The sequence below is a fragment of the Cellulomonas sp. genome, from assembly GCF_015234515.1.
GTDB lineage: Bacteria > Actinomycetota > Actinomycetes > Actinomycetales > Cellulomonadaceae > Cellulomonas.
On the sequence record NZ_JADGMY010000001.1, the window covers coordinates 1 to 57,671 of the forward strand.

At 75.6% G+C, this 57,671-nt stretch carries 48 protein-coding genes and 1 tRNA gene (1 of these 49 running past the window's edge); 23 read left to right on the plus strand and 26 right to left on the minus strand.

Going from position 1 to position 57,671, the window contains the following annotated elements:
- Together IR158_RS00005 and IR158_RS00010 are read left to right on the plus strand one after the other, a co-directional pair.
- Positions 1 to 150: inorganic diphosphatase (locus IR158_RS00005; RefSeq protein ID WP_291807962.1), on the plus strand; the 150-nt coding region annotated here is incomplete at its 5' end.
- A gap of 28 nt (positions 151 to 178) precedes the next feature.
- Positions 179 to 838 carry a hypothetical protein gene (locus IR158_RS00010; protein WP_291807874.1) on the plus strand — a complete coding sequence of 220 codons (660 nt, stop codon included), beginning with the start codon at positions 179 to 181 and terminating at the stop codon, positions 836 to 838.
- 73 nt (positions 839 to 911) lie between these two features.
- Here the strand turns inward: IR158_RS00010 and IR158_RS00015 are convergent, their stop codons facing one another.
- The gene (locus IR158_RS00015; protein ID WP_291807876.1) at positions 912 to 2,363 is read right to left on the minus strand and encodes a C40 family peptidase; all 1,452 of its coding nucleotides are present in this window, start codon (positions 2,361 to 2,363) and stop codon (positions 912 to 914) included.
- A 488-nt stretch (positions 2,364 to 2,851) separates the two neighbouring features.
- Here IR158_RS00015 and IR158_RS00020 point away from each other — a divergent pair, with 488 nt between their 5' ends.
- The 5 genes from IR158_RS00020 (at position 2,852) to IR158_RS00040 (ending at position 8,372) form a co-directional block, all read left to right on the plus strand.
- Complete coding sequence (locus IR158_RS00020; protein WP_291807878.1) at positions 2,852 to 4,171, plus strand: bifunctional o-acetylhomoserine/o-acetylserine sulfhydrylase; 1,320 nt, start codon at positions 2,852 to 2,854, stop codon at positions 4,169 to 4,171.
- A gap of 39 nt (positions 4,172 to 4,210) precedes the next feature.
- Entirely contained in the window at positions 4,211 to 5,521 is a 1,311-nt protein-coding gene (locus IR158_RS00025) for a homoserine O-acetyltransferase (protein ID WP_291807880.1), read from the plus strand.
- An 84-nt stretch (positions 5,522 to 5,605) separates the two neighbouring features.
- Positions 5,606 to 6,328 (plus strand): maleylpyruvate isomerase N-terminal domain-containing protein, encoded by a 723-nt coding sequence (locus tag IR158_RS00030; protein ID WP_291807882.1) that lies wholly within the window; start codon positions 5,606 to 5,608, stop codon positions 6,326 to 6,328.
- A gap of 76 nt (positions 6,329 to 6,404) precedes the next feature.
- Positions 6,405 to 7,364 carry a zinc-binding dehydrogenase gene (locus IR158_RS00035; RefSeq protein WP_291807884.1) on the plus strand — a complete coding sequence of 320 codons (960 nt, stop codon included), beginning with the start codon at positions 6,405 to 6,407 and terminating at the stop codon, positions 7,362 to 7,364.
- A gap of 6 nt (positions 7,365 to 7,370) precedes the next feature.
- Positions 7,371 to 8,372 (plus strand): alpha/beta hydrolase, encoded by a 1,002-nt coding sequence (locus IR158_RS00040; protein ID WP_291807885.1) that lies wholly within the window; start codon positions 7,371 to 7,373, stop codon positions 8,370 to 8,372.
- A gap of 21 nt (positions 8,373 to 8,393) precedes the next feature.
- Here the strand turns inward: IR158_RS00040 and IR158_RS00045 are convergent, their stop codons facing one another.
- Positions 8,394 to 9,740: a hypothetical protein gene (locus tag IR158_RS00045; RefSeq protein ID WP_291807886.1), complete on the minus strand. Its 1,347-nt coding sequence runs from the start codon at positions 9,738 to 9,740 to the stop codon at positions 8,394 to 8,396.
- 213 nt (positions 9,741 to 9,953) lie between these two features.
- Between IR158_RS00045 and IR158_RS00050 the strand changes: the two genes are divergently transcribed.
- The gene (locus tag IR158_RS00050; RefSeq protein ID WP_291807887.1) at positions 9,954 to 10,247 is read left to right on the plus strand and encodes an MTH1187 family thiamine-binding protein; all 294 of its coding nucleotides are present in this window, start codon (positions 9,954 to 9,956) and stop codon (positions 10,245 to 10,247) included.
- Between the two features lie 110 nt (positions 10,248 to 10,357).
- Here IR158_RS00050 and IR158_RS00055 read toward each other — a convergent pair whose 3' ends face one another.
- Complete coding sequence (locus tag IR158_RS00055; RefSeq protein ID WP_291807888.1) at positions 10,358 to 13,339, minus strand: FAD-binding and (Fe-S)-binding domain-containing protein; 2,982 nt, start codon at positions 13,337 to 13,339, stop codon at positions 10,358 to 10,360.
- Positions 13,340 to 13,428: 89 nt separating this feature from the next.
- On the opposite strand from IR158_RS00055, the gene IR158_RS00060 reads away from it, so the two are divergent.
- The gene (locus IR158_RS00060) at positions 13,429 to 14,775 is read left to right on the plus strand and encodes an MFS transporter (RefSeq protein ID WP_291807889.1); all 1,347 of its coding nucleotides are present in this window, start codon (positions 13,429 to 13,431) and stop codon (positions 14,773 to 14,775) included.
- 51 nt (positions 14,776 to 14,826) lie between these two features.
- On the opposite strand, the gene IR158_RS00065 is transcribed toward IR158_RS00060, so the two are convergent.
- The 3 genes from IR158_RS00065 to IR158_RS00075 all read right to left on the minus strand — a co-directional run bounded on the left by IR158_RS00065 (position 14,827) and on the right by IR158_RS00075 (position 17,715).
- A complete protein-coding gene (locus IR158_RS00065) occupies positions 14,827 to 15,267 on the minus strand; it encodes an OsmC family protein (RefSeq protein WP_291807890.1) in 441 nt (146 codons plus the stop codon).
- A 67-nt stretch (positions 15,268 to 15,334) separates the two neighbouring features.
- Positions 15,335 to 16,489 (minus strand): AAA family ATPase, encoded by a 1,155-nt coding sequence (locus IR158_RS00070; RefSeq protein ID WP_291807891.1) that lies wholly within the window; start codon positions 16,487 to 16,489, stop codon positions 15,335 to 15,337.
- 17 nt (positions 16,490 to 16,506) lie between these two features.
- The gene (locus tag IR158_RS00075) at positions 16,507 to 17,715 is read right to left on the minus strand and encodes a D-alanyl-D-alanine carboxypeptidase family protein (protein WP_291807892.1); all 1,209 of its coding nucleotides are present in this window, start codon (positions 17,713 to 17,715) and stop codon (positions 16,507 to 16,509) included.
- A gap of 127 nt (positions 17,716 to 17,842) precedes the next feature.
- Between IR158_RS00075 and IR158_RS00080 the strand changes: the two genes are divergently transcribed.
- The 4 genes from IR158_RS00080 to IR158_RS00095 all read left to right on the plus strand — a co-directional run bounded on the left by IR158_RS00080 (position 17,843) and on the right by IR158_RS00095 (position 24,237).
- Positions 17,843 to 18,271 carry a hypothetical protein gene (locus tag IR158_RS00080; protein WP_291807893.1) on the plus strand — a complete coding sequence of 143 codons (429 nt, stop codon included), beginning with the start codon at positions 17,843 to 17,845 and terminating at the stop codon, positions 18,269 to 18,271.
- A gap of 206 nt (positions 18,272 to 18,477) precedes the next feature.
- A complete protein-coding gene (locus IR158_RS00085) occupies positions 18,478 to 22,632 on the plus strand; it encodes a S8 family serine peptidase (protein ID WP_291807894.1) in 4,155 nt (1,384 codons plus the stop codon).
- Positions 22,633 to 22,773: 141 nt separating this feature from the next.
- Positions 22,774 to 23,568, plus strand: a complete 795-nt coding sequence (locus IR158_RS00090) for a DUF3806 domain-containing protein (RefSeq protein ID WP_291807895.1) — start codon at positions 22,774 to 22,776, stop codon at positions 23,566 to 23,568.
- 135 nt (positions 23,569 to 23,703) lie between these two features.
- Complete coding sequence (locus IR158_RS00095) at positions 23,704 to 24,237, plus strand: hypothetical protein (RefSeq protein ID WP_291807896.1); 534 nt, start codon at positions 23,704 to 23,706, stop codon at positions 24,235 to 24,237.
- Positions 24,238 to 24,249: 12 nt separating this feature from the next.
- On the opposite strand, the gene IR158_RS00100 is transcribed toward IR158_RS00095, so the two are convergent.
- The 6 genes from IR158_RS00100 to IR158_RS00125 form a co-directional block, all read right to left on the minus strand.
- Positions 24,250 to 25,230, minus strand: coding sequence for a 5'-3' exonuclease (locus IR158_RS00100; RefSeq protein ID WP_291807897.1), 981 nt, complete (start codon positions 25,228 to 25,230; stop codon positions 24,250 to 24,252).
- Positions 25,231 to 25,373: 143 nt separating this feature from the next.
- Positions 25,374 to 26,831 (minus strand): hypothetical protein, encoded by a 1,458-nt coding sequence (locus IR158_RS00105; protein WP_291807898.1) that lies wholly within the window; start codon positions 26,829 to 26,831, stop codon positions 25,374 to 25,376.
- Between the two features lie 116 nt (positions 26,832 to 26,947).
- Positions 26,948 to 27,523, minus strand: coding sequence for a sigma-70 family RNA polymerase sigma factor (locus tag IR158_RS00110; protein ID WP_366928389.1), 576 nt, complete (start codon positions 27,521 to 27,523; stop codon positions 26,948 to 26,950).
- Between the two features lie 177 nt (positions 27,524 to 27,700).
- Positions 27,701 to 29,320 (minus strand): chromosome partitioning protein, encoded by a 1,620-nt coding sequence (locus IR158_RS00115; RefSeq protein ID WP_291807899.1) that lies wholly within the window; start codon positions 29,318 to 29,320, stop codon positions 27,701 to 27,703.
- Between the two features lie 164 nt (positions 29,321 to 29,484).
- On the minus strand, positions 29,485 to 29,919 hold the full coding sequence (locus IR158_RS00120; protein ID WP_291807900.1) for an ATP-binding protein: 435 nt from the start codon (positions 29,917 to 29,919) through the stop codon (positions 29,485 to 29,487).
- An 83-nt stretch (positions 29,920 to 30,002) separates the two neighbouring features.
- Positions 30,003 to 30,236 (minus strand): PspC domain-containing protein, encoded by a 234-nt coding sequence (locus tag IR158_RS00125; RefSeq protein WP_291807901.1) that lies wholly within the window; start codon positions 30,234 to 30,236, stop codon positions 30,003 to 30,005.
- Positions 30,237 to 30,481: 245 nt separating this feature from the next.
- On the opposite strand from IR158_RS00125, the gene IR158_RS00130 reads away from it, so the two are divergent.
- The 3 genes from IR158_RS00130 to ligD are packed head-to-tail and all read left to right on the plus strand — an operon-like array spanning position 30,482 to position 34,716.
- Positions 30,482 to 30,694, plus strand: a complete 213-nt coding sequence (locus IR158_RS00130) for a hypothetical protein (protein WP_291807903.1) — start codon at positions 30,482 to 30,484, stop codon at positions 30,692 to 30,694.
- Positions 30,691 to 33,648 carry a helix-turn-helix transcriptional regulator gene (locus IR158_RS00135; RefSeq protein ID WP_291807905.1) on the plus strand — a complete coding sequence of 986 codons (2,958 nt, stop codon included), beginning with the start codon at positions 30,691 to 30,693 and terminating at the stop codon, positions 33,646 to 33,648. The genes IR158_RS00130 and IR158_RS00135 overlap by 4 nt, the downstream gene beginning before the upstream one ends.
- A 3-nt stretch (positions 33,649 to 33,651) precedes the next feature.
- Positions 33,652 to 34,716 (plus strand): non-homologous end-joining DNA ligase, encoded by a 1,065-nt coding sequence (gene ligD, locus IR158_RS00140; RefSeq protein ID WP_291807907.1) that lies wholly within the window; start codon positions 33,652 to 33,654, stop codon positions 34,714 to 34,716.
- Between the two features lie 37 nt (positions 34,717 to 34,753).
- Here the strand turns inward: ligD and IR158_RS00145 are convergent, their stop codons facing one another.
- A complete protein-coding gene (locus IR158_RS00145) occupies positions 34,754 to 35,815 on the minus strand; it encodes a D-alanyl-D-alanine carboxypeptidase family protein (protein ID WP_291807908.1) in 1,062 nt (353 codons plus the stop codon).
- Between the two features lie 72 nt (positions 35,816 to 35,887).
- Here IR158_RS00145 and IR158_RS00150 point away from each other — a divergent pair, with 72 nt between their 5' ends.
- Complete coding sequence (locus tag IR158_RS00150; RefSeq protein WP_291807909.1) at positions 35,888 to 37,216, plus strand: hypothetical protein; 1,329 nt, start codon at positions 35,888 to 35,890, stop codon at positions 37,214 to 37,216.
- Between the two features lie 167 nt (positions 37,217 to 37,383).
- Positions 37,384 to 37,701: a hypothetical protein gene (locus IR158_RS00155; RefSeq protein ID WP_291807910.1), complete on the plus strand. Its 318-nt coding sequence runs from the start codon at positions 37,384 to 37,386 to the stop codon at positions 37,699 to 37,701.
- A gap of 30 nt (positions 37,702 to 37,731) precedes the next feature.
- On the opposite strand, the gene IR158_RS00160 is transcribed toward IR158_RS00155, so the two are convergent.
- Positions 37,732 to 38,442: a DUF5668 domain-containing protein gene (locus tag IR158_RS00160; protein WP_291807911.1), complete on the minus strand. Its 711-nt coding sequence runs from the start codon at positions 38,440 to 38,442 to the stop codon at positions 37,732 to 37,734.
- Positions 38,443 to 38,494: 52 nt separating this feature from the next.
- On the minus strand, positions 38,495 to 38,689 hold the full coding sequence (locus IR158_RS00165; protein WP_291807912.1) for a hypothetical protein: 195 nt from the start codon (positions 38,687 to 38,689) through the stop codon (positions 38,495 to 38,497).
- Positions 38,690 to 38,817: 128 nt separating this feature from the next.
- On the opposite strand from IR158_RS00165, the gene IR158_RS00170 reads away from it, so the two are divergent.
- Complete coding sequence (locus IR158_RS00170; protein ID WP_291807913.1) at positions 38,818 to 40,938, plus strand: acyltransferase family protein; 2,121 nt, start codon at positions 38,818 to 38,820, stop codon at positions 40,936 to 40,938.
- A gap of 49 nt (positions 40,939 to 40,987) precedes the next feature.
- Here the strand turns inward: IR158_RS00170 and IR158_RS00175 are convergent.
- The 8 genes from IR158_RS00175 to IR158_RS00210 all read right to left on the minus strand — a co-directional run bounded on the left by IR158_RS00175 (position 40,988) and on the right by IR158_RS00210 (position 50,965).
- A tRNA-Thr gene (locus IR158_RS00175) sits at positions 40,988 to 41,060 on the minus strand.
- A 78-nt stretch (positions 41,061 to 41,138) separates the two neighbouring features.
- A complete protein-coding gene (locus tag IR158_RS00180; protein ID WP_291807915.1) occupies positions 41,139 to 42,662 on the minus strand; it encodes an alpha/beta hydrolase in 1,524 nt (507 codons plus the stop codon).
- Between the two features lie 112 nt (positions 42,663 to 42,774).
- Positions 42,775 to 43,911 (minus strand): DNA polymerase III subunit delta', encoded by a 1,137-nt coding sequence (locus IR158_RS00185; RefSeq protein WP_291807917.1) that lies wholly within the window; start codon positions 43,909 to 43,911, stop codon positions 42,775 to 42,777.
- Positions 43,908 to 44,600, minus strand: coding sequence for a dTMP kinase (tmk, locus tag IR158_RS00190; protein WP_291807965.1), 693 nt, complete (start codon positions 44,598 to 44,600; stop codon positions 43,908 to 43,910). Before tmk ends, IR158_RS00185 begins: the two co-directional genes overlap by 4 nt.
- A 91-nt stretch (positions 44,601 to 44,691) precedes the next feature.
- Complete coding sequence (locus IR158_RS00195) at positions 44,692 to 45,705, minus strand: Gfo/Idh/MocA family oxidoreductase (protein WP_291807919.1); 1,014 nt, start codon at positions 45,703 to 45,705, stop codon at positions 44,692 to 44,694.
- Between the two features lie 219 nt (positions 45,706 to 45,924).
- Positions 45,925 to 46,929, minus strand: a complete 1,005-nt coding sequence (locus IR158_RS00200; RefSeq protein WP_291807921.1) for a hypothetical protein — start codon at positions 46,927 to 46,929, stop codon at positions 45,925 to 45,927.
- Positions 46,930 to 47,229: 300 nt separating this feature from the next.
- The gene (topA, locus tag IR158_RS00205) at positions 47,230 to 49,962 is read right to left on the minus strand and encodes a type I DNA topoisomerase (protein ID WP_291807923.1); all 2,733 of its coding nucleotides are present in this window, start codon (positions 49,960 to 49,962) and stop codon (positions 47,230 to 47,232) included.
- Between the two features lie 115 nt (positions 49,963 to 50,077).
- Entirely contained in the window at positions 50,078 to 50,965 is an 888-nt protein-coding gene (locus IR158_RS00210) for a phosphatase PAP2 family protein (protein WP_291807924.1), read from the minus strand.
- Between the two features lie 175 nt (positions 50,966 to 51,140).
- On the opposite strand from IR158_RS00210, the gene IR158_RS00215 reads away from it, so the two are divergent.
- Positions 51,141 to 51,893 (plus strand): response regulator transcription factor, encoded by a 753-nt coding sequence (locus IR158_RS00215; RefSeq protein WP_291807926.1) that lies wholly within the window; start codon positions 51,141 to 51,143, stop codon positions 51,891 to 51,893.
- Positions 51,894 to 51,915: 22 nt separating this feature from the next.
- Here the strand turns inward: IR158_RS00215 and IR158_RS00220 are convergent, their stop codons facing one another.
- Entirely contained in the window at positions 51,916 to 52,704 is a 789-nt protein-coding gene (locus IR158_RS00220) for a hypothetical protein (RefSeq protein WP_291807928.1), read from the minus strand.
- Between the two features lie 122 nt (positions 52,705 to 52,826).
- Between IR158_RS00220 and radA the strand changes: the two genes are divergently transcribed.
- Both radA and disA read left to right on the plus strand, forming a co-directional pair.
- On the plus strand, positions 52,827 to 54,248 hold the full coding sequence (radA, locus tag IR158_RS00225) for a DNA repair protein RadA (protein WP_291807930.1): 1,422 nt from the start codon (positions 52,827 to 52,829) through the stop codon (positions 54,246 to 54,248).
- A 44-nt stretch (positions 54,249 to 54,292) separates the two neighbouring features.
- Complete coding sequence (disA, locus tag IR158_RS00230; protein ID WP_291807932.1) at positions 54,293 to 55,369, plus strand: DNA integrity scanning diadenylate cyclase DisA; 1,077 nt, start codon at positions 54,293 to 54,295, stop codon at positions 55,367 to 55,369.
- 39 nt (positions 55,370 to 55,408) lie between these two features.
- Here disA and IR158_RS00235 read toward each other — a convergent pair whose 3' ends face one another.
- Positions 55,409 to 56,041, minus strand: coding sequence for a hypothetical protein (locus IR158_RS00235; protein WP_291807934.1), 633 nt, complete (start codon positions 56,039 to 56,041; stop codon positions 55,409 to 55,411).
- Positions 56,042 to 56,337: 296 nt separating this feature from the next.
- Here IR158_RS00235 and IR158_RS00240 point away from each other — a divergent pair, with 296 nt between their 5' ends.
- On the plus strand, positions 56,338 to 57,228 hold the full coding sequence (locus IR158_RS00240; RefSeq protein WP_291807967.1) for an A/G-specific adenine glycosylase: 891 nt from the start codon (positions 56,338 to 56,340) through the stop codon (positions 57,226 to 57,228).
- 130 nt (positions 57,229 to 57,358) lie between these two features.
- Here IR158_RS00240 and IR158_RS00245 read toward each other — a convergent pair whose 3' ends face one another.
- Positions 57,359 to 57,671 carry the 3' portion of an amino-acid N-acetyltransferase gene (locus IR158_RS00245; protein WP_291807935.1) on the minus strand. It continues 203 nt past the right edge of the window, so only the last 313 of its 516 coding nucleotides appear in the window; its start codon lies off the right edge, out of view; the stop codon is at positions 57,359 to 57,361.

The following is a 57,671-nucleotide window of genomic DNA, read 5'->3' on the forward strand; positions in this document are numbered from 1 at the left end:
CTGGAGATCCAGCACTTCTTCGAGGTCTACAAGGACCTCGAGCCCGGCAAGTCCGTCGAGGGCGCGCACTGGACCGGCCGCGCCGAGGCGGAGGCGGAGATCGAGCGCTCCCGCCAGCGCGCGATCGACTCGGGGTACGACCACCACTGACGCGGGCCGCCCCATCGGTGTGCGACCCGTGGTAGCAGGAACGAGCGCGGACGAGGTCACGCGGCTGCTGCGTGAGTGGGCGGCGCGCCTCGCCCGGCGTGACCCCACCGCGGTGTCGTACCTGCGCCCCGGCCTGACCCGGGCGCAGGTCGACGCCACCACGGCCGAGCACGGCATCCGGCTCCCCGACGACGCCGCCGCGGTCTGGACGTGGCACGACGGGGAGCGCGACGGCCTCCTCGACGACGTACCACCGGACCGCAGGGTGTTCCCCGGGGGGTACTTCCTCAGCCTGCGCGCCACCCTCGAGGAGTCCCGCACGCTCACGAGCCTGTCGGGGATCGGCCCGGGCGACGACTACTCCGAGGAGGAGTACTCCAGCGAACGGCGAGGCCGGCCCGTCCAGCTGTTCTTCCGTCGCGAGTTCGTCCTGCTCAGCTGTGCCGAGCACGCCACCTACCTGGACTGCACCGACCCCGACGTCGAGCACACCGGCACCGCCTGCTTCAGCACCTGGTCCGACACCCCGACCCAGCAGGTCACCCTCGCCGAACGGGTCGCCGGCTGGAACCTCGCCTGGGACGCCGGCGTGTGGCCCGACGCACCGACGGACTGGACCACCGTCGACCACCAGGCCGCTGAACGGCTCTTCGGCCGCGGCCCCCACGTGGACCACCGGCTGCAGTAGTCCGTGACCCGCGGGGCCGGGCCCCGGAGACGATCGAGTGCGGTGGGAGCGGCGTACGGCCGGGTGCGAGAGGTCAGGGCCGCCCGGCGAACGGCATGGTGCTCGACCAGCGCATCGACGTGACGCGCAGCGGGACGCCGGGCTTCGACGCCTCCATGATCTGGCCGTTCCCGATCCACATCGCCACGTGGTAGACGCTGGTGGGGTCGTTGGGGTTCTCGCCCCAGAACACCAGGTCGCCGGGGCGGAGCTGGTCGTAGCTGATCTTGAGCACCTGCTTGTACTGGTCGCGCGACGTGCGGTTGATGCTCACGCCGGCGGCACGCCATGCCTGGCTGGTGAGGCCCGAGCAGTCGTAGCCGCTGGGGCCCGACCCGCCGTAGACGTACGGCAGCCCGACCTTCGACTGTGCCCAGGCGGCCGCGGCCGCACCGGAGGCGGCGGACCCACGCGACGTGCCCGTGCCGAGTCCGTAGCCGTTCGACGGCGCGGGCGCGGGAGCCGGGGCGGGCGCGGGAGCCGGAGCAGGCGCCGGGGCAGGAGCCGGTGCCGCAGGAGCCGGGGCGGGCGCCGGAGCCGGTGCGGGGGCAGGAGCCGGCGCTGAGCCGCCGCCGGGCGCAGGGGCCGGGGCGGCCGCGCCACCGCCCTGGCTCGGGGCGGGCGGCTGCGTCCGGTCGGCCTGGGCTGCGGCCTCGACGCGTGCGCGACGCTGGGCGTCCACGGCGTCCTGCCGGGCCCGCTCGACCTCGGCGCTCGTCTGCCGCGCGGCCGCGAGCGCGGAGATCAGGCCGTCGCGCTCGGCCTGACCGGCAGCGAGGGACGCGTCGGCGTCGGACCGGGTGCGCTCGGCCTCGGCGAGCGCGTCCTGCGCGGCCTCGGCGGCGTCATCCGCGGCCTGCGCGGCGGCGGCGGAGCGGCGCTCCATGGTGCTGGCGACGAGCAGCGTCGCCTGGTACTCCTGCACGGCCTCGTCGGCCTTGCCGGTCGCCTGGTTGAGGGCCGTGGTCCGGCGTGCGACGTCCTGGAACCCGTCGGCGGACAGCGCGGCCTGCAGCACGTCGTTGGACCCACCGGTGCGGGCGAGCTGGCGCGCGAAGGCGACGAGCTTGCGCCGCGCCTCCTCGGCCTGCTCGGCGGCCTCGGCGGAGCGCCCGGCGGCGTCCCGGGCGCGGGTGCGTGCGGCGTCGGCGTCGACGACGGCCTGCGTGTACGACTCGGCGGCGCTCTGGACGGCGACCTCGGCCGCCTCCGCCGACGTGGCGAGCTGGGCGAGCCGGACCTCCATCTGGGCGACCGACTGCTGGGCACGCCCGACGGCGGCGCGGGCGTCGCGCGCCTCGTCCGCCGACGGCGTCGCGGCGGCCGGCGTCACGACCAGGCCGAGCGTCAGCAGGCCGACCGGCAGCACCGCCAGACCGCGCGGGACCCGCCGCGCGAGGGGCCGACGGGCGGCGCGCGCGCACGCCGCGGCGTGCCCTGCCGAGGGGATCGGTCGGGGCTCGGGTGTCACGCCTGCGTCACGCACGCTGGGCACGTTACCTGTGGGATTCCCACAAGAGAACACCTGTCACACAGGTCCCAAAAGTCACATGGTTGTGGTTCGGGAGCAACCCGGACAGACCTCCAGGGCCGATCGGGTGAACCCGTCGCGCGGTGCCGCCGAGGCCCTGTGCCACGCCGCACTGCTCCGCAGGTGAGGGCCGTCACCCCCCTCGGCCGAGCACGCGCGGCGAGAAGCGGCGGTCTCAATAAGTGAGACGGCCGTGTTGAGGAGTGGGACGCGCGTCGTAGTGTCATGGCATGACCCGTCGAATGTGTCGCTGACCAGCGCACGTTCTCCCCTGCCCGCGAGCAGTTCCCGCCCCCACGTCGAGGGATGTCGGCACCGCGGCCAGGCTCGGGCACGGTACGTGCGCATCCCCCTGGCCCCCCGCGGGGCGGGCGTCGACGGCGCGCTCCTCGGGAACGAGTCCCCCACCCCGACCGACCGGCAGCGCCGGCGAGGAGCACACCATGAGCAACGAGAGCTGGAGCTTCGAGACCCGCCAGATCCACGCGGGCCAGAGCGCCGACGCCACCACGGGGGCGCGCGCCCTGCCGATCTACCAGACGACGTCGTTCGTCTTCGACTCCGCCGAGCAGGCCGCCGACCGGTTCGCCCTCAAGGAGCTCGGGCCGATCTACACGCGCATCGGCAACCCGACGACCGAGGTCGTCGAGAACCGCATCGCGAGCCTCGAGGGCGGCGTCGGCGCGCTGCTGCTCGCGTCCGGGCAGGCGGCCTCGACCTTCGCGATCCTCAACGTCGCCGAGGCGGGCGACCACGTCGTCGCCTCCCCCAGCCTGTACGGCGGCACCTACAACCTGCTCAAGCACTCGCTGCCCAAGCTGGGCGTCGAGACGACGTTCGTCGACGACCCGCACGACGCGCAGGCGTGGCGCGACGCCATCCGCCCCAACACCAAGGTGTTCTTCGCCGAGACGATCCCCAACCCGCAGGCCGACGTGCTCGACATCGAGCTCGTCGCAGGTGTGGCCCACGAGCACGGCGTGCCGCTCGTCGTCGACAACACCGTGGCGACCCCGTACCTGATCAACCCGCTGCAGTGGGGTGCCGACGTCGTCGTGCACTCGGCGACCAAGTACCTCGGCGGGCACGGCTCCGCGATCGGCGGCGTCGTCGTCGACGGCGGCACGTTCGACTACGCGCAGCACCCCGAGCGGTTCCCGAACTTCAACACGCCCGACCCGTCGTACAACGGCCTGGTCTTCGCGCGGGACCTCGGTGTCGGTGGCGCGTTCGGCGTGAACCTGTCCTACATCCTCAAGGCGCGCGTGCAGCTGCTGCGCGACCTCGGCGCCGCCATCAGCCCGTTCAACGCGTTCCTCATCGCGCAGGGCATCGAGACCCTGTCGCTGCGCGTCGAGCGGCACGTCGAGAACGCGCAGAAGGTCGCGCAGTGGCTCGAGGCGCGCGACGAGGTCCGCAAGGTCCACTACGCGGGCCTGGAGTCCAGCCCGTGGCACGCCAACCAGCTCAAGTACGCGCCGCGCGGCGCCGGCGCCGTCCTGGCCTTCGAGCTCGACGGCGGCGCGGCGGCCGGGCAGGCCTTCGTGTCGGCGCTCGAGCTGCACTCGAACGTCGCGAACATCGGCGACGTGCGCTCCCTGGTCATCCACCCGGCGTCGACGACGCACAGCCAGCTCACCCCCGAGCAGCAGCTGCAGTCGGGCGTCACCCCGGGCCTCGTGCGCCTGGCGGTGGGCATCGAGCACATCGATGACATCCTGGCCGACCTGGACGCGGGCTTCCGCGCCGCCAAGGACGCCTGAGACCCTGCTGCCAGAGCACCGACGGAAGGCACCGGCACGATGACGCAGCCCGACCCCCGCACCGACGCACCGGACCGCACGCCCGCGCGGCGTGCGATGCCCGGCGCGCAGGACGGTGCGGGGTCGGGCGGCCTCGCGGTCCCGGACCCGCTCGTCGGGCGGCGCGCGCGCCGTGGCGCGACGCTCGGCAGCCGCCGCCCGCTGCCGGAGCGCCCGCCCGTGCCCGCCAGCGCGGCGTGGCGCGACGGCTCCGACCCCGGCCGCCGGCAGTTCGCCGACCTGGGGCCGCTCAAGCTCGAGTCGGGCGGCCGCCTGCCCCAGGTCCGCCTCGCCTACGAGACGTGGGGCGAGCTCGACGAGGACGGCAGCAACGCGGTCCTCGTGCTGCACGCGCTGACGGGCGACTCGCACGTCACCGGTGACGCGGGGCCCGGGCACCCGACCCCGGGCTGGTGGCAGTCGATGGTGGGCCCGGGTGCCCCGATCGACACCGACCGCTGGTTCGTCGTCGCGCCCAACGTGCTCGGCGGGTGCCAGGGCTCGACCGGCCCGGCGTCGACCGCGCCCGACGGGCAGCCGTGGGGCAGCCGGTTCCCGCTGCTGACCGTGCGCGACCAGGTCGCTGCCGAGGTGCGGCTCGCCGACCTGCTGGGCATCGACTCGTGGGCGCTGGTCATCGGCGCCTCCATGGGTGGGCACCGCGTCCTGGAGTGGGCCGTCACGGCACCCGACCGGGTCGACGCGATCGCGGCGATCGCGACGTGCGCGCAGACGTCGGGCGACCAGATCGCGGGCTTCCACACGCAGCTCGCCGCCGTCGCCGCCGACCCCCGCTACCGCGACGGCGACTACTACGACGTCCCCGACGGCGAGGGGCCGCACGTGGGCCTGGGCATCGCCCGGCAGATCGCGCACCAGACGTACCGCTCGGCGGTCGAGCTCGACACCCGGTTCGGGCGCATCCCGCAGGGCGCCGAGGACCCGCTGGAGGGCGGGCGGTTCGCGGTGCAGTCGTACCTCGACCACCACGGCGACAAGCTCGCCCGGCGCTTCGACGCCAACACCTACGTCACGCTCACACGGACGATGATCACGCACGACCTGGGCCGTGACCGCGGCGGCGTCGAGGCCGCGCTCGCCCAGGTCACGGCACGCGTGCTGGTCGTCGCGGTCGACAGCGACAGGCTGTTCACCCCCGAGCAGTCCGAGCGGATCGTCGCCGCGACCCCCGGGGCCCGGGCCGTGCGGTACGTGCACTCCGAGTTCGGCCACGACGGCTTCCTCATCGAGGAGGACCAGGTCGGCCGGCACGTCGCGGACTTCCTGCGCGAGGAGGTCCGCCCGCGCTGACCCCGCGTCCGGACGCGTCCACCGGTCCGGTGACGGCGCGCGGACGCGGACGCGCCGCCGCGCGGAAGACGGCACCATGGGCTCATGCCCGTCGACGTCACGACCGCCGCCGCCGCCCTGCGGACCCAGTGGGACCGCCTGCACGACTGGGTGAGCCTCATGGCGGACCCGCGCCTGGGCCGCGAGGAGTCAGTGCTCGACGGCTGGACCATCGTCGAGCTGTGGGCCCACCTGGGCCGCGCGATGGACGCCCTGGCCGTGTGCACGCCGGTGCCGGCCGGCACCGTGCCGCTCACGCTCGCCGAGTACCTCGGGTCGTACCCGGACCGGGCCGCCGACATCGCCGAGACGACGCGGCAGCTGGCCGCGGAGCACGCGGCCGACCCGGTGGGCTACGTGACGGCGTCGGCCCGCGCCGCGTTCGCGAAGGTGGACGCCGTCGGCACGGAGGACCCGGTCGTCCAGGCACGACGCGGCCCCGTGCGGCTGTCGACCATGACGCTGTCCCGGGTCCTCGAGCTCGTCGTCCACGGCGACGACCTGTACCGCTCGGTGCGCCGCGCCCGCAGCGCCGACGCCGTCCCCGACCCCGTCGACCCGGCCGCGCTCGCGCTCGTCGCCGACGAGCTGCTCGGGATCGTCCGGGCACGCGGCGGGTGGGACCTCGAGGTCGTCGACGCGCGCCGGTGGGTGCGTCTGGCCGCGGGTCGCGCCCCGTACGACGTCGACGAGCTCGCCCTCGCGCTGCAGGCGCGCTACACGTCGGACGCCGTGCCGGACCTGGGGCGCATGCTCCCGCTCCTCTGAGGCGCCGGTCCGGCGACACGGCCTGACCACCGCGGCCTCCTGTCGTCACGGCCCGCACGGCGGGCTAGCGTGAGGCATGCTCTCCGCGCGCGTGGTGTCGTTCCACCCCGACGACCCGCTGCGAGGGCTCGAGGTCGGCGACGTGCCCGAGGCCGCCCCGCCAGACGGCTGGGCGACCGTCGACGTGCGCGCCGCCTCGCTCAACCACCACGACCTGTGGTCGCTGCGCGGCGTCGGCCTGCGCAGCGAGCAGCTGCCCATGGTGCTGGGGACCGACGCGGCGGGTGTCACCTCGGACGGGCGGCAGGTCGTCGTGCACGCGGTCGTCGGCGGCCCCGACGGGCGCGGCGTCCCGGCCGACGAGCCGCGCACGCTGCTGTCCGAGCGCTACCCCGGCACGCTCGCGGAGCGCGTCGCGGTCCCGGCGTGGAACCTCGTCGACAAGCCCGCGGAGCTCACGTTCGTCGAGGCCGCGTGCGTCCCCACCGCGTACCTCACGGCGTACCGCATGCTGTTCCGCTCCGGCGCGGCCCAGCCCGGGCAGCGGGTGCTCGTGCAGGGCGCGGGTGGTGGCGTCGCCGTCGCCGCCGTGCAGCTCGGGTCCGCCGCGGGGCTCGAGATGGTCGTCACCGGGCGGGACCCCGCCAAGCGGTTCCGCGCCCTGGGGCTGGGCGCGGCGCAGGCGGTCGAGCCGGGCACTCGCGTGGGCCGGGTCGACGTGGTCCTGGAGACCGTCGGGCGCGCGACGTGGGAGCACTCGGTGCGCTCCGTGCGTCCGGGCGGGCGGATCGTCGTCGCGGGCCTGACCTCGGGCGACCCGGAGCCCGCGTCGCTCACCAAGGTGTTCTTCCAGGAGATCAGCATCGTCGGGGCGACCATGGGCACGCGGGACGAGCTCGGGCAGGTCCTGGCGTTCCTCGCCCGCACCGGCGTCCGGCCGCTCGTCGACTCGACGTACCCGCTCGCACGGGCCGCGGACGGGCTGGCGCGCCTCGCGTCCGGCGCGCACGTCGGCAAGATCGTGCTCGAGGTCTGAGGCGTCGTGCTGCCCGCGCCCCCGGACGCCCCGCCGTGGGACGGTGCGGCCCTGACCACCGACTGGTCGCCCGACGCGCTCGGTGACGGGTTCGAGGCCCGTCGCCTGGACCTCGCCGACGACGACGAGGGTGAGGTCACCGCGACGCTCGTGCGCAGCACGCCGGACCCGGCCATCCGTCCCGCGCGGGCCGTGCTGTACGTCCACGGCTGGTCCGACTACTTCTTCCAGACGCCGCTCGCCCGGTTCTGGCAGTCCCAGGGCGCCGCGTTCTACGCGCTCGACCTGCGCAAGTACGGCCGTTCGCTGCGGCCCCACCAGACCCCGGGCTACATCGACGACCTGCGCACCTACGACGAGGAGATCGGTCAGGCGCTCGACGTGATCCGCTCCGAGCTCGGGGCCGTCGCGCGCGTCATGCTCATGGGCCACTCGACCGGTGGGCTCGTGCTGAGCCTGTGGGTCGCGCGGCACCCCGGGGTCGTGCACGGTCTCGTGCTCAACTCCCCGTGGCTCGAGCTGCAGGGGTCCTCGCTCATGCGGCACCTGTCCGGTCCGGCGATCGCGCGGCTCGCACGGTTCAACCCCAAGGCCGCCCTGCCCAACATCGACCCCGGCTACTACGCGCGGACCATCGCGGCGGGCGGGGAGTGGATGGTCGACGAGCGCTGGCGGCCCACGCCGTCGTTCCCGGTGCGCGCCGGCTGGCTGCGCGCCGTCTTCACGGGGCACGCCACCGTCGCACGCGGCCTGTGGATCGACGTGCCGGTCTTCACGGCGCTGTCCGACCGCAGCCTCATGAGCCCGCGGTGGAGCGAGGAGATGGGCTCGGCCGACATCGTGCTGGACACCGAGGCCATCGCCCGGCGCACCGTGCAGCTCGGGCCGCTCGTGACGACCGTGCGCATCGAGGGCGCGATGCACGACCTGACGCTGTCGGCGCGCCCGGCCCGTGACCGGTTCTACGCCGAGCTCACGCGCTGGCTCGTCGCGTACGGCTGGAGCTGAGCCGCAGGTCGCCCCGGCGGGTCACAGCGCGCCCGTGGCCTCCGAGAGCGTCGGGCCGCCGTCGCCCAGCCGCCACGCCCGCCACCCGTCGACGCCCTCGACGCCGGACACCGTCGCCGCCGCGACGTCCGGGTCGGCCACGACGCGCCCGTCGGGCAGCTCGATCATCCCGTCCGAGCGCAGCAGGGCGGAGAACCGCTGACCGCGGCGCTCGCGCACCCACACGAGCGTCGTCACGGCACGGCGCCGCTTGGCGAGCATCGCGAGCTCGGGGTACGGCCAGTCGGGCCGCTGCGGCCGTCGGGCGTCGTCGTCGGACGTGTCCCCCACGGGCTGGCCGCGGGGCGGTGTCGGCGCGTCCACGTCGGTCGGGCGCACACCGGCGCCGTCGACGACGGCCGCGCGCAGCCCGGCGACGGGCGTCAGCGTCGGCGGCCCCTCGAGCATCGACGCCGACGGCGCGACGGACGCGTCCCGGGGCCACTCGGTGACGTCGGGACGGCCGGGGCCGCCGTGGCGCGGCGCGTCCGCCGGGGGCTCCGGCGGCTGCGCCGTGGGGCCGGCGGTGCGGAACGGCAGGGGCGTCGGCTCGGTCACGCTCCCGCGCCGCCCGATGGGCGTGGGAGCGGGTGGCTCGGTGCGCTCCGGCGGGGTCACGGCGCGCAGCTCGCCGGTCGGCAGCGACTTGCCCCGTCCCGTCGGCAGCCCCGTGCGGTCGGGCTCGTACGCCATCGCGGTCGCGAACGCCTCGCTCGACCGCACCAGGCGCAGCGCCGTCGGCTCGACCGTCCGGCGCACGCCCTCGTGCAGGGCCAGCGGCGAGACCTCGAGGAGGCGCCGCTCGTCACCGCGGACGACACCGACCTGCAGGACGTCCACCTGGTGCTCGCCGCCGCGCAGGAACCCGAGGGTGTCCGTGGCCTCGGCAGCCACCTCGGAGCACAGCAGCAGGAGCCGCACGCCGGTGCGCCCCCGCCCCGCGGCGGCACCGAACGGCACGTGCTCACGGAACGCCGCGAAGTCGACGGCGAACCGGCTGGGGTCCACGTGGTAGGCGCGGGCCAGGTCGGCGGTGGTCATGCGGGCGGCCGCGCCCCCGTGGCGCAGCGCCCCGACGATCGCGTCGTCGTCGAGCACCTGCGCGACGGCGACCACGACGGGCCGCCCGGCCGCGTCGAGGGCCAGCAGCTCGGGCAGGTCGGCGCGGTCGGACGTGCCGCGCGCGCGCACGACGAACAAGGGCTCGCCGGCGATCGCCGCGAGGTGGTGCGTGACCAGGGCCGTGACCTCCTGCGCGAACGAACCCGCGAGCGGCTGCATCGGCTGGACGAGGCGAGGGCGCCCGTCGTCGAGCTCGAAGATCGGCATGTCGCGTCCGGGCCTTCCTTGCACAGCGTGGTGGTCGTGACGGTGCCACGCCGCAGCGCGGCGTGCGACGTCGCCCGGACACTGTCCCACATCTCGGGCGGCCCGGTCAGCCCGTCGGACGGGGGACGGAACCTCCGTCCCAACTCCTGGTCAACCGTTCAGGTGACCCTCCCGCAGGTGGACGCGCACGGTCCGCAGAGGCAAGGTGGACGCATGATCGTCGCCTTCTCCGTCGCGCCGCTGGGTGCCGGCGAGTCCGTGTCCCAGGCCGTCGCCGACGCCGTCCGCATCGTCCGCGAGTCGGGGCTCCCGAACCGCACGGACGCCATGTTCACGACCCTCGAGGGCGAGTGGGACGAGGTGATGGACGTCGTGCGACGTGCGACCGAGGCCGTCGGCGCGCACGGCCACCGCGTGAGCCTGGTCCTCAAGGCCGACATCCGCCCCGGCCACACCGGCGAGCTCGACGGCAAGGTCACCCGCCTCAACTCCCTCCTGAACCCCTAACCCCCCACACCACCACCCCCCCACACCACCACCCCACCCGCCGAACTCGTCCTTCGGCGGCTTCTGGAGCTCCCAGAGCCGCCGAACGTCGAGCTCGGCGGCCAGGTGTGTCAGGGGGTGGACGTGGCGCGGCCCGGGAGCCGGGAGGCCAGCAGCTCCGCGAGGTGGACACCCTGCACGTCCGCCAGCTGCTCGGCCTGCGTGCGGCACGAGTAGCCGTCGGCCAGGTACACGTCGCCGGGGGCGGCGGCCCGCAGCGCCGGCAGGAGCGCGTTCTCCGCGACGGCCACCGACACGTCGTAGTGGCCCTTCTCCATGCCGAAGTTGCCCGCCAGGCCGCAGCAGCCCGCGAGCGTCGAGAACGTCGCGCCCGCCTCGGTGAGCAGACGACGGTCGGCCGTCCACGTCATGACGGAGTAGTGGTGGCAGTGCGGCTGGACGACGGCGGTGACGTCGGACAGGTCCGGGACCTGCCAGCGCTCCCCCGGCCCGACCGGTGCCGGCGCGGTCAGCAGCTCGGCCAGCGTGCGCGTCTCGCGCTGCACCGCGACGGCCCGCGGGTCGTCGGGGAGCAGGTCGACCAGGTCGCTGCGCAGCACGGCCGTGCACGACGGCTCGAGCCCGACGATCGGGATGCCGTTGACCGCGAACGGCCCCAGGACCTCCAGCAGGTGCTCGAGCTGGTGGCGGGCGCCGTCGAGCTGGCCCGTGCTGATCCACGTCAGGCCGCAGCAGGCGTCGTGGTCGGGCACCAGCACCTCGTAGCCCGCGTCGCGCAGCACCGCGACGGCCGCGTGCGCCACCGACGGGGCCAGCGTGTCGCTGAACGAGTCGGTCCACAGCAGCACGGGCGGGCGGGGCGCGGGGGTCCCGGCGGCGTCGGGCATCCCCGCCTGGTCGACCGCGTCGGCGGGCAGCGTCACGGTCGCGGCGTCCCGACGGCCGACGACGCGGACGTCACCGGACCGCCGCCCCGCCTGGCGTGCCCACGCGCGGAACGGCACGGGCGCGAAGCTGACCATGCGGCGGCGGGTGTCCATCCCGCCGAGCGCCAGGACGGCCTTCGCGATCGGACGCACGCCGAGCACCGCGTTCGCGAGCGACGCGAGCCCCGGCACCCCGGTGACGAGCCGGGCCCAGCGCGGCAGCCAGCCCAGCGCGTAGTGGTTCATCGGCCGCAGCCGGCCCTTGTACGTGCGGTGCAGCACCTCGGCCTTGTACTGCGCCATGTCGACGCCCGCGGGGCAGTCCGACGAGCACGCCTTGCAGCTCAGGCACAGGTCGAGGACCTCGTGCACCTCGGGCGAGGACCAGCCGCGCGACACGAGCGTGCCGTTCGCCATCTCCTGCAGCACGCGCGCGCGGCCCCGGGTGGAGTCCTTCTCGTCCTTCGTCGCCAGGTACGACGGGCACATGAAGCCGCCGGTCGCGGTGTTGTCGGCGCGGCACTTGCCGACGCCGACGCACCGGTGGACGGCCGTCGTCATGTCGCCGCCGTCGTGCGTGAACGCGAACCCCCCGGACCCCGCGAGCAGCGGGCGGGCGGCGGGACGCCGCAGGTCCGCGTCCAGCGGTCGCGGACGCACCAGGACGCCGGGGTTCAGCAGGTCGCGCGGGTCGAACAGGTCCTTGACCGCGCCGAACAGCTCGATCGTGCGCGGCGAGTACATGACCGGCAGCAGCTCCGAGCGCGCGCGCCCGTCGCCGTGCTCGCCCGACAGCGAGCCGCCGTGCCGCGCGACGAGCGCCGCGGCGTCCTCCATGAACGCGCGCAGTGGGTCGCCGGACCGCGTCAGGGGGATGTCGAGGCGCAGGTGCACGCAGCCGTCACCGAAGTGCCCGTACGCCAGGCCGTCGACGCGGTGGTCGGCCATGAGCGCCTCGAGCTCGCGCAGGTACGCGCCGAGCCGCTCGGGCGGCACGGCGGAGTCCTCGAAGCCGGGCCACGCCTGCGCACCGGACGGGGTCCGCCCGCCCAGGCCGGCGCCGTCCTCGCGGATGCGCCACATCGCGGCCGCGTCCGGCCCCGGCGGGAAGATCCCGACGGCGTCGGTGCCCGCGTCGGCCGCGAGCGCGCGGGCCGTCGCCATCGCCTCGTCGAGGGTCGCACCGCCGACCTCGCACATCATCCAGCCACCGCCCGGCGGCAGGTCGGGCACCGCGGACGCGCCCTTGACCCGGCGCACCACGTCGACGAGCCGTGAGTCCATGCCCTCGATCGCCAGCGGGGCGTGCGCGAGCAGCGCGGGGACGGCGTCGGCGGCCGTGGGCATGTCCGGGTAGCCGAGCACGACGAGCACGGGCGCCGACGGCACGGGCACGAGGTTCACGGTCGCGCCCAGCAGGGTCACGAGCGTGCCCTCGGTGCCGACGAGCATCTTGGCCAGGTCGGTGCCGTTCTCGGGCGTCAGGTGCTCGAGGGAGTACCCGGACACCTGGCGGCGGAACCGGCCCAGCTCGGTGCGGACCACGTCGAGGTGGCTGCGCACCAGCGCGTCCAGGCCCGGGACGACGTCCAGCGCACCGGCTCCGGCGCCGGCGGTGAACCGGCGTCCCGTGCCGTCGACCACGTCGAGCTCGACGACGTTGTCCGCCGTGCGCCCGAACGCCACGGCGCGCGGCCCGCACGCGTTGTTGCCGATCATGCCGCCGAGGGTCGCGCGCGCCTGCGTGGAGGGGTCGGGGCCGAACCGCAGGCCGTGCGGCGCGGCCGCCCGCTGCAGGTGGGACATGATCACGCCGGGCTCGACGCGGGCCGTGCGGGCCTCGGGGTCGATGTCCAGGACCCGGTTCACGTGCCGCGAGAAGTCCAGGACGATGCCCGTGCCCACCGCGTTGCCCGCCACCGACGTGCCGCCACCCCGGGAGGTCAGAGGCGTCCCGGTCTCGCGCGCCACCGACAGCGCCGCCAGCACGTCGTCGGTGTCCTGCGGGAACACGACGACCTGCGGGACCACGCGGTAGTTGGACGCATCGGTGGAGTACTCGGCCCGGCGCCGGGAGGAGTCGTCCACGCTCCCGCGCACGACGGCGCGCAGCGCGTGCGCGATGTCCCGGACGGCGGTCCCGCTCGTGTCGGTCGTCACTGCCACGATGGGCAGTCTCCCACCGACCACCCGGGACCTGCACCGGCCGTCCGGAGCGAATGCGCTCACCCGTGGCTCCGTCGTACCGTCGGGCCGTGCGTCGTGCCCCGGTCACGGTCCTCTGCGCGGTCCAGTTCGTCGACGTCCTCGGCGTCACGAGCGCGACGACCGCGATCCCCGCCGTGCTCGCCGGCCTCGGTCTCGACGCGCACGCCGCGGGGCCGCTCGCGACGGCGTACGCGATGTTCTTCGGCGGTCTGCTCGTCGTCGGGGCGCGCCTCGGGGACCGCTACGGGCACCGTCGGGTCCTGTCCGCCGGGCTCGTGGGGTTCGCCGCGGTGTCCCTGGTCGGCGGGCTCGCGGGGTCGCTCGAGCAGGTCCTCGCCGCGCGTGCGCTGCAGGGGGCCGCGGCGGCGCTGTCGGTGCCGTCGGCGCTGCGGCTGCTGCTGCACGCCACCGACGAGGACGACGCGCGGCGCACGGCCCTCGCGGCGTGGAGCGCGGCGGGTGCCGCCGCGGGCGCCGCCGGGTTCGTCGTCGGTGGTGCGCTCGTCGAGCTGCTGGACTGGCGGGCGGTGTTCTGGGTGAACGCGCCGGTCGGGGCGCTGCTGCTGGTCGGCGTGCTGCTCGTGGTCCCGGCGCCGGCACCGGACGACCCCACGACGCGCCTGGACCTGCCCGGCGGCGCGCTGCTCGTCGCGTCGGTCATGTGCGTGGTGGCGGCGGCCGCCGCGGTCGAGCAGCGCGCGGCCGCAGGGCGTGCCGGGCTGCTCCTGCTGGCCGGGGTCGCGGCCGCCGCGGGGTTCGTGCGGCGGATGCGCCGCGCCGCCGCGCCCCTGGTGCCGCCGCAGGCGTGGCGCTCCGTCCGCCTGCGCGACGGGACGGTGCTGTCGTTCGTGAACACGGCCACCACCAGCGCCTCGGCGGTGCTCGCGACGCTCCACCTGCAGGACGAGCTGGGGCTGTCGGCGCTCCGGGCCGGGCTCACGCTGCTCGGCCTCAGCGCCCTCGTGGTCGTCGGGTCGGCGGCGTCCGCGCCGCTGCTCGCGCGGTGGGGGCCGCGCTCGGTGGCCGCGGCGGGCCTGGCCGTCGTCGCCGGCGGCAACGTCGTCCTGGTCCTCGCGGGCGCGGCCTGGGCGGGGATCGCGCTCGGGACGGCCGTCGTCGGGCTGGGGCTCGGGCTGACGTCGGTCGCGGCCACGTCCCTGGGCACCGACGTGCAGGACGAGCTCGCGGGCAGCGCGAGCGGCATCCTCAACACCGGCGCCCAGCTGGGGACCGCCGTCGGCACGGCCGTGCTCGTCATGCTCGCGGGGCTGGCGTCGGTGACGTGGGCGTGGGCGGTCGCCGCGCTGCTGGCAGCGGCCACCGCGGTGTGGTCGTGGCACGGCCGACGGAAGGGTGAGGAGCTCGCAGGGTCGGCGACGGCCGCCGCCGGCTGAGGCGGCGGCCGTCGTGCGGGCCGAGCCCGGCGTCCCGGGCCCGGGCGCGCCTCAGGACTCCAGCGCGGCGTCCAGCGTGATCTCCGTGCCCGTCAGCGCCTTGCTCACCGGGCAGCCCTTCTTGGCGGACTCGGCCGCGGCGCGGAAGCCCGCGTCGTCCAGGCCCTCGACCTCGCCGCGCACCGTCAGCGCGATGCGCGTGATCCGGAAGCCACCCGCGGAGTCCGGGCCCAGGGTCACGTCGGCGGTCACGTCGAGCGCTACGGGCGTGCCGCCGGCCTCGGCGATGTCCGCCGAGAGCTGCATGGCGTAGCAGGACGAGTGCGCCGCCGCGATGAGCTCCTCGGGGCTCGTCGTGCCCCCGGCGTCGTCGGCCGCCCGCTTGGGGAAGGAGACGTCGTACGTGCCGACCTTCGAGCTGGTGAGCTCGACCTGGCCGCCGCCGTCCTGCAGCGTGCCGTTCCAGGCGGTCCGTGCGGTGCGCGTGGGCATGTCCACTCCTCGTACGTCGGTGGGTGGGCGCGGCCTGCGCCCACGTCCGACCCTAGGGCGCCCGGTGTCAGCGTGCGCGCTCCAGGTGCGCCGCGACCACGTGCGACGGCGCGCCGGCGGCCCGCAGCGCCCACGCGGCGCGCGCGTGCAGGGACCGCCGCTGGCCCTCGTCGAGCGCGGCGTACAGCGCGGTGCGCACGAGGTCGTGGCGGAACACCAGGCGGTCGCCGCGGGCGTGCACGACGCCGGCGGCGAGCCCGTGGCGCAGCGTCCGCCAGCACTCCGTGACCGGCTCGCCGGCGAGCGCGGCCAGGTCCCCGACGACGAAGGACCCACCGAGCACCGACGCCTGCGCGAGCATCGTCAGGACCTGGGGACCCAGGTGCTGCACGTGCGCCCGCCCGACCTCGTCCAGCTCGTCGAGCCAGCCCGTGCCGACCGCCTCGACGACCCCGCCGCTGCGTTCGAGCACCCCGCACGCCTCGGCGGTGCGCACGACGTCGACGACGAGCCGTGGGTTGCCGCCGGTGGTCGCCAGGACGCCGCGCAGCGCCGGGCCGATCCGGGCGTTCAGCAGCCGCTGCGCGAGCTCGACGGTGGCCGCGGGCCCCAGCGGCCGCAGCTCGAGGTAGCGCGCCCCGGCCCGCGTCCACCCTGCGACGACGACGTCCAGCTCCGTGCGGTGCGGCACGCCACGCAGGGTCATCACGGTCAGTGCCTGCGGCAGCGCTCCCTCGCCCGCCAGCGAGGCGAGCAGGTGCAGCGTGCAGGTGTCCGCGAGGTGCACGTCCTCGAGCACCAAGACCCACGGCCCCTGCTCCCCACGGCGGCGCACGAGCGCCGCGAACAGCTCGTCGGCCCGGGCGAACCTCGCGGGTGCGTCGGCACGGTCCGGCGGCAGGACCTCGAGGAGCGCGGTGAGCTCCGCGACGACGGGGCCGGCGTCGTCGCGACCGGGTGCGGGGCCGAGCAGGGCGTCGGTGAGCAGCGCGTACGGCGCCGCCCCCGGCCCGACGGCCCGGCCCAGGCGCACCTCGACACCGAGGAGCTCGGCGGTGCCCTGCAGCGCCTCGACGAGCCGCGTGCGTCCCACGCCCGCCTCGCCCTCGAGCAGGACGGTCGCGCCGCCCCCCGTGGCGACGGACGAGAGGAGCTCGTCGAGGTCGTCGAGCTCCGCCCCGCGTCCGACGAGGGGGCGCGTCGGTGACGTCGGCTCGGTCATGCAGCCGATCGTATGACTCAGCCGACGTACTCCCAGTGCCACGGCTCCGGCTTGCTGCCGCCGGCCTGCGCCCAGCCGGGCAGCGTCCACTGGTACGCGGGGGCGTTCTCGCGCATCCACTGGTGCTGCGCGCTGCCGAAGGTCTGCACGCCGCCGCCGAGGTCGACCGCCACGCCCATGCCGTGGTTCGACGTGCCGGGTGTCGCGCAGAGGCTGCCCTTGGCGGCACGGCACGCGACCTGGCCGCCGTACGACCGGTAGGAGTCGGAGACCTCGAGCGGCGTCCCGAACCGTGCGGCGTACGCCGCACCGAGGGCCTCGAGCGCCTCGGCCGCGTCGCAGCGCAGCTGTGCACCGGCGGCGAACGACAGACCGCACAGGGCCTCGGGCGGGACCTTGCCGTTCTGGTAGCCCTGCAGGGACGCCTTCCACGCGGCGCGTCGGGCCGCCTGCTCGGCGGCGACGCGCTCGGCCTCGGCCGCGGCGGCCTGCTGGGCCACCTGCTCGGCCAGCTGTGCCGCCTCCGCCTCGGCGATCTTCTGCTCGGTCGTGGTGAGCACGGCCTGGGCGGCCTCGCGGACCCGGTCGAGAGCCTCCCGCAGCGGCGCCGTCGCGGGATCGGTGACGTCGGGGAGCGTCGACTCGGTCAGCACGTCGGCGTCGGACGTCGCAGGCTCCTCGGGCGCGTCGGTCGCGTCGGGGGCCGGCGCGCTCGGCGTCTCGGCGTCATCCGTCGTGACGTCCGCGTCGGAGCGCTCGGCGTTACGGGAGACGGAGCGCTCGCGGGGGACGACCGGCTCGACGTCGGCCTCCGCGATCGCCGCCTGGAGCTCGGCCGTGGCGGCGTCGAGCTCGGCGAGGGCGTGGTCCGGCACGGCCGCCCGCGTGGCCTCGGCCCGGACGCGCGAGACCTCGTCGACGGCGGCCATCGCGGCGTCGACCGTCTCGGCGCGCGCCAGCGCCGCCAGGCCCGTCGGGGGGGCGTCGGCGGAGGCCTGCGCCAGGGTGCCCTCAGCGACGACGGACGTGGGGGTCTGCTCGTCCGCCTGGGCGGTCACGACGACGGCACCCATGCTCAGGACGAGCCCGAGCGCGACACCACCCTGGGCGATGCGCCGGGGGACGCGGACGAGACTCAGGGCGCGGGGCATGGAGGTCGACGCGGGGGCCGGGGCGGCGTGCCTGCCGCCCGAGCGCCGACGCAGACCGAACTTTCTGTCACTCACGCGAAACACGTTAAGTGTCTCGGACGGACGTCCAGACCACTTGAGGCCGAGAGCGCGCGAAGATGTTGTGCACATCCTGTTACCAAGCCGTCACACGTTTGAACCGCGGGTCGCCTACCCTTGGCCCGTGCCTGCAGACGACGTGCGGCCCGACCAGGTCGGCACCGTCCCCTCGACCCCCGCTCCTTCCACCGGCCTCGACGACCTCTACGACATCGCGCGGCTCGCGCGGCGGCTCGACGTCGAGCACGCCACGATCCGCGTGTGGCTGTCCCGCAAGGTGGCGTGGCTCCCGCAGCCCGACGGTCGGCTCAACGGTGGCGCCGTGTGGCGTGCCACGACCCTCGAGGGCATCGAGGCCCGCCGGTTCCGTGCTCGCCCCGGCCGCAAGCCGCGATTCACTGCGGCGCCGGCTGCCGCGGACGTCCCGCGCACCGGCTCGATCCCGATCGTCACCGCTCGCGTCGTCGCGGAGCGCACCGGGGCAGCCGCGGCCGCGCCGCCTGCGTCCGTCCCCACCCCACCCCACGGCGTGGAGACGCTCGTCCCGCGCTGACCACCGACCGTCCCACGGCCCCGCCGCCAGAACCCGACGAAGCGCCCGAGGGGGATTTTGTGGAGATGGGGTGACGAATCGGCTACCGGTCAGTAGCGTGCATCTCGCGTCCGGGGTGCTGTGACACCAGCCACACCCGGGTGTGACGTCCCGGGGGTCCGCCCGTCGTGACGCCTCCGCCCCACTTCGCCCCGGGATGAGACCACATGCCACGTCGCCCGCTCGCCGCGCTGACCGCCGTCTCCGTCGTCCTCGCCGGTGCCCTGCTGGGCGCCCCTGCGGCCACGGCGGCACCACCTCCCGACGACCTGTCCGGCCCCGTCGTCGCCGATGACCTCACGATCGACCGCGTCGAGGGCGTGGGTGACGCGCTCGCCGACGCCGCCGGACCCGTCACCGCCTTCGTCGAGCTGACCACGCCGTCCGGCGTCGAGGTCGCAGCCGACGGCGGGAGCCCCGCGCAGGTCCTCGCGGCGGCCGACGCCACGCAGGCCGCCGCCGCGGACGTCGTCCCGGCCGAGGCGACGCCGACCGCGCGGACCGCGGCCGGCGAGCCGCAGCGGCTCGCGACCGTGACCAACCTCCTGTCGGGCGCCCTCGTGCTCGGTGACGCCGCCCAGCTGCGCGCGCTCGCCGACGACCCCGACGTCCGCTCCGTGCGCCTGGTCGCCAGCCGCACGCTCGACAACGCCGCGCAGGTCGAGTTCACCCAGGCCCTCGCCACGTGGCAGAGCACGGGCGTCGTGGGCACCGACGTCACCATCGGCGTCATCGACACGGGCCTGGACTACACGCACGCCGACTTCGGCGGTCCGGGCACGGTCGAGGCGTACGAGGCCGCGTACGGCGAGGCCGGCTCGGGTACCGTCCCGGCCGGCTCCTACGACCCCGCCAAGTTCCTCGGCGGCTACGACTTCGCCGGCTACGACTACGACGCCGACGGCGAGGGCGACCAGCTCGTCCCCGCGCCCGACGAGAACCCCATCGACGTGAACGGCCACGGCTCCCACGTCGCCGGCACGGCCGCCGGCTACGGCGTCACCCCGGACGGTGAGACGTTCGACGGCGAGTACGACGCGCTGACGTCCGTGCGTGACTGGCCGCTCGGCCCCGGGACGGCACCGAAGGCCGGCCTCTACGCCCTCAAGGTCTTCGGCGACATCACCGGGTCGACCAACCTCACGGCGCTCGCGCTCGACTGGGCGGCCGACCCGAACGGCGACGGCGCGTACGACGACCGCATCGACGTGCTCAACCTCTCCCTGGGCGGAGCGGCAGCACCGGCCGACGACCCCGAGTCCGACCAGATCGCCGAGCTGACGGCTCTGGGCACGACCGTCGTGCTCTCGGCCGGCAACGAGGGCGACGTCGAGGACGTCGGCGGCTCGCCCGGCAACGGCTTCGCGGGACTGACCGTCGCGTCGTCCGTCGGCAAGGACCTCCCCTTCGACGCGCTCGAGGTCACCGAGGCGTCCGACCCCGACCTCCTCGGCCGCCACGCGGGCCAGAACTCGGTGAACTACACCGGGGACGACGTCACGGCCCCGGTCGCGTACGTCGGTGAGCAGTTCGACGGGTGCGACGTCTTCACGGCCGAGCAGGCCGCGGCCGTCGCCGGCAAGATCGTGTACCTGTCCTGGGACGACGACACCCGCAGGTGCGGGTCGACCGCGCGCTTCGACAACGCGACGGCCGCCGGTGCGGTCGGTGTGCTCCTGCCGACCGAGCTCGCGGTGTTCGCCGCCCTGATCGGCGGCAACAAAGCCATCCCCGGGCTGCAGATGACCGCCGCGACCACCGACAGGCTCCTGCCGGAGATCCAGGCGGGCACGCTCGTCGCGCGGATCGGCCCCTCCCTCGCGCTCAGCGCCCGGGAGGACGTCGCGCCCGACACCCTGAGCGCGTTCTCCTCGCGCGGCGTGCACGGCTCGCTCGGCTGGGGCAAGCCGGACGTGGCCGCGCCCGGCCAGTCCATCGTGTCCGCGGGCGTCGGCTCCGGCAACGGCGGGACGACGAAGAGCGGCACGTCGATGGCGGCGCCGCACGTCGCGGGCATCGTCGCGCTCGTCCGGGAGGCGCACCCCGGGTGGTCGACCGCCCAGGTGAAGGCGGCCGTCGTCAACACCGCCACGCACGACATCGCCACCGAGCCCGGCGGCGACCTGTTCTACGGGCCGGCGCGCGTCGGCTCCGGACGCGTCGACGCGCTCGCCGCGGTCACGCAGGACACCCTGCTGTACGACGCCGAGCGGCCCCACCAGACGTCCGTGAGCTTCGGCGTCGTGCCGCTCGCGGACGAGCCCGTGACGATCCGCAAGGCGGTCACCGTGCAGAACCTGGGCTCGACGGCCCGCACCTACAGCACCGAGGTCACCTCCAGCACGACCTCGGGCGGGGCCACCATCACGGCGGCGCCCGCGAGCCTGCGGATCCCGGCGGGCGGTACCGGCATCGTCACCCTGACGTTCACGGCCGACCCGGCCACCGTCGCCCGTGACATCGACCCCACGCAGGAGGTCGAGCAGATGGCCGACCTGCCCCCCAGCAGCAGCGGAAGCCGTTCGCGCGAGTACGTCTCGCAGGTGTCCGGCCGCCTCGTCCTGACGTCCGGCAGCACGCAGTGGCGCCTGCCCGTGCAGGCCACGCCGCGGCCCACGACCGACCTCGAGGCGGCGGACGTCACGTTCCCGGACCCGGCGGCGCAGACGGCCGAGCTCGCCTTCAGCGGGCGCGACGTCGAGGCCGACGGCTGGGTCGGGTTGGCCACGCCGCTGGTGCACGCGGCCGACTCCCCGCGTCTGGAGCAGCTGCCGGCGGGTGCGGAGACGTCGCGCTCGACGGTCGCGGCCGGTGACATCCGACACGTGGGGTGGGCGTCGAGCGCACCCGCCGTCGAGGCCGCGGGCGGGGACCCCGCAGGCGACGGGTCCCTCGGTATCGGCATCGCGACCGACGCCGACTGGGCCGTCCTCGGCCACTCCCTGCGGCCGTGGGTCCTGTTCGACACCGACGCTGACGGCGACATGGACTTCCAGACGCGGGTCAGGAAGTACGTCAACGCGACCCAGGACTTCTTCGACTACACCGTCGTCGAGACGTTCGACAGCACCGGGAAGCAGGTGGGCACCTCCGACCTGCTGTACCCGTTCGCCGGGGACTTCGAGATGGGGGCGTTCGACAACAGCACGGTCGTCGTGCCCGTGCCGCTCTCGTCGCTCGGGGTCGAGCCGGGCGCCCGCGTGGGCGTGACCGTGCAGATGCGCAGCGGCTACGCGTTCCCCGCCGACGGGATCGTCGACGAGGTCGCGCAGTTCACGGTCGACCCGTTCGACCCGCCGCTGTGGTTCGAGTCGAACGTGGGCGCCGACTTCGTGTCGCAGGTGTCCGACGGCGCCACCGTCACCGTGCACGGCGGCACGGGCGCGGCCGACGCGGACATCCTGGTGCTGCACCACCTCAACGCCGCGGGCGACCGCGCCCAGGTCGTCGGGGTGGAGGTGCCCGAGGTGATCGCGACGACCACGACGCTCGACGTCGAGTCGGCCGGGACCGCCGGCGAGGAGACGCTGCTCCAGATGGCCGTCACGCCGCCGGAGGCCACCGGGACGTTCACGCTGTACGACGGCGAGACCGAGCTCGGCACCACCGAGGTCGTCGACGGCGCCGGGGTGTTCAGCACCACGACGCTGGGCGCGGGCACGCACCAGCTCCGCGCGCAGTACACGCCGGACACCCCGCGGTACGCACCGTCGACGTCCGACGTGGTCGAGACGGTGATCGCACCGTCGGCGTCGACCACGACGCTGAAGGTCACGCCGACGGTCGTCCGGTACGGGCAGCCGGCGACGGCGACCGTCACGGTGACCGGGCAGAGCTGGGCGCCGTCGGGGACGGTGACGATCCGCGAGCGCGGCACGGTGCTCGCGACCGCCGAGCTCACGGTCGACGGGCTCACGGGCACGGCGACCGTCGAGCTGCCGCGCGACCTCGCCACCGGCACGCGCCGGCTCGTCGCGGTGTTCGAGGGCACGACCGACGTCGCACGGTCCGAGGGCACCGCGAACGTGCGGGTCGTCCTCGGGGAGTCGCGGGCGACGCTCGAGACCGCGAGCTGGACCGTGCCGCGGGGCAGCACGCCCACCGTCACCGTCCGCGTCGGCGGCGGGGAGGGCGCGCCGGCAGCCACCGGTCGTGTCACCGTGCTGCTCGGCCTGCGGCCCGTCGGCACCTTCCGGCTGGTCGACGGCGCCGCGGCCGTGAAGCTCCCGGTGGTCCGGACCTCGAGCGTCGTCACCGCGCTCTACGTGGGTGACGGCGGCTACCTGCCGACAGCGACGGCGCACGTCATCCGCGTCGGCTGACGTCACCCGTCCCGCACCGAGCGGGCGTCGCCCGGAGGTCCGTCCGGGCGACGCCCGCTCCGACATGTCAAGGACGCGTGCCGGTGCGCCGATGCTGCCGGCATGGGACTGGACCGACGGACGCCGCAAGGGAGCGGATCCGTGCTGCCCACACCCCACGGGCCGACCGACGGGCCCCTGCCCGCGGAGGCGGCGGACGACACCGTGGACGAGGGCCGCACACCGGACGAGGTGGCGCTCCTGCGCGTCGTGGAGCACCTCGCGGACGCGCCGGACGACGAGGCGTCGGACGAGGCACCGGACGACGCACCGGACGACGCAGCGGACGACCCACCCGACGACCGACCCGACGACGCAGCGGACGACAGCGCACGCGCCGACGCCGCGCCCGAGGTTGCCGACGACACTCAGGACGGCCCGCCCCCGCCGGACGAGCCCGCCGACGTGACGGCTGCAGTCCCGGCCGCGCCACCCGTGCACGAGCCCGGCCCGGTGGCGGCCGCCCTCTCGGACACCCGTCATCGCATCGACGAGCTCAACGCGCCCGAGCGCCTGTTCCTGGCGCAGCAGCGGGCCCTCGTCGCGGGGCTGTGCCCGGACCCCTCCGACGCCGCGCTCGTCAGCGCGCTCTTCGACCGCGTGCGCGAGCAGTGGACGCACGCGGACGACCGGCCCGACGTGCGCCCGCTGGCGGACGTCTTCGGCGTGGCCCTCGGTGACCTCGTGTGCGCCGAGGCCGACGACCTCGGCTGGGCCACGTGCGCCGACCGCTACGGCACCGAGATCGTCCTCGCCCGGGAGGACCCGGAGGTCCTCGTGTACCCCGTCGCAGCGGTCGCGCAGGCATGGCACGACGCGACCCCGGGGTGGTTCCTCCGGCACCTCGCGACGGTCGTGCAGGGCGTCACCCGGGGGCCGGGCGCGACCGAGGACTGACACCCCCGCGACCCACGGGCCCCGGCCGCCTCACCGTCCCCCGGAGGCTGCCGGGGCCCGTGCACGTCGGCGGGAGGGTGGACCGACGCCGCGCGTCGGCTCACCCCGGGCCCGGAACATGCCGATACTGGTGCCGTGACGACGTTCGACGACACCGGCATGTTCGAGCTCAGCCAGGAGTTCCCCGGCGAGCCCGCCCCTCCGCGGCGGGCGCGCGGAGCAGTCGTGTTCGTCGTCGCTGCGGCGCTCGTCGTCGCCGGCGTCGTGTGGTTGCTCGCGGTGCGCGGCTCCGACGAGGCGGAAGCCGGCCAGATGACGGTCGAGCTCCTGGCACGTCCGGCCGAGCCGACCGACGAGGTGGCGGCGTCGGTCGTCGACGAGACGGGCATCGACCCGACCAGCGCGCGCTTCGCGGTGCGCACGGCGGCCGGCCAGCACTACGCGGCGCTGCGGTGGGACGGTGACCTGTGCCTGGTCGTCGTGCCGGACGGTGACGTGCCTCGGGTCGCGTGCGTCGCGCCCTCGACGAAGGCGGTCGTGTCGCTGTCCGGTGCGGACGGCACGCGCGTCCGTCTGGGTGCGGACGAGGCTCCCGCGCCCGACGCGGACGAGGGCTGGCGCGCCGCGGGGTCGAACGTGTGGGTGCTCGACGCACCTGCGGCGGGTTGAACCGGCTCCTCGTCAGCCGCGACCGTCCGCGGCGTCCGTGAGGACGTCGACGATCCGCCGGACGCTCGACGACAGCCCCCAGCGCTGTGCCAGGGCCACGAGCGCGTCCGGGTCGGCCGGCACGGCGGGCAGCCGGTCGTCCACGTCCGCGACCGGGGCGTCGGGCGCCACGGTGACGACGCGCGGCGCGACCGCCAGGTAGTCGGCGGCCTCGGTGAGGCGCGTGCGCTGCGTGGCGGTCAGCCCCTTGTCCCCCGCGTCGCGCGCCGCCAGCACACCCTCGAGGGAGCCGTAGCGCCGCAGCAGCGCCGCGGCTGTCTTCTCCCCGATGCCCGGCACGCCCGGCAGGCCGTCGCTCGGGTCGCCGCGCAGGACCGCCATGTCGGCGTACGCACGCCCGGTGGGCACCGCGTAGCGCTCGACGAGGACGCCCTGGTCGACGACCAGCATGTCCTTCACGCCCTTGACGGGGTACAGGACCCGCACCGGCACGTCGTCGTCGACGAGCTGGAAGAGGTCGCGGTCGCCGGTCACGACGTCGACCGCGTCGCGCGCGCCCGCCGGACGAGCGGCCTCGCGCGCGACGAGCGTGCCGATGACGTCGTCCGCCTCGTACCCCGGCGCCCCCAGCCGCGGGATGCCGAGGGCGGCGAGCACCTCGACGATGACCGGCACCTGCGCGCTCAGCGCGTCGGGCACCTCCTCCTCGCCCGTCGTGCCGGGGACCTCGCGCGCGACCCGGTGCGCCTTGTACGACGGCACCGCCTCGACGCGGAACGCGGGACGCCAGTCGTCGTCCCAGCACGCGACGAGGCGCGTGGGATGCCGGTCGGCGACGAGCCGGGCGATCATCTCGAGCAGCCCGCGCACCGCGTTGACCGGTGTGCCGTCGGGCGCGCGCACGGACTCCGGCACCCCGAAGAACGCCCGGAAGTACAGCGACGCGGAGTCGAGCAGCAGCAGACGCCCGGCAGGGCCGGCGGTGGCGGTCATGGGGGCACGCTACCGACAGCCGCCCACACCCGACCCGCACCCGCCGGTGCGTGACGCGCGAAGCCGGGTGGTGCCCCTCCGGCACCACCCGGCTGCGCCGGTGCGCGAGCCCCTCCGGCTCGCCGTCCTGTGCGACCCGCGCGTCAGGCCGGGCCGAGGTCGAGCTGGTCCTCCACCACGGCGATCACGCTCCACGTGCCGCCGTCCGCGGCCGTCAGCTCCCACGCCGGCACGAGCAGGGTGGCGCCCGTCGGCGTCGTCAGCAGCGTGACGCCCAGGCGCGCGCCCGTGATCGTGACGTCCTGCACGGGCCACGCGACCGGGTCCCCCGGCGCCGGGACGGGAGGCACCGTCGGCTCGTCGACCGGCTGCTGCTCCGTCGTCACGGTGTCGTCGGCGGCGGCCCTCGCCAGCGGCATCATCCCGCCGTACGAGGCGCCGAACCGCGGGTCGTTGAGCCGCTCGACCGCCTCGTCCGCGCTGACGTGGTCGTACGTGCCGAGCTCGACGAGGGTCGCGAGGGGGCCCGACACGGACTGCACCCCGGTGCCCGCGAGCTGCACGGACCAGCCGACGCCGGTCTGCGTGCCGTCGACCACCTGGGCCCCCGTGACGCTCACGAGCCCGGGCACCCCGGTGTCGTCGGAGACCGTGAGCTCGTACCCCGCGGCGTCGACCCCCAGGCGCCCCATCAGGTCGCGCGCCTTGGCCACCGCCGCATCCCCCGTGGGGGTGGAGGACGGGTCGCACACGCTGGGATCCGCAGGCGCAGGCTCCCCGGGCGCGACGGGCCCGTCGGGCGCGGGCAGCGGCTCCACGGCGACGCCCGGCTCGATCGTGCCCCGGTCGGCCGCCCCTTCGCCGCTCGTGCACACCGACGGGTCCCACGCGCGGTCGTAGAACCACATGCTCGCCTGGCCGTCGACACCGACCTGCACGGTGGCGGACAGGCCGTCGTTGGTCCCGACGACCCACTGGCCCCACTCCTGGCGCGGCTCACCGGGCACGCCGAGCACCTCGGCGACACGCGCCGCCGTCCCGGCCGTCGCCGCGGACGTCGCGTCGAAGGCCCACGCCCGGCCGGAGCCGGCAGGCCCGTCGAGCCCGCTGCCGCTGAACACCGTCCGGCCGCCGAACCACCCGGGCGCGACCATGCTGCGCGAGTCGGCCGCCGCCATCTCCGGCACGGCACCGGCACCGCCGCCCGCACCCTGCAGGGCGATCGGCGGTGCGGCCGGGTCCTGGGTCCCCGAGGCGCCGACCGCGTAGCCGCCACCGCCGACGAGCGCGACCCCGGCCGCGACCGCGGCGACCTGCAGCCACCGCGCGGCCGGTCGGCGCCGTGCACGCGCCGCAGCCAGCTCGTCGGCCACCGGCTCGACCGCCGGCGCGACCGCCCCGAGAGGTACGCCCGTCGCGTCGGCGAGGCGCGCGCGCAGCCGGGCGGCGTCGGGCACGGCACCGGCAGCGGGGTCGGCGGCGCGCACGCGGGCCACGGCGTCGTCGCTCGCGGCGTCGTGGCTCGTGCCGGCGACGGGCGAGCCGTCCGCCGGCGTGCCGTCGGCGGGCGTGCCGTCGTGGGGGTCGCGCGTGTCGTCCATGAGGTCCTCCTGAGGGCGTTCGGGCCCGATCTGTCTCTGCCCCGTCTGTGTGCCGAGCGGGCCGCGTCTTGCAGCTCGCTCGGGCACCGCACCACGGGCTGTGCCGCACGGGTGCGTCAGGGGGTGACGCCGACCTCGTCGAACGCCACGCGCAGCCGCGACCGTGCGCGGGACAGCGCCGCGTCCGCGCCGCCACGTCCGACGCCGAGCGCCGCCGCGAGCGCGTCGCCGGCCAGGCCCTCCCACGCGTGCAGCAGCAGGACCTCACGGTCACGCGCCGACATCCCGGCCAGCACGGTCCGCACCGTGTCGTCGCGCACGGCCCGCAGCGCGGGGTCGTCGCCGTCGACCCGCTCCGGCACGTCCGCGACCAGCACGGGTCGGCTCTTGCGCCGGTGGTTCGCGACGACGTAGGCGGCGGTCCGGTACAGCCACGGCAGCTCGGCGCCCTCGGGCACGTCCTGGCGGCGGCGCCACGCGACGGTCAGGACGTCGGCCGTGAGGTCCTCGACGTCCGAGGGCCCGACCCGGCGCACGACGTACCGGTGCACCGCGGTCGCGTGGTCGTCCACGAGCCGCTCGAACCACACCGCGTCGCGCGGCCCGGCGGGCGGACGCTCGCCGGCGGGCTCGTCCTCGGGCGCACCCGCGGCTGCTCGGTCGTCGGTGTCGTGCTCAGGGTGCGCGGGCACTGCGGCTCCCGGGTCGGCGGACGGGCGTGCGGGCAGGACGGTGCGGACACCGCCCTCATCCCCCTGGTGTCGCGGGCGCGGTGGATCTTGCACGCCCCCGTGCACCGGTTCGTCCCGCACGTCGGTGCATCGTCACCGCGTCGTCACCGCGTCGTGGCGACGCCGCGCCGTCGCCCCTCAGAGCCCGTCGGCGACGATCGCGGTGGCCCGCAGCCAGGCGTCACGCGTCGCCGGACGCAGCTGCCCGTGGTCGATCGGCCCGCCGGTGACCAGCGCCTTGTCGTGCGGCACCTCGACGACGGCCCGCGTCAGCGCACCGAAGTGCGAGCGCAGCCGCTGCCGCAGGTCCTTGTCGACCTTCGGCTCGGGGAACGACAGGATCGTGACGGCCTGCCGCACCAGCTCGTCCTGGCCCGTGGCCCGCAGCGCGTCGAGCGCCCACGCGGCCGACTGGGCGGTGTCCTCGCGCAGCGTCGAGACGACGACGAGCTGGTCGGCCGACTGCACCGCGGCCTGCCAGTTCGAGGCGCGCATGTTGTTGCCCGTGTCGACGACGAGCACGCGGTAGAACTGCGTCAGCACGTCGTGCAGCGACCGGTACGACGCCGCGTCGACGCTCTCGATGGACGCCGCGTTCTCGTCGGACGCGAGCACGTCGAACTGCTCGTCCTGCTGCGTGCGGACGTAGGAGTCCAGGTCCCCGATCCGCAGCGTGCCGCGCTGCGTGAGGTTCGGCAGCGCGTGCAGCAGGTCGACCGCGGTGCGCTGGTGGTCGGCGTGCGACGAGCGCCAGCCCAGCGTGCCGCGCGTCTCGTTGTTGTCCCACGCGAGGGTGTACCCGCCCCGTGCCAGGCCGAACGTCGAGGCGAGCAGCATCGTCGCGGTCGTCTTGTGGGCACCGCCCTTGGGGTTGACCACGACGACCGTGCGCGGCCCGTCGAACGTGCGGCGGATCGCGTCCACCTGGGAGCGGCGCGCGCGCTCGGCGGTGCCGGGACGCGGCTTGACGGCCCCGAACGTCAGGCGACGCACCGTGCGCTGCCAGCCCTGCTCCGCCGGGCCCTCGTGCGCGGGATGGCGGGCGGCCAGCAGGTCGTCGAGAGTCGGGAGCGAGCCGGTGTCCGCCCGACGCTCGGCGCGGGTCTCGCCGCGCGCCTCGCCTCGGGACTGTGCGGTGGGCGCGGCGGCCACGGGCCCGGGTGCGACGGACGGCTGCGCCGGCGGCACCGGGGCGGCATCGGGGACCGTGGGCGTCGACCCGCTGGGCAGCGCTGCGGCCGGGACGGCGGACGTCGCGCCCGTGGGCGCACCGTCCGTGGGCGCACCGTCCGTCGGCACGACGGGCGTCGGCGCGGAGAGCGCCTCGGCCTGGGACCACGCGGCGTCGACGACCGGCACAGGCGCGCTCAGCGCCGCCAGGTCGGTCTCGTCGGCCTCGTCGACACGGCCGTCGGGGTGGATGAGCAGCGCCCACAGCCCGTCGGGGTCGCGCACCTCGACCGGCAGCGGGCGTCCGGCCTGCGCTGCGAGCGCCGCGATCCGACCCGTGATGGCCGCACCCGCCTCCGCGAGGTCGGCCATCGCGATGCTCTCGCGGACGCCGTCGACGCTGATCTCCCCGGTGCCGTCGTCACGGACCTCCGCGGAGATCTGCGGCAGGTGCACCGGCGCGTCCGGTCCCTGCGGCGCCGCGGCGACGGGTCCCGTCGCCGGCGCGGCCGCCCCCACCGCCGTCGCCTCGACCTCACCGGTCGAGGTGCTCGGCTCCATCGCCACGTTGCCGCCCTTGCGCGTCATCTCTGCTCCCTACGTCCTGCCCGGCGCGCGACCACCGTCACCGGCACCCCGCAGGCGCGAGCACGCCACATCCCGGACGAACGTATCGCCAGTCCAGCATGTGCGCACAACGGACGGGAGCAGCGTCGTGCCGCGAGCACCTGCAGCCCGGCCGCCCGCGGCCGTCACGCGTCGGTGTCGACCTCGAACCACACGGTCGTGCCGCCGCCGGGCGTCTGCGCCGAGCCCCACGCGGTCGACAGCGCGTCGACGAGCGCCATGCCGCGTCCGCTGGGCTCGGTCGGCCCGGGATGGCGGACCCGCGGGACACCCCCGCCGCGGTCGGTGACGGCCACGCGCACGACGGACCCGTCGACGCGCACCGCGACCCGCACCGGCTCACCGGCGGGGCCGTGCACGACCGCGTTGGACACCAGCTCACCCGCGAGCAGCTCGATGACCTGGTTCGACGCGCCTCCGACGCCCGCGTCGGCGACCGCGCGCATCACCCAGTGCCGCGCCTGCCGGGGTGCGCTGCGCTCGGCGGTCAGGACCACCTCGTCATCGAGCAGGGGCGGGGGTGTGCCACGGCGGCTGCGAAGGTCCCGGACTTCTCCCACGGTCACCAGCGTGCCTGACGCGCGCGCGTCCTGCCGCCCGGACCACGACCCGGACACCCGACCGGGACGCACGACCCGGACGCCTACGGGGTGCGCGCCGGGGGGATCCAGCCCTGCGGCGGCATGCAGATCCACAGGATCGCGTAGATGAGGAACGGGCTCCCCGGCAGCACGAGCAGCAGGAGCAGCACGAGGCGCACGATCCAGGTGTCGATCCCGAGCCTCGCCGCCACGCCCGCGCACACGCCGGCCAGCCAGCGCCCGGTCTGCGGCCGTGACAGCCCTGCACGTGCGAACGTCTCGCGTACCGAGTCCATCCGTCCTCCTTGCTCGTCGTTGGGACGATTGTGAACGTCGGCCGAGGCCCGCGCCTCCGGGGCGGCCCCCCATCCGCCCCTGACCCGACCCCGAGGTCTGAGGTACCTCAGACCCCGGCCCGGCGCCGAGCGTGGGCGGGTGACCGATGTGCCGGCCCGGGCCTCAGGACGAACGTGGACGTCGTGCCGGGGAAGGTCCGCGACCGGCACGGCGTCCACGCCGCGCGGGCCGTGGAGGAGGAGCCATGGGCACGGAGCTGTGGGGCCCGGCGCTCGACGCCGAGATCGCGTACCGCAGGGAGTCCCTCGTCGAGGGCCTGCGCCGGGCACGGGGGCGGCGGCCGTCACGCGACGTCCCCGCGCGGGCGGGGCACCCGTCCGACGACGCGTCGGCCGCCGGCCACCCGCGACGTCGGTGGTGGCTGGTTGGATCAGGGACGTGGCACGTGGCCCGATGAGCACACCCTTCGTCGCCCGCGCGGAGCAGGTCGCCGGCCTGACCGAGGCGCTGGCCCGGGCGCGCGCCGGCGCGCCCTCGCTCGTCCTGCTGGGGGCGGACGCCGGCGTCGGCAAGACGCGGCTGCTGCGGCACGTCGGCCGGCTCGCGGCGGCCGACGGCGCCCGGGTCGTGACGGGGCACTGCGTCGACCTGGGCGAGATCGGCCTGCCGTACCTCCCCTTCGCCGAGGCGCTCGGCGTGCTGCGGGGGCTCGACCCCGACGCGGTGACCGGCGCCGTCGCGGCGCGGCCCGCGCTGGCGCGGCTCGTGGGCCAGGCGACGGACGCCGCGGCGCCGGAGGGCTCCCCCGGGTCCGACGCCGACGGGCGGCGGGAGCTGTTCGAGGGCGTCGTCGAGGCGTTCACGGCCTGCGCCACCGCGGAGCACCCGCTGCTCCTGGTCCTCGAGGACCTGCACTGGGCCGACGCGTCCAGCCGTGACCTCCTGCGGTTCGTCGTGTCACGGCTGGGGTCGCAGCCCCTGCTCGTCGTCGCGACGTACCGCACCGACGACCTGCACCGTCGGCACCCGTGGCGGCCCGTGGCGGCCGAGCTGGCGCGGCACCCCCGCAGCTCCCACCTGTCGCTCGGCCCCTTCACCGCCCGCGAGCTGCGGGAGTTCGCCGACGCCGTCGCGGGCCACCCGCTGACCGAGGACGTCGTGCGCCGCCTGCACGAGCGGGCCGAGGGCAACGCGTACTTCACCGAGGAGCTCATCGAGGCCGGGGCCGAGTCCGCCGTGCTGCCGTGGTCGCTGGCGGACGTCCTGCGCACCCGCGTCGAGCGGCTCGACCCGACGACGGTGCGGCTGGTGCAGCTCGCCTCCGCAGCGGGCCGCCGCGTCCCCGAGCCGCTGCTGCGTGCGGCGGCGGACGCGGACCCGCAGGTGCCGCCGGGCACGGTCGACGCGGCGCTGCGCGAGGCGGTCACCCAGCACGTCCTCGTCGTCGAGGACGGGCGCATCGCGTTCCGTCACGCGCTGCTGGCCGAGGCCGTCTACGCGGACCTGCTGCCGGGCGAGGCCGCCGCCGCGCACCGCGCGTTCCTCGTCGCGCTGGATCCCGCGACGGGCCGGGGCACCGCCGCCCAGCGCGCCACCCACGCGCTGCGCGTCCCCGACCTGCCGGTGGCGCTGACGGCGTCGTGGGAGGCGGCGGTGCAGGCGCGGCGCGTCCTGGCCCCGGCCGAGGAGCTGCGCCACCTCGAGGTCGTGCTGCGCCTGCGGGACGCCGTGCCGGACGTCGCCGCGACGCTGCCGGAGCCGCACGTCGTGGTGCTCGAGCTCGCCGCGAGCGCCGCGAGCCGCTCCGGGGAGAGCGAGCGCGCGGTGCAGCTGGCCCGCTCGGCGCTGTCCGCGGCGGGTGACGACGTGGTCGCGCGCGCCCGTGCCCGCAACGCCCTGGCACGTCACCTGCTGGGCATGGAGCAGGTCGACGCCGCGCTCACCGAGGCCGCCGACGCGCTCGCCGAGCTGCCCGCGCAGTCGTCGCCGGAACGCGCGTGGGCACTGGCGACGTACGCGCGCGCGGCGCTCAACCTGGGCCGTGAGGACGAGGCCGCGGAGGTCGCGGCACGGGCCGCGCAGGTGGCGCGCGAGGTCGGTGACGCCGGCGCGGAGTCCGACGCGCTGACGACGACCGCGGTGACCGAGACGATCGACCACGACCGCTCGACACGTCTGCTCACCGAGGCGCTCGCGCGCGCGTCGCAGACCGACGACCCGGCCACCGAGCTACGGATCCGCTTCAACCTGACGTCCACGCTCTACTACGCGGGCGATCTGACCCGCGCCGCCGCGGAGGCCGCGACCGGGCGGCGCCGCGCGGTCGAGCTCGGCATGACGTGGGCGCCGCACGGCGTCGACCTGCGGATGCTGGACACGCTCGTGCAGTTCGTCCGCGGCGACCTCGCACCGCCGGCGGGGACCGACACCGACGGCGCTCCGGGCTACGCACGCGCCCTCGTCGTCGCGGGCGAGCTCTACGCGGCGACAGCGCGTGGGGACGACGACGTGGTCGAGCGTGCGGCCGCGCTCGAGCCGTGGTGGCCGCGCGACGTGCTCGTCGCCCTGCACGCGGGCGGCAACGCGGTGGACGCGCTCACCTGGCAGGGACGCACGGCGGCCGCTCTCGTGCAGGTGGACCGCGTCGACGCCCACCTGCGCTCGCTGTGGTCGCCCGAGTACCTGGGGGGCATCTGGCTGACGGCGCTCGCGCTGGCCGCCGTCGCCGACGAGGCGACCGCGCGCCGGGCGGCGGGCGAGGACGTGACCGACCTGCTGGCCGACGCCGACGCGCGGCTCGCACGCGTCGAGCGGACGGCGGAGCTCGGCCGGCCCCGCGGCGGGCAGCTCGGGCCCGAGGGTCGCGCGTGGGTCGCGCGCGCCCGGGCCGAGCACGCCCGCGCGAGCGGCAGGGCCGACCCGGCCCTGTGGCGCGCCGCCCTGTCCGAGCTCGCGTACGGCCACCGGTACGAGACGGCGCGCACCCGGTGGCGCCTCGCCGAGGCGCTGCTCGCGAGCGGGGACCGGGTCGCGGCGGGCACGGAGGCGGGGACCGCGCTCGCCGAGGCCCGTGCGATGGGCGCCCGCCCTCTGGCCGACGCGGTCGCGGACCTCGTGCGACGGGCCCGGCTCGGCGCGGTCGCCGCGCCGTCGTCGGGGGCCGACGTGCTGACGGCGCGCGAGGCCGAGGTGCTCGCGCTCGTCGCGCAGGGCCTGTCGAACCGGCAGGTCGGCGAACGCCTGTACATCTCCGGCAAGACCGTGTCCGTCCACGTGTCGAACGTGCTCGCGAAGCTCGGGGCGTCGGGCCGGACCGAGGCCGTGACCATCGCGCACGAGCGGGGTCTGCTCGGCCGCAGCCGCGACCAGGACGGCGGGGAGCGCGTGTCGGCGCCCGGCCCTACGGTGTGAGCCATGGCACAGACCCCCGCGGTGGAGCTGGACGTGCGCGGCCGGACGGTTCGCGTCAGCAGCCCGGATCGCGTCGTGTTCCCGGAGCGCGGCCTGACCAAGCTCGAGGTGGTGCAGTACTTCCTCGACGTCGGCGACGGCATCCTCGGTGCACTGCTGCACCGGCCGACGACGCTCGAGCGCTGGCCCAAGGGCGTGTTCGAGGGCGCGCGGATGGCGACGCGGCAGGACTCGTCGGGGGACGCGTTCTACCAGAAGCGCGTGCCGCAGGGCGCCCCGGGGTACGTGGAGACGTCGCGCATCGGGTTCCCCTCGGGGCGGACGGCCGACGAGGTGGCCCCGACCGAGCTCGCGGTGGTCGCGTGGGCCGCGAACCTCGGCACCCTGACGTTCCACCCGTGGCCCGTGGTCCGGGACGACGTCGACAACCCCGACCAGGTGCGCATCGACCTCGACCCGCAGCCCGGCACCGACTTCGCGGACGCCGCGCGCGTCGCCCCGCACGTGCGCGAGCTGCTCGCCGAGCACGGCCTCGAGGGCTTCCCCAAGACGTCGGGCGGGCGGGGCCTGCACGTCTTCGTCCCGATCGAGCCGGAGTGGTCGTTCACCGACGCGCGCCGGGCTGCCATCGCGTTCGGCCGCGAGCTGGAGCGGCGGCTGCCCGACGACGTCACGATGAAGTGGTGGAAGGAGGAGCGCGGGTCCAAGATCTTCGTCGACTACAACCAGATGGCCCGCGACCGCACGATCGCGTCGGCGTACTCCATCCGCTCCAACCCGCGCGCGACCGTGTCGGCACCCCTGACGTGGGACGAGGTGCCCGACGTGCACCCCGACGACTTCGACGTCCTGACGATGCCCGAGCGGTTCGCCGCGGTCGGCGACCTGTTCGCGCCCCTCGTCGCCCACGCCGCGCCCCGCTACCGGATCGACTCGCTGCTGGAGCTCGCCGAGCGTCAGGAGTGCGAGGAGGGCCACGGCGACCTGCCGTACCCGCCGGAGTACCCGAAGATGCCCGGTGAGCCCAAGCGGGTGCAGCCGAGCAAGGACCGCGACCGACCCCGCTGACGTCCCGTCGCCGTCCACGGGACCCCGCGGGGCTGCGTCAGCCGCGGTACTCGTAGTGCCAGTACTCGGGGTTCGAGCCGCCCTGGCGCGCCCACGCCGGTGACACCCACCCGTACGCCGGGCCGTTGGCCACGAGCCACGCGCGTGCCGCCGAGTCCCAGCCGTAGTCGCACGGCAGCTCCGGCACGTCGAGTGCGAGGCCCGTCCCGTGCGACGACGTGCCGGGGACCGCCGCGACGGATCCGAGGGCCGCGCGCATCGCGACCTGCGTGTCGTAGTCGCGGTAGGTCAGGTCGAGCGCCAGGTCGTGACCCAGCGCCGCCCGGAACGCCGCGTTCAGCCGCTCGAGCGCCGCGGCGGCGTCCGACCGCAGGTAGAAGGGCGTGCCGCGCGAGTCGCGCGCCCACGACACGGCGCTCAGCGCAGATCCGGGCAGCCGCCCGTTGGACCCGTCCCCGCCGTCGGTCGGCGCCGAGGTGTAGAAGGCGGGGCCGCCGTAGGTCGTCGCGCAGCGGTCGGTCGCCGCGGACGCACCGCCGGACGTCGACGCGCCGGCCCGCGCGGCCGGCGTCGTCGCCGCCTGCGCGGCCTCCCGCGCCGCTTCCTGTGCGGCGGCCGCACGCGCCTCCTCGTCCGCCACCGCCGCGTGCACCGCCTGCTCGGCACCGGTCACCGCCGCCGTGAGCCGCCGGATCACCGCCGGTGACGCCGTGGGTCCCTCGCTCTGCGCGACGTCGAGCTGCGCGGCAAGGGCCGTGCGGGGCGCGTCGTCCCCGAGCGTGCCCGCCGACGCCTCGAGCGTCCCCCGCGCCCGCGCGACGGCCGACCCGAGGGCCGCGCGCGCATCCGCCTGCAGCGCCGCCGCACCGGCGGCGTCCCACGCCGCGCTGCTCGCGGCCCGGGCACCGAGGTCGTCGCGCGCCGCAGCGAGCGCGTCGTCGACCCGCAGCTCCGCCACCTCCCGCTGGGCCAGCGCCCCGCGGCGCTCCGCAGCCACCCACGCCTGGGCACCGCCACCCACGGCGAGCGCGAGCGCGAGCGCGGCCACGGCGGCGACGACGACGCGACGGATGACGACCTCCCAGGACGGACGGATCACGCTAACCCGCACTCGCGGACCTCACACCTGCGGGGGCTCAAGACGCGGCCTGTGGCCGCCGATGATCCAGGCATGGACAGTCTCTCGCCCGCGCTCGCGGCGAGGTCCGCCGCACCGGCAGCGGCCCCCGCGTTCGCGCGTCCGTTGACACCCGGTGAGTCCGCGCACCTCGACCGGCTGCGGGAGTGGCTGCGCGGCGACGGTACCGACGCGAGCGTCGCCACCGCCCTCGACGCCCGGTGGGAGCGTCTGCTCGAGACGCACCCCCCGGAGGTCCCCGCACCCGCCGGCGTGGCCGCCGCGATCGGCATCGCCGTCGGCGACCTGCTCGTCGCCTCGGTCACCGACGCGGTCTGGCAGATGTGCCCCGGCCCCGACGGCGCGACCCCCGGCGTGCTGCTGGTCGACCGCCCGCACATGCCGGTCCTGCCGGTGCTCGACGCGCACGCGCGCTGGCGCGTGCGTTCCTCGGGATGGGTGGTCGACTACGTGCAGCGGGCTGCCGCGCACCTGCTGCAGGGTCGTCCCGGCGTCCCGACGCCGCACCCCTCCCCCGACGCGGTCGCGGCGCGGGCGTCCGAGCCCGAGCCCACCCCCGAGACCGAGCCCGCGCCGTGGACCCCGACCTTCGTCGAGGACCCCACCCCCGAGCCCGACGCCGAACCCGAGGCCGAGCCCGCAGCCTGGACGCCCACCTTCGTCGAGGACCCCACCCCCGAACCCGACGCCGAACCCGCAGCCTGGACGCCCGCCTTCGTCGAGGACCCCACCCCCGAACCCGACGCCGAGCCCGCAGCCTGGACCCCCACCTTCGTCGAGGACCCCACCCCCGAGACCGAGCCCGAACCCGCAGCCTGGACCCCGACCTTCGTCGAGGACACCGTGGGTGCCGTTGCCGCCCCGGAGCCGTACGCCGCACCCACGCCGTGGGAGCCGGCACCGGAGACGACGGCGTTCCCCACGCCGGGACGCGGCATGCCCGTGACGGCGCACGAGCCCCTGACACCCGAGGACCTGCCGCACCGCCCCTCGGAGCGGGTGCAGGACCTCGCGCTGCGCGCGCTCGAGCTCGCGCTCGACCGTGCTGTGAAGGACGCAGCCGGCTGCGCACCGTTCGTGCTGGTGCGTGAGCAGTACGACGTCGAGGTGCTCGACTTCCCGAACACCGACGCCGGTGTCGCGCAGGCGCGTGACGCCGCGCGCGCGGGTGGGTACACCGCAGCGGCAGTCGCGTGGACCAGCCCGGCGGACGCCTCGCGCCCGTACCCGCGGGTCGTGGTCGACGCGTCCTCCGCCGGGCGTCCCGGCATCCGGGTCGCGCACTCGTTCCTGCACGACGAGCGTGGCGGTCACGAGGTCGGTGGGCCGCAGGTCGTCGGTCAGGCCGCGCCCATCCTGTAGGCGGTGTCGGCAGCGGGTCCTAGGCTCGGTCGCGACCGCGTGCTCGGTGCACGCCGCTCGACGAAGGAGCGACCCGTGAGCGTCCACGTCGCCATCGACACGCACCACGTCGTCGCGGGCCGGTCGCTGCCCCCACGACGCCGGGGCGTACGCCGGGTCGGGTCGCCGTGACGGCAGAGGCGCGTCTGCACGCGGTCACCGAGGCGTTCGCCCAGGTGCCGGGCGTGGTCCTGCCCGCGGCGGGGCGGCGGCACTTCGGCACAGCGACGCTGCGGGTGAACGGCCGCATCGCAGCGTTCACCCCGGAGGACCACCTGGTCGTCAAGCTGCCTGCGGCGCGTGTCGCGGCACTGGTGGCGTCGGGCGAGGGGCTGGCATTCCCGTCAGGCCGGCCGCCGATGCGCGAGTGGGTCGCGATCGTGTCGGACGAGCCGCAGGTCTGGCACGACCTGATCGCCGAGGCGCTCGCGTACGTCGGCGGCTGACCGGGGGCCACGCGGCCCGCTCGGTGCCCGTCAGCCGACGGGAGCGTCCTCGATGCCCGCCCCGACCTTCCGCTTGCCGTTGCGCACCTCGGCCCCGGCCATGATCGCGACGATCCTGACGTCGAGCACCGGGCCGCCACCCACGGGCAGCTCGGTCTTGTTCTCCCAGCCGCCGAGGAGCGGCAGGCCCGTGGTCCGGACCTCCCACGTGCGCGGCACCTTGATGTCGACACCGCCCCAGAACGTGAAGACGTCGATGCGGGCCGACCCCTCGATGTCGGCCTCGCGCAGGTCCAGCTCGATCCCGCCCATGATCGCGGTGAGGCTCGCGGAGCGGAACTGCTGCGTGCGCGTGCGCCGCTCCGTGCCCCACCAGAACGCGATCGCCGTGATGTGGTTCTCCCGCTCGGTGCGCGCGGCGGCGCCGAAGGTGATGCCGAGCCCGATGAGGATGACCGCGATCGGCCACAGGTAGTCCCACACGCTCACGTCGAGCACGTCGAGCCGGTCGAGCAGCAGCACGACACCGGCGGCCGTGATCACCGCAGGCCCGAACCACGCGCGCGGCACCAGCAGCAGCGACGTCACCCCCACGAGCACGACGAGCAGCGGCCACAGGGTGGCGAGGACGGTCCCCAGGTCGATCTCGACGACGCCGGTGCGCTCGAGCAGCAGCACCACTCCCGCGAGGACGACGAGCACCCCCACCAGCACCTGACCGTACGAGCGACGAGACTCCATGCGGTCAACCTAGCGGGGTGCTCGACGCGTGGTCAGCAGGCGCACGGGCCGGTCACGACACCGTGGCCGTGGCGGGGTGGTCGAGGCAGGACGTCACCGTCCGGACGCACTGCGGGCACGGCTCGCAGTCCGCGCTGCCCTCGACCTTGTCGAACCAGGCGAGGTTCCGCCCTGCCGGGCAGTCGTCGTCCTCGTGGTAGACGTGCGCCGCCGTGCTGCGCGCGGAGTGGTACGGACGAACTCGCATGTCGGCCTCCTTGCCGAGACGCCATGCCCCGCCGTTGGGGCCGTCATCGCAGGCTAGGAGTGGCACGGGGCGAGGACCAGGGACCTCGGTCCGTGGTCATGACCCTGCCTCGCATAGAGTCGTCACCCGTGAGGCACGCTGCTCCTCCCAGCCTGGGGCACGACCGCAAGAAGCTGGCCGAGGTGCAGGCGCTCCGCGCCGTCGCCGTCGGCCTCGTCATCGTGTTCCACCTGTGGCCCGCCCACGTCCCTGGCGGCTACGTCGGCGTCGACGTGTTCTTCGTCATCTCCGGGTTCCTGATCACGGCGCACCTGGTGCGCGAGCTCGACGCCACCGGCAGCGTGGACCTCCCCCGGTTCTGGGCCCGCCGCATCCGACGGCTGCTGCCCGCCGCCGTCGTCGTGCTCGTGGCCACCCTGGCTGCCGTCCTGGCGCTCACCCCGCAGGCGGCCTGGCAGCGCACCGTGGTCGAGATCGCCGCAGCAGCGGGGTACGTCCTGAACTGGCTGCTGGCCACGAACGCCGTCGACTACTTCGCTGCCGAGAACGCCGCGACCCCGGTGCAGCACTACTGGTCGCTGTCGGTCGAGGAGCAGTTCTACCTCGTGTGGCCCGTGCTGCTCCTCGGCCTCGCGGTCCTGGCGCGACGCCGGGCCGGCCCCCTGCACCCCTGGCTCCTGCGGGGAGTGCTCCTGGTCGCCGGCGCGTCCCTCGCCTACTCGATCTGGTTCACCTCGGTCTCACCGTCCGCCGCGTACTTCTCGACCCTCACCCACGCGTGGGAGTTCGCAGGCGGCGCGATCCTCGCCCTCTCGATCGCCCGACTGGCGACGACCCGCTGGGCGGCCATGGTGCGTACCCGCGCCCTCGTGAGCATCGCCGGTTTCGCGGCCATCATCGTGTGCGGGTTCACCCTCACCGGCGCGACCCCCTTCCCCGGGTGGATCGCCCTGGTGCCGGTCACGGCCACGCTCGCCGTGATCGCCGCCGCGGACACCTCCCGGAGCCTCTGGTCCCCGATGCCACTCCTGAGCGCACGCCCCGTGCAGCTCGTCGGTGACCTCTCGTACTCGGCCTACCTGTGGCACTGGCCGCCGATCGTGCTGCTGCCCTTCGCGCTCGGCAGACCGCTCAGCCTGCCGATGCAGCTGGCCGTGCTGGTGAGCACGTTCGCAGCCGCATGGGCGTCCAAGCGGTTCGTCGAGGACCCGCTGCGCGCCCCGCGGCGCCGCGCACGGGCGCCACGCCCGACGTTCCGCCCCGTGTACGCCGCGGCCGCCGTGTCGACAGCCGTCCTGGTGGCGACGTCCGGGGCGGTGTGGGCCGTCGTGGACCACCGCGTGCAGGAGGCGACCCAGACGGCCGATGCCCAGGCCGCGGCGGGCGCGGCGGGCCTCGACCCGTGCTTCGGAGCGGCCGCGGTGCTGTCCGACGCGCAGTGCGAGAACAGGTACTCGTTCGACCCGGAGCTGGTCCTGGCGACCACGACGGTCACGGCCGACGAGCCTCGCACGACGTTCGGTGGCAGGCTCCAAGCCTTCGAGTACGGCAACCGCGACGCGGACACGGTCGTCGCGGTCGTGGGCGACTCCCACGCGGGCCACTACGTACCCGCCGTCCGCGCCCTGGCGGAGCAGCACGACTGGCGGGTCCTGCTCTTCCGGCACAACAACTGCACCCCTTCGGCACCGACGTGGCAGTCGCCCGTCGACACCGACATGAGCGACTCGTGCCAGCAGTACCGGCGCGATCTCATGGAGGTGCTGCCCGGTGTCGGCGTCGACGTCGTGCTGACCTCGTCCGTCGCGCCGCGCTACCAGCAGCTCGGCGCGACGGACGCCGAGCTCGAGGAGATCGCAGCGGCGTTCCGGCTGACCTGGCAGACCTGGGTCGACGCCGGGATCCCGGTCATCGTGCTGGCGGACGTACCGGGCCCCGCCGCCGACGTGGGCGAGGTCCGGGAGTGCGTCGCGCAGGCCGAGGAGACCGAGGCCCCGTGCACGTCCCCGCGCGACGAGGTGGTCGGGCACGACCCCATGGTCCCGGCTGCCCGGGGGATGCCCGGCGTGACGCTGCTGGACTGGACCGACGCCTACTGCGACGCCGAGGTGTGCCACTCGGTGATCGGCGGCGTGGTCGTCTACTCCGGTGGCGCGCACATCTCGGAGCTGTTCGCCCGCAGCCTCGCGCCGTACATCGGCCCACACGTGCTGCAGGCCCTGGGATCGCCACCCGCCGCACGCACATGACGAAGGCCCCGCACCCGCGTTTCCGCTGGTGACGGGGCCTTCGTGGACGAGCCGCCTTGGGGAATCGAACCCCAGACCTTCTCATTACGAGTGAGACGCTCTGCCGACTGAGCTAAGGCGGCATCGCCGTCGGGGCGCGGAGTACCGCGGTCGATCGGCGAGCGCGCCCACTGTACCCGGCGCGCGCCCCGAGTCCAAAGTCAGCAGGTCGTGCCGTCGGCCGGGGGCTGGCCGGTCAGCAGGTAGGTGTCCACCGCGTCCTTCACGCACCGGTTCGAGCGGCCGTACGCGGTGTGCCCCTCGCCCTCGTAGGTGAGCAGCACGGCGGAGGACAGCAGCTCCGAGAGCGACTGCGCCCACGCGTACGGCGTCGCCGGGTCGTTGGTGGTGCCGACGACGAGGATCGGCGCGGCGCCCTCCGCGGCGTAGGAGTCCAGCGAGCCGACGGCCGGCACCGGCCACTGCGCGCACGACGCCCCGCCGTAGGAGAAGAACTGCCCGACCGTCGGGGCGACGGCCGCCACCGCGGCGGCGTCCGCCCGCATGTCGTCGGGGTCCGACGACGGCCGGTCGTCGAGGCACAGGATCGCGGAGAACGCCTCGTTCTGGTTCGACGCGTACGTCCCGTCCGCCGCGCGCCCGTAGTAGCTGTCGGCGAGCTGCAGCAGGACCGAGCCGTCCCCCGCGTCGATCGCCTTGGTCAGCGCCTGCGTGAGCAGCGGCCAGCTCGACTGCGCGTACAGCGCCGCCGCGACGCCGCTGAACGCGAGCGACGACGTCAGCTCGCGGTCCGTCCCGGTCGGCAACGGGTTGGCCCGCACCCGGTCGAACATGCGCGCGATCTGCGCGAGGCCGTCGTCGACGTCACCGTCGAGCGGGCACGCCGCCGCGGCCTGGCAGTCGGTCACGTAGGCACGCAGCGCGCTCTCGAAGCCCGCAGCCTGCCCGGCCGCGACCTGGCCCGAGTCCAGCGTCGGGTCCAGTGCCCCGTCGAGGACGAACCGGCCGACGCGCTCGGGGAACAGCGCCGCGTACGTCGCGCCCAGCTCGGTGCCGTACGAGAAGCCGAGGAAGGTCAGCGCCTCGTCACCGAGGGACGCGCGCAGCACGTCCATGTCACGGGCGGCGCTGCGCGTGTCGACGTGCCCGAGCAACGGCCCGGTGCGGTCCAGGCACGCCTCGCCGAACTCGCCGTTGCGGGCGATCGCCTCGGCGATGCCGGCGTCCGTCGACCAGTCGGGCACCCATGCCGTGAGCTCGTCGAGGCCGGCCGGGTCCACGCACGTCACGGGCGACGAGTGCTGCACGCCGCGCGGGTCGAACGCGACCAGGTCGTACGCCGCGAGCACGTCGCGCGACACGATCTGGCGGAAGAAGCCGATCGTGTCGATCGCGGAGCGGCCCGGCCCGCCGGGGTTGACCAGCAGCGAGCCGACGGGCGACCCGCTGGACGCCGGCGCGCGCCGCAGCGCGATCGTGATCGTCTCGCCCCCGGGGTCCTCCCAGTCGAGCGGCACGGTGGCGTCGGCGCACTGCTCGTCGCCGCACGTCGTCCACTCCAGGACCTGGTCGTAGAACCGCGCGAGGGAGGGGTCGGACGTGCTGGACGCCGCCGCGCCGGAGGTCGGGGACGAGGCCTGGTGCTTCGGCGCGACGCATCCGGTCAGACCGAGGGCGACGAGGGCGACGAGGGCGCACCGGCGCAGGGCAGGTCGCGTCGGCATGCTCCTACGGTAGTGGTCCCCGACGCCACTTCCGGGCACGACCCGGCGCCGTGCGCGACCGGGTCCCGCCACATCCGCCGCCGGGCCGCAGCCAGCGGCCGGCGGGACCGCGTCAGCCCTGCGGCCGCAGCGCGATCGCCATCGCCTCGACGGCCAGGAGAGGGGCGACGTTGCCGGCCAGCCGCGTGCGGGCCTGACCGACGGCGTCCATGCGGCGCAGCGTCTGCTCCGGCGTGCTGCCCGCGGCGAGCGCGCGGACGGCGTCCTCCTGCTCGACGTTGACGAGGTCGACGCCGGCACCGAGCTGGACGACCAGCACGTCCCGGTACAGCGACAGCAGGTCGACCATCGCGCGGTCGAGCACGTCCCGCTGCGCGCGCGTCGCGCGACGCTTCTGCTCCTCCTCGAGCTGACGCACCTGGGCACGGAGCGACGGCGGCAGCTGCTGCGCGCCGTCGGCGCCCATGCCGCGCAGCAGCTCGTTGCGCTCCGCGGCGTCCCGCTCCTCGGTGGCCGCCTTCGCGTCGGCCTGCGCCGTCTCGACGAGGTCGCCCGCTGCCAGCACCGCGTCGCCGACGCCCCGCACGCGCGACGCGAGCGAGAGCACCGCCGCGCGTCGCTCACGGGCCTGCGGGTCCCGTGCGAGCCGTCGTGCGATCCCGATGTGGCTCTGCGCGGCCCGTGCGGCGACCAGTGCGGTGCGCGGATCGGCCCCGTCACGCCGCACGAGCAGCTCCGCGACCGCGTCGACGGGCGGCACGCGCAGGCCCACGGCCCTGCTGCGCGAGCGGATCGTCACCAGGACGTCCTCGGGCCCCGGCGCGCACAGCAGCCACACCGTGCGCGGCGGGGGCTCCTCGATGGCCTTGAGCAGCACGTTGGCGCTCTGGTCGTTGAACCGGTCGGCGTCCTCGACGACGATGACCCGCCACCGCCCCTGCGACGGCGAGCGCTGTGCGAGCTCCACGAGCGGGCGCGTGGTGTCGACGCGGATGAAGACGCCCTCGGTCGCGACGAGCGTGACGTCCGGGTGCGCCCCGGACAGCACCGTGGTGCACGCGTGGCACGTGCCGCAGCCGCCGGCCTCGCACTGCAGGGCCGCCGCGAACGCGCGCGCCGCGTTGGACCGGCCCGACCCGGGCGGCCCGGTGAGCAGCCACGCGTGGGTCATCGCCGCCGGGTCCTCGACCGCGCGGCGCAGGACCGCGACCGCGGGCTCCTGGCCGACCAGGTCGTCCCACACGCTCATGCGACACCGCCCGTCGGCACGGCGGACGGCGCGGGGGCGGGCTCGGAGGGGCCGGGGACGGGCGCCCTGAGCAAGGGCGCCAACCGTGCCCGGACCTGCGCCGCGACGTCCTCGGCGGGCTGCGACGCGTCGACCACGAGCCACCGCTGCGGGGCGGCGGCGGCGCGGGCCAGGAAGGCCTCACGCGTGCGCCGGTGGAACTCGTCGCCCGCCGACTCCAGGCGGTCCGGGTCGCCCGTGAGCCGGGCCAGCCCCACGGCGGGGTCCAGGTCGAGCAGGACGGTCAGGTGCGGCAGGAGCCCCTGCACCGCCCACAGCGAGAGCCGCTCCACCTCGTCCGCGCCCAGACCGCGGCCCGTGCCCTGGTAGGCGACCGAGGAGTCGAGGTAGCGGTCCGTCAGCACCACCGCACCGCGCTCCAGCGCCGGCCGCACGAGCGACGCCACGTGGTGCGCGCGGTCGGCCGCGTACAGCAGGGCCTCCGTGCGGGGGTCGAGGTCCTCGCCGTGCAGGACCGCGCGCCGCAGCTCGACCCCCAACGGGGTGCCACCGGGCTCACGCGTCACGACGACCTCGCGCCCCAGGGCCGCGAGATGCCGCCCGAGCAGGGCGACCTGCGTCGACTTGCCGACGCCGTCACCGCCCTCGAAGGACACGAACAGGCCGGCCGGCCCCTGACCGGCGACCACGTCGGCGACGGGCCCCGGGACGACGGACGCGGGGTCGGTGCTCACGGCGTCAGGCTAGCCGCCGCGGCTGACACGTCGGCACCGCGCGGCGTCAGGCGGGCTGCTCCCCCGGGTAGACGACGCCGACCTGCCGACGGATCTCGTCCAGCGTCGTCATGACGTCGAGCGTGCCCTGCCACGTCATCAGCGGGCTCTCGGTGTCCCCGGCGGCGACGCGCCGAGCGACCTCCGCCGCCTCGTACTGCAGACCGCGCGCCGCCGGCAGCTCGAAGGTCCACTGCCGTCCGTCACGCCGCTCCAGGCGGAACGACGTGGGCCCGTAGAACGGTCCCGCGACGCGGATGTACCCCTCGGTGCCGGAGATCGACGACGTCGTCGGCGTCCTGGACCACAGCGTCGTGTTCAGCGTCGCCTGCGTGCCGTTGCCGTAGTCGAGGATCATCGACACCTGCCCGTCGACGCCCGTCTCGGTGAGCTGCCCGAACGCGTGCACGCCGGCCGGGACGCCGAGGAAGTCGTGCGCCCACGACACCGGGTAGACGCCCAGGTCGAGCAGCGCACCGCCCGCGAGCGCCGGGTCGTACAGGCGGCTCGTCGGGTCGAACGCGAAGTGGTGGCCGTGGTCGGCGCGGATGTTGACGATGTCGCCGATCTCGCCCGAGTCGATCACCTGGTGCAGCGCGGCGACGTGCGGCAGGAACCGCGTCCACATCGCCTCCATGACGAAGACGCCCGCGGCACGTGCCGCGTCGAGCACCTCGCGCGCCTCTGCCGCGTTGCGCGTGAACGCCTTCTCGACCAGGACGTGCTTGCCCGCCGCGATCGCGAGCAGTGCGTGCTCGCGGTGCTCGGAGTGCGGGGTCGCGACGTACACGACGTCGACCTGCGGGTCCTCGACGAGGTCGCGGTAGCCGACGTGGGTCGTCGGGATGCCGTGCGCGGTGGCGAACCGCTCGGCGCGGTCGCGGTGCCGGGAGCCGACGGCCACGAGCTGTGCGCGCGTGAACTCCCGCACCGAGTTGGCGAACTGGCTGGCGATGCCGCCGGCGCCGATGATGCCCCAGCGGATCGGCGGGGCGGTGCGGGGGTCCTCGGTGCGAGCCATGGCGCCAACCTAGCGCCCGGCGGCGGCACCCGGCGGACCGCGCACCGCGCGTCACACCGCCGGACGTCGTCGACTCAGCCGTCGGCGGCCGTGCTGCCGAGCCTCGCGGCGACGCCAGAGCCGTTCCCGGGCCGTCGCCGCTGGACCCGCGTCCCGACATTCGGGACGCCGGCCCCGCGAGACCGGGCCAGGGCACGGCACGCGCTCCGGTGAGCGATCTCAGCCCGGTCTCGCGAGCCGCCCGTCCCGCACCGTGGACCGCGGGACGTAGCGGGAGACGGTCGCGGGCAGGCGACCCGCGTGGACGTCCCAGGCCGTGAACCGCAGCAGCAGGGCGCCCGTGCCCACGACGGCGTTCTGACGGGCGCGGTCACGGTGCAGCGCCTCGGGCGTCCCGTGCGGTCCCGCGCCGTCGATCTCGGCGACCAGGAGCCGCCCGTCGGCGAGCCACCACCCGAGGTCGCCGCGGGCCACGACGCGCCCCGACGCGTCACGGACGCGCACCTGCAGGTCGTGCGGCGGCACGCCGGCGTCGCGGCACTGGAGCCGCGCCCGCGTCTCCAGGGGTGACTCCGCCCGCCCGTCGACGAGGTCCCACCAACCGGACGCGCTCCGGCTGCCGCGCCGCCCGAGCGTGAGCCGTCGGACGTCGTCGACGCGCTCCGCGCTGATCAGCTGCTGCTGCACGGCCGAGTCGAGCACCGCCACGGCGTGCTCGCGACCCAGCTCGCAGACCGCCTGCGCCAGCGCCGTCATCGGCTCGACCACGCGCGCCCCGCCCACACGCTGCACCACGTCCGGGGTCACGCAACGCACCCGGACGGGTGCCGCGGGCGCCCGGTGCGAGCCGTCGAGCAGTGCCGCCTCGGGACGCAGGTCGCGAGGAAGGCCCTGCACGCCGAGCAGCGCCAGGGCACACGCGCCCGTGGCGACGGACCGCGTCCGTCCCAGCGCGAGCAACGCGGTCCACGCCGCCCGGCAGCGCCGGTGGTCCTCGGGAGAGGCCCCGGCCCACGCCTCGGGGCCACCACCGACGACGGCCTCCAGAGCCGGAGCGGCGTCGTGCACGCCGCGCACCACGGGAAGCAGCAGACCCGCCCGCCGCAGCGCGGCCCGGCGCGCCGAGCCGACCCCGGCGGCGTCGCACTGCCTCGCGTCGAGCAGCCCTTCCTGCACCTGAGCCGTCACGAGCAGGTGGTCGGGCAGCGGGGCAGGCGGGCGCATGCCGGCAGCGGACCACGAGTGCGGCACCGCAGGAGGTCGGCCGACCTCACCCGTGGACGCCCGCGCTGCCCCCCGGTGCTGGGGTCGGTTCGCCCGTCGTCCCACGCCGCGAGACCGACCGTGCGCGAGACCGGCCCTGGGTCGCTCACCGGCCGCTGTGGCCGACCTGAACCCGGTCTCGCGGCGCCGCCGTCCCGGGTGGTGGGACGGCGGTGGCGAGCCGGGGGTGGGAGGCCGACGGCGAACCGGGTGATGGCGCGGCGCCGCCGTCCCGGGTGGCGGGACGGCGGTGCCGACCTGTCAGCGCTTGGCCGGGGCCTTCTTGCGGGTCGTCGCCGGCTTGCGCGCCGTCGTGCGCTTCTTCGCCGGCCCGGCCGCGCGCTTCTCCGCCAGCAGCTCGACCGCCTGCTCGGGCGTGATCGACTCCGGGGTGACGTCGCGCGGCAACGTGCGGTTGGTCTCGCCGTCGGTCACGTACGCGCCGAAGCGGCCGTCCTTGACGACGATCGGCTTGCCGCTCGTCGGGTCGGCACCGAGCTCGCGCAGCGGGGGCGTCGCGGTCTGGCCACGGCCGCGCTTGGGCTGCGCGTAGATCGCGAGCGCCTCCTCGAGCGTGATGTCGAAGAGCTGCTCCTCCGAGGCGAGCGTCCGCGAGTCCGTGCCCTTCTTCAGGTATGGGCCGTAGCGGCCGTTCTGCGCGGTGATCTCGGCACCCGACTCGGGGTCGACGCCGACCACCCGCGGCAGCGAGAGCAGCCGCAGCGCGTCGTCGAGGGTGATGGTGGACAACGACATCGACTTGAAGAGGGAGCCCGTCCGCGGCTTCGGCGCGGCCGCCAGCGCCTTCTTGCGCGCGGCGGCGGACAGGCCCGGGTCGAGCTCGGGCTCCGGCAGCACCTCGGTGACGTAGGGGCCGTACCGGCCGTTGCGCGCGACGATCTGCGTCCCCGTCGACGGGTCGGTGCCGAGCACCTTGTCGCCGTCCGGCATGGTCTCGAGGAGCTCGCGCGCCTTCTCGACCGTCAGCTCGTCCGGTGCCATGTCCTCGGGGACCGAGGAGCGGCGCGGCTCGTCGTCCGGGCCCTCCCCCGGCGCCTCGAGGTACGGCCCGTAGCGCCCGACGCGCAGCGTGATGCCGTCGCCGATGTCGATCGAGTTGACCTCGCGCGCGTCGATCTCGCCGAGGTTGTCGACGAGGCCACGCAGGCCGCCGGTGGTCACCGACTCCGACCGGTCACCGAAGTAGAACTCCGTCAACCAGTCGACGCGACCCCGCTGACCTGCGGCGATGGCGTCGAGACCCTCCTCCATGCCGGCCGTGAACCCGTAGTCCACGAGCCGGTCGAAGTTCTCCTCGAGCAGCCGGGTCACCGCGAACGCCAGCCACGTCGGCACGAGCGCCTGCCCGCGGTTGGTGACGTACCCGCGGTCCTGGATGACGCCGATGGTCGCGGCGTACGTCGAGGGGCGGCCGATGCCGCGCTCCTCGAGCGCCTTGACGAGCGACGCCTCGGTGAAGCGGGGCGGCGGGGACGTGCGGTGGCCGTCGGCGGTCAGGTCGGAGCCCGTCACCGGGTCGCCCTGCGCCATCTGCGGCAGACGCGCGTCGTCGGACGCACCGGCGGCAGCCGCGCCCTCCGACTCGTCGTAGCGGCCGCGGTCGCGCCCCTCCTCGTACGCGGCGAGGAACCCGCGGAAGGTGATGACCGTGCCGGACGCGGAGAACACGGTCTCGACCGGCCCGTCCGGCGTCGTCGCGGTGGCCGCGAGGCGCACGGACGCGGTCTGCCCGCGCGCGTCGGCCATCTGCGAGGCGACCGTGCGCTTCCAGATCAGCTCGTACAGCTTGAACTGGTCGCCGGACAGCTCGCGCGCGACCTGGGCCGGGGTGCGGAAGTGGTCACCCGCGGGGCGGATGGCCTCGTGCGCCTCCTGCGCCCCCTTGGCCTTCGACGTGTACAGGCGCGGCTTGTCGGGCACGTACTCCGACCCGTACAGCTCGGCGACCTGGCGGCGCGCGGCGTCGATCGCCTGCGTCGACAGCGCGGGCGAGTCGGTCCGCATGTAGGTGATGTAGCCGTTCTCGTACAGCGACTGCGCCGTGCGCATGGCCTGCCGCGAGCTCATGCGCAGCTTGCGGGACGCCTCCTGCTGGAGCGTCGACGTGGTGAACGGCGCGGCGGGCCGACGCGTGTAGGGCTTGGTCTCGAGCGACTGGACCGCGAACGCGGCGCCGTCGAGCCCTGCGACGAGCGCGTTCGCACGCGCCTCGTCGAGCGTCACCGCGTCGCGCGTCTTCAGCGTCCCCCGGTCGTCGAAGTCCCGGCCGCTGGCGACGCGCGCGCCCCCGACGCCCGTCAGGCGAGCCGAGAACGTCGGCTCGGCGGCGTCGGCCACGGCGAACGTGCCCGTGACGTCCCAGTAGTCGGCGGCGACGAACGCCATGCGCTCGCGCTCCCGCTCGACGACGAGCCGCGTCGCGACGGACTGCACGCGCCCCGCCGACAGGCCCTGGCGGACCTTGCGCCACAGCACCGGGCTGACCTCGTACCCGTACAGCCGGTCGAGGATGCGGCGGGTCTCCTGCGCGTCGACGAGCCGCTCGTCCAGCTCGCGCGTGTTCTCCAGGGCCCGGGTGATCGCCTCACGCGTGATCTCGTGGAACACCATGCGCTTGACCGGGATCTTGGGCTTCAGCTCGGCCAGCAGGTGCCACGCGATGGCCTCGCCCTCGCGGTCCTCATCGGTGGCGAGGTAGAGCTCGTCGGACTCCTTGAGGAGCTTCTTGAGCTCGGCGACCTTCTTCTTCTTGTCCGCGTCGACGACGTAGTACGGGACGAACCCGTTCTCCACGTCGACCGCGAACTTGCCGTACGGGCCCTTCTTCATGTCCGCGGGCAGCTCGGAGGGCTGGGGGAGGTCGCGGATGTGCCCGACGGACGCCTCTACGTCGTACCCCTCGCCGAGGTACCCGGCGATCGTGCGCGCCTTCGCGGGTGACTCCACGATGACGAGCTTGCGACCTGCAGACATCTGACCGGCCTTCCGTGCCGTGGGCTGTGGGCTGTGTGTGACGACGACGTCGTGGCGAGCGCGGCGCCCCACGACGGCTTGGACCCCACTTCCGAGGGGACTCTACGTCCTGGCGTCAAACCGGCGCGGACGGCGTCTCGTCCCGCGAACCGGCCGCGTGCCGCAGCAGGAGCATGAGGGCGAAGGTGAGGCTGCACGCCGCGACGACGCTCGCGACACCCCCACCGTAAGCCAGGAGCTCACCCTCGCGGCCCGCCGTGCCGGCGCGGTTGGCCCAGGTGCGCGCCAGCAGCGCGCCCGCCGCGACCCCCGCTCCCAGGCCCACGACCGCCATCGCGAGCGCCGTCCGCCGCGTGCGGACCCACGACCGGTCCGCCGGGTCGACGCGCCGCAGCGTGGCCGTCGCCGTCCCGGTCGGCCCGCGCCGCGCCGCCATGGCGCCGCACACGAGCGCCGTCCAGCACAGCACGACGAGCGTGGCGGCGACGACGTCGGACGGCCGGTGCCACTGCCCGACGAGCGTCGAGATCCCCGTCAGTGCGGTGTACCCGCCGCCGAGCACCGCGACCAGGGGACGCGCGCGTGGTGGTGCGACGAGCAGGAGCGCTGCCGCCACGGACCCCGCAGCCGTGGTGTGGCCGCTGGGCAGCGTGTTGCCGTAGTCCGCGCCGACGCCGAGCACCGGCCGCTCGAGGACCCACTCCTTGCAGATCTTGGTGGTGAGGTTGGCGCCGCCGACGAGGACCGCGACCTGGACCGCGAGGGACAGGCGGCGCCGTGCGAGCGCCACGGCCGCCGCAGCGAGCAGCCCACCGGCGACGAACCCCACGGACACGACGTCGAGCAGCGGCGAGGCGAGGCGCCACAGGTGCCCCTGCCCGATGGCCGCACCGTCGAGCGCCGCGTCCTCCACGCGCTGCCCGGCCCACGTGTCGACGAACACCCGCCACAGCAGCACCACACCGACGGCGCAGGCGACGGCCACGGCCGCGCAGGCGAGCACGACCCCACCCCGCGCACGCGCTCGACGGGGCGCGGGCGGATCCGGGTCGACCGGGACGGAGAGGCCCTCGTGCACCGTCACACGGTAGGGCACCCGCCGGGCGATCCGAACCGTTCCCAGCGCACTCACAGGCACGCTCCAGCACCACCCCAGGGCGGGTGGCCAGCATTCCCCCATGTCGACGACAGCACCCGCCCGGCCCACGTCGCGCCGGCCCGAGCCCCTCACCCGCCCCGACGGCAGCCCGCTGCGGGTCCTCGTCGTCGACGACGAGGCGCGGCTCGGTGAGCTGTTGTGCACCGCGCTGCGCCACGAGGGCGCGCACGTCAGGCACGCGCCGTCGGGCGGGGCCGCGATCGAGCAGGCGCGGACGCTGGACCCGGACGTCGTCCTGCTCGACGTGACGCTGCCGGACCTGTCCGGCCAGGACGTGCTGCGCCGCCTGCGCGCGACCCACCCGCACGTGCCCGTCCTGCTCCTGACGGGCCCTGACGACGGCGAGCAGGGACCCAGGGGCCTGACCACCGGCGACGACGACTACGTCACCAAGCCGTTCGGCGTCGAGGAGGTCGTCGCACGGCTGCGGGGCGTGGCACGGCGCGCGGGCGCCGTCGGGCAGCGCGCGGACGCGGTGCTCGTCGTCGGGGACCTGCGGCTGGACGAGGACAGCCACGAGGTGTGGCGGGGCGACGACGCGATCCGTCTCACCGCGACCGAGTTCGAGCTCCTGCGGTACCTCATGCGCAACCCCCGCCGCGCCCTGAGCAAGGCGCAGATCCTCGACCGGGTGTGGCAGTACGACTTCGGGGGGCAGGCGAACATCGTCGAGCTGTACGTGTCGTACCTGCGACGCAAGATCGACAAGGGCCGTGAGCCCATGCTGCACACGGTGCGAGGCGTCGGGTACGTGCTGCGGCCGGCGTCGTGAGCCGCCGGCGGCACGGACCGCGCTACAGGCCGTACGCCAGGTAGGCGTCGAGCACGTCCGCGAGGGGCGCCGTCAGCTGGAACACGCCGGTGCCGTTCTGCCACACCGCGACGCCTGTGCCGTCGCCCGCGTCGAGCACCGTGAACGTGCCGACCGGCTCGCCCCCGACGACGACCTCGCCGGTCTGCGGCAGGTCGACGTCGACGTCGGCGGACTCCGTCGACGTGGGGGCGCCGGTGTCCGGCGCGGCCGCGGGCAGCGTCGAGACGATCTGCTCCAGCAGGGCGGTGGCGTCCTGCGGCGTCTCGAGCTGCGCCGCACGCACGGTGAGGGTGCTCCCGTCGCCGTCGGTGAACGTCTCGGTGTACGCCTCGAGCGCGCCCGCACCGATCCGCTCGGCGTCCTCCTGCGAGGACTCGAGCGCGTACTGCAGGACCGTGGTGGGCAGCGCCGTCGCGAACGCGCTGGTCGCGGCGCGGGCCACGGGTTCGACGCCGGGCGTCGGGGGTGGCAGCAGGACGGTCGACGCGGCCGGGGCCGGCGCGGCGTCGTCGGCTCCGCCGCGGGCGACGAGGACACCGACCACGACGCCCACGAGCACCAGGGCTGCCACGCCGATCGCCACGGGCACGAGCCATGCGGGACGACCGCCGTCGTTCCCCGCGCCGTGGGCGGTGCCGGGGTCGACCTGCTCGGTCGCACCGCTCGCGACGGGCCCGGACACGCCGTGCGGGGTCACCGCGGGTCGGTGCGTCGGTCCGGTGGCCCCGGGTCGCTGCTCGGGCTCGCCGGGTCGTCCCAGGTCGCTCATGGTGGGCATCCCCCTCGTGTCGCACGGCCGGCTGCTGCCGGGCCACCGGGCAGCCTACCGAGCGCCCGCCCGCCGGGGCGGCGCGGCACGGCTTGTCGGTGGGGCCACGTACGGTGCGGGACGTGAGCCAGACGACGACACGCCGTGCCCGCGCCGGGGGCGAGCGCCCCACCGAGCGTCCCGGCTTCCGCTGCACCGAGTGCGGCTGGACGACGACCAAGTGGGTCGGGCGGTGCGGTGAGTGCCAGGAGTGGGGCTGCGTCGTCGAGGACGCGGGGCCGGGGTCCGGTGGCCCGCGGACGGTCGCGGTCGCCCCGACGCGCAACCCCGCGCGCCCCATCGAGGACATCGACGTGGCTGCGGCGGCCGCCCGGCCGACGGGCGTCGACGAGCTCGACCGCGTGCTGGGCGGCGGGCTCGTGCCCGGGGCCGTGGTGCTGCTGGCGGGCGAGCCGGGCGTCGGCAAGTCGACGCTGCTCCTGGACGTGGCCGCACGCGCGGCCCGTACCGGCAGGCGCGTGCTCTACGTGACCGGGGAGGAGTCGGCCGCGCAGGTCCGGCTGCGTGCGGGCCGCATCCACGCGCTCGCGCCGACGCTCCTGCTGGCGGCGGAGACGGACCTCGGCACGGTGCTGGGTCACATCGAGAGCGTGGACCCGGACCTGCTGGTCCTCGACTCGGTCCAGACGTTCACGTCCGCCCAGGTGGAGGGGACGCCCGGTGGGGTCTCGCAGGTGCGGGAGGTCACGGCCGCGCTCATCACCGCCGCGAAGTCCCGGGCGCTGCCCGTCGTGCTCGTCGGGCACGTCACCAAGGACGGGTCGGTCGCGGGGCCGCGCACCCTCGAGCACCTCGTCGACGTCGTCTGCCAGTTCGAGGGCGAGCGCCACTCGCGGCTGCGGCTGCTGCGCGCCACCAAGAACCGGTACGGGCCCACGGACGAGGTCGGCTGCTTCGACCTGTCCGAGCACGGCATCGTGGGGCTGGCCGACCCCTCGGGTCTCTTCACCTCACGCCTGGTCAGCGACGTGCCGGGCACCTGCCTGACCGTGACCCTCGAAGGGCGGCGCCCGCTCGCCGCCGAGGTGCAGGCCCTCGTGGCACCGAGCGTCGTGCCCAACCCCCGCCGGACGACCAGCGGCGTCGACGGCAGCAGGCTGGCGATGGTCCTGGCCGTGCTGCAGCGCCGGCTCGGCGCCCGCCTCGCCGACCAGGACGTGTACGTCTCGACCGTCGGCGGCGCGCGCGTCGTCGAGCCCGCCGCGGACCTCGCGCTGGCGCTCGCCGCGGTCAGCGGCCGCGAGAACGTCGCCGTGCACGCCGGGCTGGTCGCCGTCGGCGAGGTCGGGCTCGCCGGGGAGATCCGCTCGGTCCCGGGCGTGGGCCGGCGCCTGGCCGAGGCGGCGCGCCTGGGCTGCACGCGCGCGGTCGTGCCTGCCGGCACGCTGAGCGAGGTGACGGTGCCCGACGGCCTGCGGGTCGTCGAGGCACCCGACCTGGCGGCTGCCGTCCTGGCGGGTCTGGCTCCGTCGGGCGACGCGTGAGTGGCGGCTCGGACAACGCGTCGCGCCACCGATACGATTCGTCGGTGCCCCATCCGCACCATCACGATGACCTGCTGAGGTCGACGCTCTTCGCCGTCGCGCCCGGATCCGCGCTGCGCGACGGCCTCGAGCGGATCCTGCGCGGCCGGACCGGCGCGCTCATCGTGCTCGGCATGGACGCCACCGTCGAGTCGCTGTGCTCCGGCGGGTTCGTGCTCGACGTCGAGTTCTCCGCCACCCGCCTGCGCGAGCTCGCGAAGATGGACGGTGCCGTCGTCATCGACCCCGTCCGCGACCGGATCGTCCGGGCGGCCGTGCAGCTGCTGCCCGACCCCACGATCGAGACGACCGAGTCGGGCACCCGGCACCGCACCGCCGAGCGCGTCGCCAAGCAGACCGGCCTGCCCGTCATCTCGGTGTCCGCCTCCATGCGGATCGTCGCGCTGTACGTCGGCGAGCAGCGGTACGTGCTCGAGGACTCCACGACGATCCTGTCGCGCGCCAACCAGGCGCTCGCGACGCTCGAGCGGTACAAGGCGCGTCTCGACGAGGTCAGCGGCACGCTGTCGGCTCTCGAGATCGAGGACCTCGTCACGGTCCGTGACGTGTCCGCCGTCGTGCAGCGTCTGGAGATGGTGCGCCGGATCTCCGACGAGATCGCCGGCTACGTCGTCGAGCTCGGCACCGACGGCCGGCTGCTGACCCTCCAGCTCGACGAGCTCGTGGGCGGCGTCGGGACCGAGCGCGAGCTCGTCATCCGTGACTACGTCGACACCTCACGCCGCACGGTCGAGGCGGTCCCCGAGGCGCTGGGCGAGCTCGACTCCACCCAGCTGCTCGACATCTCGCACATCGCACGCGTGCTCGGGCTGCCCGGTGGCGGCGAGGAGCTCGACGCCGCCGTCGGACCGCGCGGCTACCGCCTGCTCTCGAAGGTGCCGCGCCTGCCCGGTCCGGTCGTGGACCGGCTCGTCGGGCACTTCGGCGGCCTGCAGAAGCTGCTCGCCGCGACGATCGACGACCTCATGACCGTCGAGGGCGTGGGCGAGCAGCGCGCGCGCTCGGTGCGCGAGGGGCTGTCCCGGCTCGCGGAGTCGAGCATCCTCGAGCGGTACGTCTGACCGACGGCAGGTCCCACAGGCGGCCGCGTCGTACCGTCCTCAGCCGAGGCCGAACACCGCGGCGGGTGAGGTCGCACCGCCGACGGTCATGGTGACCGAGTACGTCCCCGCGCCCGGCTCCGGCAGGTCCCCCGGGCAGCCGGCGGCGGACCGCACCCGCGGCCACGCGAGCTGGGTGGCGTCGGACTGCCCCCCCGCCAGCAGGAGCGTGCGCTCGTCGGCGTCCGCCGGGACGCAGTCGCGGCTCGACCAGACGCGGTCCTCGCCGGACGTGATGACGACCTCGCGCTGACCGTCCCCCGCGTCGACGAGGCACGGCTCGGGGCCCGAGTTCGTCACCGTGACCTCGAACGAGGGCTCGACGCCGGCGGGGAAGGTCTCCGCACCCGGCGCGACCGCGAGCGCGAGCTGCGTCGGTGCGCACTCGGGGACGCCGGCCTCCGCCGGCGGCGACGGCGTCGCGGTCGGCTCGGCGGCCACGGTCGGCTCGTCCTGCGGCGCGGCGTCGGCCCCGCGGCCGGACCACCAGACGACGAGCGCGACGATCAGGAGCAGGGGCAGGCCGAGCACGACGAACCGTCGGATCCAGAAGACGTGGGCGGGCGGGCGCGGCGCCGGGGCAGGCCGCGCGGGCCGGGGTCCGCGGCCCGCCGGGGGCGTCCGGTCGTTCATGCGGGACCTCCGGGTGGGCGTGGCCGGGTGCCCGGCCGCGCGCACCACGGTACGAGCCCGACGCCGGGCACGCGACGCACGACGCGCCCGCGCACTGCGTGCCGCCCCGCCGGCCGGGCGGAGCACGGGCACCACGCACCGTTCCCTCCTGGCCGCACGCGTCGAGTTGGTCGCGGTGACCGGCGACGGCACGATGAGGCGTGCCCACCACCCGCCCCGTGTCCCGGCCCGCGCCCGCGCGCGACGACGCACCCGCGCGGCACGAGACCGGGGGCGCGCCGGACGGCGCGGCCGGCATCCGGCGGGACGTCGTCGCCTGGTTCGACGTGCACGCACGGGACCTGCCGTGGCGGGCGGCGGACCGGACCGCGTGGGGTGTGCTGGTCAGCGAGGTGATGCTGCAGCAGACGCCCGTGGTGCGGGTGGAGCCGGCGTGGCGCGCGTGGCTGGAGCGGTGGCCGACACCGGCGGACCTGGCGGCCGCGCCCACTGCCGACGTGCTGCGCGCGTGGGACCGGCTCGGGTACCCGCGGCGTGCGCTGCGGCTGCAGGAGTGCGCGCGCGTCGTCGTCGAGCGGCACGGCGGCGACCTGCCCGACGACGAGGCCGCGCTGCTCGCGCTGCCGGGCGTCGGCGCGTACACGGCCGCGGCGGTGCGGGCGTTCGCGTTCGGGCGGCGCTCGGTGGTGCTGGACACCAACGTGCGGCGCGTCCTCGCGCGCCTCGCGGTGGGCGAGGCCCTGCCGTCACCGGCGCAGACGGTCGCGGAGACACGGCTCGCCGCCGCGTGGGTCCCGGACGACGCCGCCGCGGCGGCCCGCTGGTCCGCCGCGTCGATGGAGCTCGGTGCACTGGTCTGCACGGCCCGCGCGCCGCGGTGCGACGCGTGCCCGGTGGCGGACCGGTGCCGCTGGCTCGCGGCGGGACGGCCCGCGGACGTGCACGCGCACCGGCGTCGCACGCAGGCGTGGGCCGGCACGGACCGTCAGGTGCGCGGGCGCGTGATGGCGCTGCTGCGCGAGGCGCTGGAGCCGGTCCCCCACGACGCGGTCGCCGCCCTCTGGCCGGACGCCGCCCAGCTCGCGCGCTGCCTGGACGCGCTCGTCGCCGACGGCCTCGTCGTCCGCGAGGACGCGGCGGGCGACGCCCCGGACCCGGCCGCGGCGACGTACCGCCTCCCCCGCTGACCGCGAGCGCGGCACCTGCCCGCCGAGCGCGGCACCCACGTGTACCGCGCTCGGCGGCTGGGTACCGCGCTCGGTGACGGTGTACCGCGCTCGGCGACGGTGTACCGCGCTCGGCAAAGGTGCCGCGTCGTCAGAGCTCGAGGAGCATGCGGGTGTTGCCGAGCGTGTTGGGCTTCACGCGGGCCAGGTCGAGGAACTCGGCGACGCCGTCGTCGTGGGACCGCAGCAGCTCGGCGTAGACCTCGGGCGGCACGGGTGTGCCGTCGATCTCGCGGAAGCCGTGACGGGCGAAGAAGTCCACCTCGAACGTCAGGCAGAACACGCGGCGCAGCCCGAGGCGGCGCGCCCGGTCGATCAGCCCGTCGACGATCAGGTGACCCACGGCCCGCCCGCGCAGCTCGGGAGCGACCGCGAGCGTGCGGATCTCGGCGAGGTCCTCCCAC

Coding starts and splice junctions, on each gene's coding strand:
- topA (WP_291807923.1), bottom strand. CDS start 49,962: ATGTCTGCAGGTCGCAAGCTCGTCATCGTGGAGTCACCCGCGAAGGCG.
- IR158_RS00125 (WP_291807901.1), bottom strand. CDS start 30,236: ATGGACTCGGTACGCGAGACGTTCGCACGTGCAGGGCTGTCACGGCCG.
- IR158_RS00115 (WP_291807899.1), bottom strand. CDS start 29,320: ATGACGCGCAAGGGCGGCAACGTGGCGATGGAGCCGAGCACCTCGACC.
- IR158_RS00105 (WP_291807898.1), bottom strand. CDS start 26,831: ATGGACGACACGCGCGACCCCCACGACGGCACGCCCGCCGACGGCACG.
- IR158_RS00235 (WP_291807934.1), bottom strand. CDS start 56,041: ATGAACGACCGGACGCCCCCGGCGGGCCGCGGACCCCGGCCCGCGCGG.
- IR158_RS00070 (WP_291807891.1), bottom strand. CDS start 16,489: ATGACCGAGCCGACGTCACCGACGCGCCCCCTCGTCGGACGCGGGGCG.
- IR158_RS00025 (WP_291807880.1), top strand. CDS start 4,211: ATGACGCAGCCCGACCCCCGCACCGACGCACCGGACCGCACGCCCGCG.
- IR158_RS00065 (WP_291807890.1), bottom strand. CDS start 15,267: ATGCCCACGCGCACCGCACGGACCGCCTGGAACGGCACGCTGCAGGAC.
- IR158_RS00130 (WP_291807903.1), top strand. CDS start 30,482: ATGGGCACGGAGCTGTGGGGCCCGGCGCTCGACGCCGAGATCGCGTAC.
- IR158_RS00035 (WP_291807884.1), top strand. CDS start 6,405: ATGCTCTCCGCGCGCGTGGTGTCGTTCCACCCCGACGACCCGCTGCGA.
- IR158_RS00220 (WP_291807928.1), bottom strand. CDS start 52,704: ATGAGCGACCTGGGACGACCCGGCGAGCCCGAGCAGCGACCCGGGGCC.
- IR158_RS00020 (WP_291807878.1), top strand. CDS start 2,852: ATGAGCAACGAGAGCTGGAGCTTCGAGACCCGCCAGATCCACGCGGGC.
- IR158_RS00215 (WP_291807926.1), top strand. CDS start 51,141: ATGTCGACGACAGCACCCGCCCGGCCCACGTCGCGCCGGCCCGAGCCC.
- IR158_RS00030 (WP_291807882.1), top strand. CDS start 5,606: ATGCCCGTCGACGTCACGACCGCCGCCGCCGCCCTGCGGACCCAGTGG.
- IR158_RS00165 (WP_291807912.1), bottom strand. CDS start 38,689: ATGCGAGTTCGTCCGTACCACTCCGCGCGCAGCACGGCGGCGCACGTC.
- IR158_RS00185 (WP_291807917.1), bottom strand. CDS start 43,911: ATGAGCGTGTGGGACGACCTGGTCGGCCAGGAGCCCGCGGTCGCGGTC.
- IR158_RS00100 (WP_291807897.1), bottom strand. CDS start 25,230: ATGACCGCCACCGCCGGCCCTGCCGGGCGTCTGCTGCTGCTCGACTCC.
- IR158_RS00085 (WP_291807894.1), top strand. CDS start 18,478: ATGCCACGTCGCCCGCTCGCCGCGCTGACCGCCGTCTCCGTCGTCCTC.
- IR158_RS00050 (WP_291807887.1), top strand. CDS start 9,954: ATGATCGTCGCCTTCTCCGTCGCGCCGCTGGGTGCCGGCGAGTCCGTG.
- IR158_RS00135 (WP_291807905.1), top strand. CDS start 30,691: ATGAGCACACCCTTCGTCGCCCGCGCGGAGCAGGTCGCCGGCCTGACC.
- IR158_RS00180 (WP_291807915.1), bottom strand. CDS start 42,662: ATGCCGACGCGACCTGCCCTGCGCCGGTGCGCCCTCGTCGCCCTCGTC.
- IR158_RS00200 (WP_291807921.1), bottom strand. CDS start 46,929: ATGCGCCCGCCTGCCCCGCTGCCCGACCACCTGCTCGTGACGGCTCAG.
- IR158_RS00045 (WP_291807886.1), bottom strand. CDS start 9,740: ATGCCGATCTTCGAGCTCGACGACGGGCGCCCTCGCCTCGTCCAGCCG.
- IR158_RS00150 (WP_291807909.1), top strand. CDS start 35,888: ATGGACAGTCTCTCGCCCGCGCTCGCGGCGAGGTCCGCCGCACCGGCA.
- IR158_RS00160 (WP_291807911.1), bottom strand. CDS start 38,442: ATGGAGTCTCGTCGCTCGTACGGTCAGGTGCTGGTGGGGGTGCTCGTC.
- ligD (WP_291807907.1), top strand. CDS start 33,652: ATGGCACAGACCCCCGCGGTGGAGCTGGACGTGCGCGGCCGGACGGTT.
- IR158_RS00195 (WP_291807919.1), bottom strand. CDS start 45,705: ATGGCTCGCACCGAGGACCCCCGCACCGCCCCGCCGATCCGCTGGGGC.